This window comes from Kytococcus sp. Marseille-QA3725, from assembly GCF_054950055.1.
The window spans coordinates 279109-336477 of sequence record NZ_JBUCLA010000001.1; the positions used below are offsets into that span (position 1 = coordinate 279109).

Here is a 57369-nt window from a genome sequence, read left to right on the forward strand (position 1 = left end):
CAGGCCCAGGGCTCCTTCGAAGAGGATGATGCCCACCGCCAGCTGCACCCCGGCGAAGAGCAGCTCCCGGCCGAGGATCTCGTCGGGGGAGAACAGTCGGCCGAGGGTGAAGCCGGCCACGAGCAGCACGAGCAGGGCGGGGACCTTCGCCCGCCATGCGAACCACTGGCACACGACGGCAAGGCCGACCACCAGGGCGAGATAGGGCGCCGGATCCATGGCGGACACCCTATGGCGCCATACGGCCCCGTCCCACGTCGGCGGAATGTGCGGGTGGAGGCAACCCCCCGTTTTTGAGGGGTGTCCCTCGGTGAATCTCGCTCCATAACGTCAGAGATGCCAAGTCCGGCACACCTGAGTACATCAGTGAAGGAGCGATCTCATGAGACTTTCCCGTCGACAGATCTTCCCCATGGCCGCCGGCGCCGCCGCAGCCGTGGCCCTGACCCCCTCCGTGGCATCCGCCGCCACCTCCGCCGAGCGCGCCTTCATGCGCAAGATCGTGGTGTGGGCGCGCGCCGAGCGGGAGGCCTACGGCGTGCCCGTCAGCGTGAGCATGGGGCAGGCCATCATGGAGAGCGGTTGGGGCCACTCGGAGATCTGCCAGGGGGCCACCAACTTCCATGGCATCAAGGCGCTCCGGGAGAACGCGCATTCGAGCGGCTACGCGAACTTCTGGACCACCGACTGGAGCCCGGAGCGGGGCTTCTACCGGGACCTTCAGCCGTTCCACGTGTTCGCATCTGGTGAGGACGCCTTCCTGGGGCACGGGTATTTCCTGCAGCACCCCAACTACGCCGCCGCCTTTGAGCACACCGACGACCCGTACCGGTTCCTGCTGGCCGTGGACGCCGGGGGTTACGGCGGGGACGGCACCTACGCCGAGAAGGTGTGGGCGCTGATCCAGGAGCACAGCATCACCGACTACGACAACTGATCAGCCTGAGCCGGATGTTCCGGCCTCTGCCCATCACCTGGGGGTTCCGCCCCGAGCATGACGCCGCTAGTGGCGTCGAAAGAGAGAGGACCTTGCCTTGACCGTGACGACTGGACCCACCCCGGAGGTCTCGCGCCGCACCCTGCTGGGCGCTGCAGCCGCTGTGTCGGCCGCCGCCGTCGGCGCGTCGATGGCGCAGCCGACCGCCGCGCGAGCAGCTGACCACAACACAGCTCCCTACGGGCAGTGCACCTGGGGTGCGAAGGACCGATTCAATGCCCGTTACGGGTTCTACCCGGACATCTACGGCAACGCCATGGACTGGCACGACTCCGCCGTCGCTGCCGGCTACACGGTGGACATGAACGCCGTCCCGCACTCGATCGTCGTCTTCCAGCCGGGTGTGCACGGCGCGGACCCCAACTACGGGCACGTGGGGTGGGTTGCGAGTGTGGACATCCGCGAGGACGGCAGCCGTTCCCTGCTCATCAAGGAGATGAACTGGGCCGGAGACGGCGCGTGGCACTGGCGCCGGGTGGAGGACGTCGTGGGTATGAGCTACATCCGCCCCTGAGAACGTCCCGGTGGGGCCGGTGGGTGCACCTCGTGGTGCTTCACCGGCCCTCCCGCATGTCCGGGGGCAACCCGTTCCCGGACTGCGGCCCACTGGATTCCAGGGCGATGGTCGGCTCTTGCGTGATGCCGCGCCGTCACGGCCTCACCACTTGTATCGTTCTCCGTGCCATGATCATTCGCGGACGATCCCACCCCTCGGTCAGACAGCTCGCTGAGCGTGGTCTGGTGGGGAGCTTCGTCCTCGCCCGCGTCGTGCTCCTGGTGCAGGTCGGCCTGGTCGCCAGCGATGGCGTGGGCGAGGCAGTGGACCGGGCCGACTACCTCGTGGCTCTCAGCGCGGTCTTCGGGGTCAGTCTGCTGCTGCTCGGGGCACTGCTCCACCCTCGCGGACGGTGGGCTGCCTCGCCCCTGGTCGTGGCCGACCTGGGTGTTGCGGTGTCTCTGCTGGCCCTTCTGCCTCGTGCCCTGCCGAGCTATGAGGTGGTGGGGACCTGGGAGAACTGGGCTCCTGCCTACGTGCTCAATGCGCTGAGTGGGGCGTGGGTGGTGCTCCCCCGGTCCACGGGAGTGTTGGCCGGATTCCTGGTGGGCGCCCTCTACCTGGTGGTAGGGGTGCAGGACCCTTCCGCGGGCCGGGGCACCGTGTGGGCCAATGCCGCGACCTATCCCGGCCTGGGGCTGGTGGCGACGGCGCTCTTCCACTACCTGCGCAAGGTGGCCAGCGAAGCGGACGAGGCTCGGGCGCAGGCTGTCGAGGCGACGAGAATGCTGGAGCGTGAGGCGTACCGGGAGAGCGTGCACGACACCACGTCAATCCTGGCGCAGCTGGCCAGTCCGCTCACCCCGCCGGAGGTGCAGGAGTCCCTCAGGCGACAGGCGTTGCAGGAGTCGAACCGTCTACGCGCGTGGGTGGACGCCGGAAGGCCGGTGTCCACCGGGGAGTCCCCGACGCTGTGCGAGGTGTTGGAGCGGGCCTGTCGCGGGTTCGAGGACCTCCGGGTGCTGCGGAACACCGACCTGGCGACGGGCGTGGTGGTGGACGCGGCCACCGCAGACGCACTCGGAGCGGCTGTTCGCACCCTGCTGCACAACGTCCGCCAGCACGCGGGCGCGGGACAGACCGTGGTGCACGCAGACCGCCGGTCAGGCCGGTGGGAGGTGGTGGTCCGTGACGATGGTCGGGGGTTCGACCCCGCAACCGTCCGGATGGGCTTCGGGCTCCGTGTGCAGGTCCTCGAGGGGCTTCGGCGAGTGGGAGCCCGGACCCAGATCGACTCAGAGCCCGGACTGGGCACCTCCGTCACAATGACGGGGTGGCTGTCGTGACCCGCAGTCGACCGCGCGTCGCTCTTGTGGACGACCTGCCCGTCGTCCGGGAGGGATTCACTCTTCTGCACCCGCAGGTCGAGGTCGTCGCAGCCTTCGCGACGGTAGAAGCGATGGTGGAGGCCTTCCCGGGGATTCCCGCGGTGGATCTGGTGGTCCTCGACCTGCACCTGCGTACCTCCACGGGAGACCAGGCCCAGGGGCTGGCAGCCGTGCGGGCGGCCGCCTCGCTCGGTGTCCCGGTGTGTCTCTACACGGCTGAGGAAAGGCGTCTCGTGGTAGCGCGGTGCATGCAGCAGGGGGCCGACGGTGTGGTCCACAAACAGGACGCACCTGAAGAGGCCGCGAAGGCGTTCCAGGCCGTGGCTGCTGGGGGGACTCACCTGTCCGATTCGATCATCGGCCTGGCCGAGGTGCTGGATCGCAAAGGGGACCTGCCTGATCTCACGGAGCGTCAGCGCAGGGTGCTGGCGGGGCGTGCCCGGGGCGAGCCATGGCGCATCATCGCGCGTCGCCTGGGAATCTCCGAGGGGGTCGCCCGGGAGCACATGTCCGCGGTGGCCGGGAAGTTCGCAAAGCATCTCCGGGACACCTCGCCAGCGGATCTCGAGCACGCCCTGGGGCTCTCCCCGGGCGACCTGCTCGCTCCGTGAGCGGCCCTGACCGGTAGGACGCTTGGTGGCCACGGATACCGTGGACCGGTGACATCTGAGCGCCCTGGTCCCCAGCCCCCTCGTCAGATGCTCGGGGCTGGTGCCTCGTTGGCCCGGTCGGCATGGCTTCGGGGAGCCGCCGGGGCAGACCCAGCCTGGGACCGGTCCGGACGCCATCGCCGCCTGTGGGTGACAGGTGGAGGGCTGGTCGCTGTGACGGCCGGTGACCCCCCGGGGGTTCTCTGGCAGGTGTCTGTGGCGGGTGAGGTGCCCGATCTCGACGGAGACGGGGAGACTGACGGCATCGAGGTCTTTCTAGGCCAGGCCCAGGATGGTCCGTTGGCGGCGGTCGTGGTGGAGGACGAGGACTCCGTGGACCTTCCTGCGGGGGCTTCGTGGCAGGACCTCAAGGTGGTGGGGGCCGGGCTGGGGGAGGAAGATCGTGACGCTGCACTGGCGGCTGTGGCCCTCGCCCGGTGGCACACGAGGCACCGGTACTCCCCGGAGACGGGGGAGCCGACGGAGGTGACGGCCAGCGGCTGGGTGCGGCGGGCACCGGACGGCCGGCAGCACTTCCCGCGGACGGACACCGCGGTGATCATGGCGGTGGTCGACGACCGGGACCGGCTTCTGCTGGCCCGGGGCCCGTCCTGGCCCGAGGGGAGGTTGTCGGTGCTCGCGGGTTTCGTGGAGCCCGGTGAGTCCCTGGAGGCCGCGGTGGCCCGGGAGGTGCAGGAGGAGGTGAGCGTCAGCGTGGAGTCGGTCCGCTACGTGGGTTCGCAGCCCTGGCCCTTCCCAGCGAGCCTCATGGTGGCCTTCACCGCGCGGACCGGTGCGCAGCCGGACACCATCGCACCCGAGGCGCTGGAGCACGACGAGATCGCCGAGGCGCACTGGTTCTCACGGGAGGAGCTCGCGGCCGCGCTGCGGGCTCAGGAGGTGGGGTTGCCGGGTCCGATCTCCATCGCCCGGCAGCTCATCGAGCGCTGGTACGGCGGTCCGCTGCCGGTGGTCGAGGAGATCCGGGGGTCCGTGCGTGGCTGACCCCGAGCGGCTCCTGGAGGGCCTCGATCCCGAGCAGCGCCGCGTCGCGGCCCACCCGGTGGGGGCCATGCGGGTGCTCGCCGGTGCTGGGACGGGCAAGACCCGGGCGATCACGCACCGCATCGCCTACGGGGTGCACTCCGGGGCGTTCCCGGCCCAGCAGCTCCTGGCGGTGACCTTCACGGCGCGCGCGGCCGGGGAGATGCGCACGCGCCTGCGAGAGCTCGGGGTGCCCGGCGTCCAGGCCCGTACCTTCCACTCGGCGGCCCTGCGCCAGCTGCAGTTCTTCCACCCGCAGGTGGTGGGCGGCCCCCCGCCCCAGATCATCAGCTCCAAGGCGCCGCTGGTGGCCGAGGCGGCCGCACGGCTCCGGCTCCAGGTCGACCGGGCGACCGTTCGTGACCTGGCCGCCGAGGTGGAGTGGGCCAAGGTCAGCCTGCTCACCCCGGCCACCTACGCGGCCGAGGCCCGGCGGCAGGAGCGTGAGGTCGGTGGGCTGGACGCCTCCGCGATGGCCCGTGTCCTGGAGGTCTACGGGGAGGTCGCCAGCGACCGGGGTGTCATGGACTTCGAGGACGTCCTGCTCTCCATGCTGGGCATCCTGCGCGAGCGCGAGGACGTGGCCCGGACGGTGCGCAGCCAGTACCGACACTTCGTGGTGGACGAGTACCAGGACGTCAACGCCGTGCAGCAGGCGCTGCTGGAGGCGTGGACCGGGGAGCGGCACGACGTGTGCGTGGTGGGTGACGCCGCACAGACCATCTACAGCTTCACAGGGGCCACGCCGCGCCACCTGCTGGACTTCCCGAGCCGCCACCCGGACGTCACCTCGGTGGTGCTGCACCGCAACTACCGCTCCACCCCGCAGATCCTGCAGGTGGCCAACGCGGTCATCGCGGCCGACCCGCGGTCGGCCGGCGGCCGGGTGGAACTGCACGCGCAGCGTCCCGCCGGTCCGGCCCCCGAACTGTCGGTGCACGCCGACGAGGAGGCGGAGGCCACCTGGGTGGCCGGCCGCATCCGCGAGCTCACCGAGCAGGAGGACGTGACTCCCGGGGACGTGGCCGTGCTCTTCCGCACCAACGGTCAGTCGGAGGCCGTGGAGACCGCCCTGGCACGGGCCGGCCTGCCGTACCTGGTGCGCGGCGGAGAGCGCTTCTTCGCGCGGCAGGAGGTGCGCGCCGGCATCGTGCTGCTGCGCGGAGCGGTCCGCTCGGACGACGGCGAGGTGCCGCTGGTGCGGCTGACCGCGGACGTGCTCTCGGGTGCGGGGTGGACGCACGAGCCCCCGGCCTCCAGCGGTGCCCAGCGGGAGCGCTGGGAGTCCCTGCAGGCGCTGCTCACGGTGGCCGAGGACCTCGCGGCCGCCTCGCCCGAGGCCCGGATGGTGGACCTGGTGGCCGAGCTCGACCGCCGCGCGGCCGAGCAACACGCCCCGGCCATGGACGGCGTCACCCTCGCCTCGCTGCACGCCGCCAAGGGGCTGGAGTGGCCGGTGGTCTTCGTCATCGGCTGCTCGGAGGGGCTGCTGCCCATCTCGCTGGCGCGCACCGGCGAGGCCGTGGCCGAGGAGCGCCGGCTGGCCTACGTCGGCATCACGCGTGCCCGGGACCGGCTGCTCCTCACCCGGGCCCGCGGGCGTCCGGGGTCGCGCGGACAGCGCGAGCCGTCGCGCTTCCTGGCCGGTGCCGCAGAGTTCCTCGGCGACGAGGCCGTGCCGCAGCGCGCCGTCGAGAGCAGCGGTGGCGGGCGCGGGCGCACCCGTCGCCGTCCGGCGTTCTGCCGCCAGTGCGGGGAGCCGCTGGAGAACGCCACCCAGGCCAAGGTGGGGCGCTGCGCGGACTGCCCGCCGGAGTACGACGTGGAGACCTTCGAGGCGCTCAAGGCCTGGCGCAAGGCGCTCTCGCTGGGGCTGTCCAAGCCGGCGTTCGTCATCTTCACCGACGCCACGCTGGAGGGGATCGCCACGGCGGACCCCTCGGAGGTGGCCGACCTCGCGGGAGTGCCGGGCGTCGGGCGGGCCAAGCTCGAGCGCTTCGGGCCGTCGGTCATGCGGGTGCTCGGCGGGGAGGACCCGCAGGAGGTCGCGCAGGAGCTCGTCGACGCCGGGTCCTGAGGCCCGGTCCGCGCCGTGGGCCGGGTCGCCGACCGGGCGTGAGGGTCTCGGATCGGTCACGATGACCGGGGCGGATGAAAAAGGGTTTGCCCCCTCTCACGGGGGCTGTCTACTGTGATCGCACACCTTCCGGGGCGCTGTGTCGCGCCCTGCCGGGTGGGTCCGTGTCCGCGATCGAGGAAAGGAGTGAGAACCGTGAACAACACACTGAACGCCGTGGCCGTCGTCCTGCGTCCGGTCGTGGCCCCGACCCCCGTCGGCCTCACGCGCGACCACTCCGCCTCGGTCCGCGCCGCCGCCTGACGAGGCGCGAGCCACCACCGGACCCCCACCCCGTGTGATCCGCCCCGCGGATCCACGCCCCCGGCACCGTGCCCAGCGCACGGTCCCGCCCACGCCGCACCGCACCGCCGTCGCACCGGCCTCCCGGTCGCCGCCGTGGGCCCCTGCACCCGCATGGACCCGGAAGGAACTCCCAGGCATGTCAGCCCTGGCAGAACACCACCAGACCCTCCTCGACACCGCCCTCGAGGCCGGCGGCAGCCTGCCCTGCCTCCAGCACGACCCCGACACCTGGTTCGCCGCCACCCCCGCAGGCGTCGAGCACGCCAAGACGCTGTGCCGCGACTGCCCCGTCCGTGCCCTCTGCCTGGAGGGTGCCCTGGAACGGCGCGAGCCGTGGGGCGTCTGGGGCGGCGAGCTCGTCGAGGCCGGCCGCGTGCTCGCCCGCAAGCGTCCTCGTGGGCGGCCCCGCAAGCACCCCGTCGCGGCGTGACCCGCCGCCTCAGGGTGCCGGTGCAACCCCTGTGCACCAGCACTCCGGGTGCACCCCGAAACGCTGCACGGCCGGCACGGGGGAGTGGGCCAGCGCGCTCACGCGTGCCGGTCCCTCCTCCGGCTCACCGGCCCCGTCCAGCAGCCACAGCACCGTGCGGCTGCCCCAGCTGATCGCCCAGTCGACCAGATCGGCCGGGGCCCGCCCCACCGGTGGCCGCGGGTCGGGGCGCGGCGCCTCCGTCGACCGGTCCAGGTACTCCGCCGCCAGCTCCTCGGGGCGCATCTCGTGGCGGGCCACGCACTCCAGGCACGCGCGGCCGGGCCGGACCGCGGGGCCGATCCCCACCCATCCGGGTGTCACCAGCACGGGCAGGTGGGGGATGCGGGCGCCGACGAGCCGCCGCAGCCCGATCGCGTCCGTGCGGGCGGGCAGCACCGGCACCACGAGGTCCGCGGCGCACGGGGATCCGTGGTCCCCCAGGAGGTGCCACCACCGGGCCGCGCGGTCGGGCCCGAGCACCTGCCCCACCCCGCCGTCGGTGAGGCGCTCGACGAGCCCCCGGGCCACCTCGCCGACGGACTCCGTGCCCGCCCACGGGGGACCGGTGTCCACCACCACGGTGGCCCGGTCGCGCGCCTCGACGGTCGCCCACCCACCGGTGCCGCCCGCCGCCTGCAGGCTCTGCACGGCCTGCCGCAGCCGGTCGCGGCGTCGCCCGCACATCGCCCGTGCGCGGGGCGGGTCAGAGACGTCCACCACCGCGTCGAGCTCGCGCAGCCGGGCCACGAGGCGCGCCCGCTGGTCCGGCTCCAGCCCGGCGTCCTCCAGCGCCGCCCGGTCGCTCCGTTCGGATGCCGGGGCCAGCAGCGAGCACAGGTAGGCGTACTCGGGGTGGGACAGCCCGGGCACCTCCACCGAGCGTCCCGGCGGGCTGCCCAGCTGGACGACGCCGTCGGGACGCAACACGGGACGCAGGCTGTGCGGGAGCCTCACGAGTTCGGTCATGGCCGCACCCTGACAGCCTCCGGGCACCGGCCCCGCTGGTTCGTCCACAGCCCTTCGGAGCGGGAGGACAGGGGTGTCCCCGCCGCGGGCTAGCGTTCAGCCCATGAACGAGCCGATCAGCCTCCCGGGACCCGACGTCGAGACCACCGAGCTGCCCGACCTGGCCCTCCACCTGCTGCCCAACGGGCGCGGGGAGATCGCCGTCGTCGAACTGGCGCTGCCGGACAAGCGCAACGCCATGAGCGAGGAGATGACCGACTCCTGGGCGCAGGCCGTGGCCCGGCTGCGGGAGCGTGACGCCCTGCGCGCCGTGGTCGTCACCGGCCGCGGGTCGGCCTTCTGCGCCGGCGGTCAGCTCGACTGGATCGTCTCCGAGCCGGACGCGTCGGCCACGGCCCTCCGGGAGCGCATGGCGCGCTTCTACGCCACGTGGCTGTCCGTCGGGCAGCTCGAGGTGCCCACCATCGCCGCGGTGAACGGTCACGCGATCGGGGCGGGTCTGGCCATCGCCCTGGCCTGCGACCTGCGGGTCGTCTCCGAGGCGGCGACGCTCGCCATGCCCTTCACGGCCCTGGGTCTGCACCCGGGCATGGCCTCCACCTGGCTGCTGCCGCAGGCCGTGGGCCTCCCGGTGGCGCGCGACATGCTGCTCACCGGCCGGAAGGTCAAGGGCTCCGAGGCCGTCGGGCTCGGTATGGCCTCGCGGGCCGTCGAGGCCGAGCAGGTGCTTCCGGAGGCCCTCGAGATGGCCCGTGCCGTGGCGGACACCGCCCCGCAGGCGGCCCGGCTCACGACGGTGGCGCTGCGCGAGGGCGGCCACCGCTCGCAGGCTGATGCGCTGCAGTGGGAGGCGCTGGCCCAAGGCGTCACGCTCACCACCGCGGACCTCGCCGAGGGCATCGCCGCGGCCGCCAAGCGCAGGGTCCCGGAGTTCACCGGCCGATGAGCCAGCGGGGGCAGGAGACGGGGGAGCAGCCGTGGGACGGGGTGCGGGAGGACCCGGAGGTCGTCATCACCCGCAGCCCGCGGCGCCGCAAGACACTGTCCGCGCGCTGGCAGGACGGCAGGGTGGCGGTCGCGGTGCCGGCCGGCATGCCGCCGGAGACCGAGGCCCGGGCGGTGGACGAGCTCGTGCAGAAGGTGCTGCGCAAGCGGCGCAACGCCTCGGACGTGGACCTGCTGCTCGCGCGGACGCGGCGTCTCGGTGAGCTCTACCTCGACGGGCTGGCCGTGCCCACCGACATCCGGTGGGTCGCCAACCAGCACTCACGGTGGGGTTCGTGCACCAGCGGCCGCGGCACCATCCGGCTGAGCGACAGCCTGCAGGACATGCCCGAGTGGGTCGTCGACGCGGTGATCGTGCACGAGCTGGCCCACCTGCTCGAGCGCGGGCACGGCCCGGCCTTCCGGGCGTGGGTCGAGCGCTACCCGCGCTACGCCGAGGCCATGGCCTTCCTCGACGGCGTCTCGCACGGCTGGGCCCACCCGCGGCCCTGACCGGGCAGCGCCGGGGGTGGAGCGGGGTCAGCCCTGCGGGGACCCGGAAGAGCCGTCCGACCCGTCCTCGGGGGCGGGGCCCTCCGGGTCCTCGGGAGAGCCCGTGCCCGAGGCCCCGTCGCCGGCGGCGTCCTCGAGCAGCTTGGCCAGCTCGGCGTCGAAGTCGGTGCCGGTCGCCTCACCGGGCTCGTTGCGGCCCCACGCCTCGACGTACCCGAGCACGTCGTCCAGCGCGCCCGCGTCCGGCGCGATGTCGGGGTGGTCCCACACCGCGTCGCGCGCGGAGGCCCCGTGGCGGTCCTCCATGGCGGCGAACAGGTTGGCGGCGTCACGCAGACGGCGCGGCCGCAGCTCCAGGCCGACCAGGCCGGAGAAGGTCTTCTCCGCCGGGCCCTGCGTGGCACGGCGGCGCCGGACCACCTCGGCCAGGGCGTCGGCGTTCGGCAGCGTGCCCCGGGTGGCCCGGTCGGTCACCACGTCCACCCAGCCCTCCACGAGGGCCAGCCAGGTCTCCAGGCGCGTCAGGGCGGCCTTCTGGGCGTCGCTCGGCTCGGGGTGGAACAGCCCGCCGGCCAGCGCGGACTGCATCGCCTCCGGGTCGGTCGGGTCCACCGAGGAGAGCTTCGACTCGATGCCCTCGGTGTCCAGCCGCATGTCCGCCCCGTAGGCGCGCACGGCCTCGAGCACCTGGCTGCGCACCCACGGCGCACCGGCGTACAGGCGCTGGCGGGCGCTCTCGCGGACGGTTAGGAAGAGCATCACCTCGGCCGGGTCGATCTCCAGCCCGTCGGCGAAGGCCCGGACGTTCTCCGGCAGCATGAGCACCTCCTCGTCGGGCACCAGGGGCAGACCGACGTCGGTGCCGGAGACCACCTCGTGGCTCAGCGCACCGGCCGCCTGGCCGAGCTGCAGGGAGAACATCGAGCTGGACATCTGGCGCATCATCGGCGCCATCTGCCCCATGATCGCGTTGATGTCCATGCCGCCGGGCAGGGCCATGCCGGGCGGCAGCTGCGACTGCAGGGCCTCCGGGTCGTCACCCAGTCGGTCGGTCAGCGACGAGGCGACCGCCTCGTTCACGCCCTCGGCCAGCGGGGTCAGGGCCTCCACCCAGGCCGGCAGCGTGGTCTCCACCCACTCGGCCCGGCTCACGACGCGGGCCGTGCCGTCGAGCGCGGAGAAGTCGGTGACCGCGTCCAGCCACAGCGAGGCCACGTTGCCCACCTGCTCCACGTCCCGCTGCGAGGCGTCGCTCACGGTCGCGTCGCCGCCCTGGGCCGCGGCGCGGCGGGCGACGTCGGTGGCCAGCTGGGCGTTCACCGCCTCGTCGCCGCCGGAGAACATCGCCTGCAGCTGGGCCTGCATGGCGCCGAAGGCAGCCGGGTTGTTCGTCATCATCGCGGCCATCGGGTTGTCGGCCGCACCGGCCGCCCCCGCCGCGCCGCCCGCGGCACCACCCGGTGCGGCGGCGCCGCCCAGCCCCAGGGCGGAGAGCATCTCGTCCACCTCCGGGGAGTCGACCGCGTCGCCCAGGAACTGCCGCAGCATGTCCTTCATGGGGTCCTCGCCCGACGGGTCACCCGGCGTGCCCGTGGCGTCCCCGGTACCCGCCGAGCCCCCGGTGCTCCCGGAGTCCCCGGTCCCACCGGCCGACGGCGTGCCCTCGGTCCGTTCGGGCTCGTTGCCGCCCGTGCCCCCGGTCGGGTGCTCGTCCTCGGCGCCCGAGTCGTCCTGGGGCAGGTGGTCCTGGCTCATCGTTACCTCCCGGTCGTGGTGAGGGGTGAACACTCGACGGCCGCCGGACCTTCCCGCGGTCACCCCGGTGCGATGATGTCGCAATGACCTCCGGCCACGACACCGCCCGCCGGGTTCCCGCTCGACGCGCTCGGCGTCCCCGGTCGGCGATCCTCACGATGCTCGCCGCCCTGCTGCTGGTGCTGGCGGTCCTGGCAGCCAATCTCATCACCGCCCCCTACGTCCTGTTCAAGCCAGGCCGCGCCTACGACGTCCTGTCCGACGAGGGGCCGGGCGACGCCCCGGTGCTGAGCATCTCCGGTCACGACACCCACCCGACCGAGGGCTCCCTGCGCATGACCACCATCGGCATGTACGGCGGGCCGGGGCACGAAGTGAGCTGGTGGGACGTGGGCATGTCCTACTTGGGCGGCCGGGACGAGATCCTGCCGCGCTCGAAGGTCTTCCCCGAGGAGGTCACCCAGGAGCAGGTGGACCAGCGGAGCACCGCGCAGATGGTCGGGTCGCAGTCCGGTGCCTCGACGGTCGCGCTCCGCGCGGCGGGCGTGAAGGTGACCGAGGAGATCGTCGTCGCGCAGGTGCTCGAGGACGCCCCGGCCGCCGGCAGGCTCGAGGTCGAGGACGTCGTGCGCTCCGTGGACGGTCACCGGACCGGGTCCGTCGAGCAGGTCCAGCAGCGCATCCGCGCGGTCGAGGCGGGGGAGTCGGTGCGCCTGGGCATCGAGCGGGACGGCTCCCGCCGCTCGGTGACCGTGCCCACCGAGCGCATCGACGGCCGCACCGTGGTCGGCGTGGCGCTCACCACGGTCGCCGAGAGCCCGGTCGACGTGACGGTCGAGGCCGGCTCGGTCGGTGGTCCCTCGGCCGGGATGATGCTGGCGCTGGGCATCTACGACAAGCTCACCGAGGGGGCCCTGACCGGGGGAGAGGACATCGCCGGCACCGGCACCATCGACTCCAAGGGGCAGGTGGGGCCGATCGACGGCATCGAGCAGAAGATGGCCGGCGCCCGCGAGGCCGGGGCCACCTGGTTCCTCGCCCCGGACGACAACTGCGAGCAGGTGGTCGGCCACGTGCCCAAGGGCATGCGCGCCATCGCGGTCACGGACTTCCAGGAGGCGCGTCGCGCGGTGGAGGCCATCGCCGACGACCGCGCCGACGACCTGCCCACCTGCGAGCAGGAGCTCGACCGCGGCTGAGCGGTCCCCGGCGCCTCAGTCCTGGAGGCTGGCGGCCAGCGCCATCTCGAGCTCGTCGGCCACGTCGTGGGCGAGGGCCACCGAGTCGTCGCTGTCGTGCTGCTGCAGGCGCACCAGCGTCAGTCGCTCGCCGGATCGGTGCGCGGCCACCAGCAGCCGCACGGCCTCGGTCTCACCCTCGGTGGCGTCCGGTGCGGCCCGGCGCCGCTCCACCGCGAGGGCGCACCCGGTCACGGTCCCCGGCCAGGCGAGGTGGCCCAGGTAGTCCGTCAGGTCGGTGCCGGCGGGCAGCTCCTGCTCCACGGCGGTCAGGGCGCCCGCGTCGGCCAGGGCGTCGGCCAGGGAGGGCTCGGCGGCCACCAGGTCGGTGGTCGGCACCAGGGCGAACGCCCGGTCCGGCTGGCCCCAACCGTCGGCGGCCACGTGCTGCTCGGTCTCGCGGGCCACGACGAGCAGGTCGCTCGGCGGGGCGCCGGGCCCCTCGGCATCGGGGGACGGGGTGCTGCTCTGCGTCGTTTCCACGCCCCCAGTCTCCCGCACCGCCCGGGCGGTGGGCGCGGATGTGACGTGTCCTACCCTGAGGCCCCACCTGCCCCCTCCTGTCGCGAAGGACGGCCTGCGATGGCGTCTCCGGTCCCCACCCTGCGCCGCGGACCCCGGCGGCTCCTGGCCGTCCTGGGCGCGATCCTGGCGCTGGTGGTCGCGGTCTCCCTCGGGGCTGGCTTCTGGACGGACCTGCTCTGGTACCGCTCGGTCGACCACCAGGGGGTCTACTGGCGGGTGGCGCTCTGGGCCGGGGGACTGTTCGTCCTCGGCTTCGCCGCCAGCTGGCTGGTGGTGGCCGGCGCCCTGCGGGCGGCGTACCGCTCGCGCCCGGCCCGCGACCCCGAGATGGCCCCCTTCGACCCGGTTGAGAAGTACCGGCAGCAGGTCGCCGGGTCGCGCCGCCTGCTCATGCTCGGCATCCCGACCCTGGTGGGTCTGTTCATCGGGCTGGCCTCCGCCAGCGCCTGGCGCGAGGCGATGCTGTGGTGGCACCGCGAGCCGTTCGGCGAGGTGGACCCGCAGTTCGGGCACGACATCGGCTTCTACCTCTTCACCGTCCCCCTGCTCGGCATCGTGGTCGACCTGCTGCTGGCGGTGCTGCTCATCGCGCTCGTGGGGAGCGTGACCACCCACTACCTGGCCGGTGCGCTGTCGGTCCGCCGGCACGCGGACGGGCACCACGTCACCCCGGCCGCCGCCCTGCAGATCGGCGCCCTGGTCGCCGCCGCCCTGGTCACCAAGGGGCTCGACCTGCTGGTGGGCCGCTGGGAGCTCACCACCGTGATGGGGCCGCGCACCGCCGGGCCGGGGTACACCGACGTGCACGCCCGCCTGCCGATGCTGGCGATCCTGGCCCTGACGGCCGTACTGCTGGCCGGGGTGGTGCTCTGGTCGGCGCGGCGGCGCGTCTGGAAGCTCCCGGTGGCCGGCCTGGCGGTGCTGGTGGTCACCTCGCTGGTGGGGCTGGGCATCTACCCGGCGCTGCTGCAGCGCTTCCTCGTCGACCCGTCGGCCGCCTCCCGCGAGGCGCCGTACATCCAGCGCGGCATCGACGCCACCCGCGCGGCCTACGGCATCGAGGACGTCGAGGTCGTGCCCTACGACGCGCGCACCGCGGCCACCGAGGACGCGCTGGCGCAGGACCGGGAGTCGATCCCCGGTGTGCGCCTCATGGACCCGGCGGTCATCAGCCGCACCGTCAAGCAGCTGCAGGGCATCCGGAACTACTACCAGTTCCCCGAGGCGCTGGACGTCGACCGCTACGAGGTCGACGGCGAGCCCGAGGAGCACGTCGTGGCCGTGCGCGAGCTGGACCTGGACGGCCTGCCCGCCTCGCAGCGCAACTGGGTGAACGACCACACCGTGTTCACCCACGGCTTCGGCATGGTGGCCGCGGACTCCTCGGAGAAGTCCGCCAAGGGCGAGCCGGTGTTCACCGAGCAGAACATCCCGCCCACCCAGGAGCTCGGCGGTGAGGACTACGAACCGCGCGTCTACTTCGGCGAGTTCTCGCCGGAGTACTCGATCGTCGGCGCCCCGGAGGGGGCGGAGCCGCGTGAGCTCGACCACCCCGACGGCTCGGACACGGGGCAGCGCAACACCACCTACGACGGCTCCGGCGGCGTGCCGGTGGGCAACTGGTTCAACCGGCTGGCCTACGCCATCACCTACGGCGAGGGGAACTTCCTGCTCGCCGACGCGTTCAACAGCGAGTCGCGCCTGCTGGACCACCGGACCCCGCGGGAGCGGGTCGAGCGCGTGGCGCCCTGGCTGACCCTGGACGGCGACGCCTTCCCGACCGTGGTGGACGGCCGCATCGTCTGGGTGGTGGACGGGTACACGACCTCCACCGACTACCCCTACTCGGAGACGACCAATCTCGAGCAGGCCACCGCCGACGGCGCGACGGCGCAGAACTCCAACCTTGCCACCGCCAGCGGTCGGGCGAACTACCTGCGCAACTCGGTGAAGGCCACGGTGGACGCCTACGACGGCTCGGTCACCCTCTACGCCTGGGACGAGGAGGACCCGATGCTGAAGGCCTGGCGCAAGGCCTTCCCGGGAACGGTCAAGCCGCGCTCGGAGATCAGCGGCGAGCTCATGTCCCACCTGCGCTACCCGCAGGACCTGTTCAAGGCGCAGCGGGAGATGCTGCAGCGCTACCACGTGACCTCGGCCGGGGCCTTCTTCGGCGGGCAGGACTTCTGGCGCGTGCCGCCGGACCCGACGCAGGACGACGAGCGGGTGCAGCAGCCGCCCTACTACCTGGGCGTGCAGATGCCGGGGCAGGAGGAGCCGCGCTTCTCACTGACCAGCACCTTCAAGCCGGTCGGTGAGCGGGAGGTGCTCTCGGGCTTCCTGGCCGTCGACGCCGATGCGGGCTCGCAGGCCGGCACCCCGCGCGACGGCTACGGGGACCTGCGCATGCTGGAGCTGCCGCGGGAGACCAGCGTGCCCGGTCCGGGGCAGGTGCAGAACGACCTGACCTCGTCGAACACCTCCTCGAAGGACTTCTCGCAGACGCTGTCGCAGTTCCTCTCGCTGAACCAGCAGCGGGGGTCGGACGTCGAGTTCGGCAACCAGCTCACGCTGCCGGTCGGCGGTGGTGTGCTCTACGTGGAGCCCATCTACGTGCGCTCCACGGGGGACTCGAGCTACCCGCTGTTGCGGCTCGTGGTGGTCGCCTTCGGCAACGAGCTGGCCTGGGGCGACACCCTGGACTCGGCCCTGGAGCAGCTCTTCTCGCAGGACGGGGGGTCCGGCGACGGCAAGGGTGACGGCGACGGCGGCCAGAGCGGTGACGGGAAGGGTGACGACTCCTCCGGAGCCACGGACGAGAAGGCGCTCGCCGAGGCCCTGCAGGACGCCGAGGACGCGATGAAGGAGGCCGACGAGGCCCTGGAGGAGGGCGACTTCGCGGCCTACGGCAAGGCCCAGGAGAAGCTGCGCGACGCCATCGAGCGCGCCACGAAGGCCTCCCCGGAGGGCGGCCGGGTGACTGTGGATCCCTCCGCTGAGGCCCCGGAACCGCAGGAGTGATGCGCGTCTCACGCCGCGGGCTTGCATGGAGGTCCCCTGTCCCGTAATGTATGTCTCTGCCGACGCGGGGTGGAGCAGTTCGGTAGCTCGCCGGGCTCATAACCCGGAGGTCACAGGTTCAAATCCTGTCCCCGCTACCAAGTGCCCACCGTCTCGAGAGAACATCTCGGGGCGGTGGGCTTTTTCGTGTCCGGAGACGTGCTCGGGGAGGGGTCGTCCACCCCCGGGTCCCGCTCCGGCGGCACTGATGGGGTACACGGTGTCCCGAGTGGGTACGGTTGGGTGCGAACCATCGCGGTTCACCCTGCTCGTCCGCGATTCACCGAGGAGACCCACGTGTCCGTTCAGTCCGCCCAGAACACTGCCGCGCCCGCGGCCTCGACCGGTCGTCGCCGCGTCGTGATCGTCGGTTCCGGTTTCGGTGGCATCGCCACCGCCACGGCACTGGCCGACGCGAACGTCGACATCACGCTCATCAGCAAGACCGACAGCTTCCTCTTCGTGCCGATGCTGTACCAGGTCGCCACCGGTCTGATCACCGAGCACGAGGTCGCCCCCGCCATCGGCGAGGTGCTCTCGGGTCAGGACAACGTGACGGTCGTCCAGGCCGCGGTCACCGACATCGACGTCGAGGGCAAGGCCGTCATCGCCACCATCGACGGCGCCGAGGCCCGCTACTCCTACGACGACGTGGTCTTCGCCGCCGGTGCCGGCCAGTCCTACTTCGGCAACGACCACTTCGCCGAGTTCGCCCCCGGCATGAAGACGGTCGAGGACGCCCTCTATCTGCGCTCGCTGATCTTCGACTCCTTCGACCGCGCGGAGACCGCCGCCGCCGAGGGCCGCATGGAGGACGCCCGCAAGGCCCTCACCTTCGTCGTCGTCGGCGCCGGCCCGACCGGTCTGGAGCTCATCGGCCAGCTCGCGGAGATCTGCAACCGCACCCTGACCGACCAGTACCAGCACATCGACACCACCCAGGCCCGCCTGATGCTGGTCGAGGGGCTGGGCCAGGTCATGCCGCCCTTCTCCGAGAAGCTCGGCGCCTCCGCGCAGCAGCAGCTGGAGGACCTGGGCGTCGAGGTGCGCCTGAACACCATGGCCACCGACGTGGACGCCGACTCGATCACCCTCACCGTGAAGGGCCAGGAGCCCGAGCGTGTGGAGGCCGGCACCAAGATCTGGGCCGCCGGTGTGCAGGCCGCCCCGATCGGCAAGGTCGTCGCCGACAAGGCCGGTGCCGCCACCGACCGTGCCGGCCGCGTCGAGGTGCAGCAGGACCTGACCCTGCCGGGCCACCCGGAGATCTTCTTCGTCGGCGACATGATCAAGCTCGAGGGCGCCCCGGGCGTGGCGCAGAACGCCATGCAGTCCGGTGCGCACGCCGGGGAGACCATCGGCCGCCGCACCGTGGGCCTGGAGACCACCGAGCCGTACCAGTACCACGACAAGGGCTCCTTCGCCGTGATCGCGCGCGCCAAGGCCGTGGGTTACCTGGGTGCTGACAAGAAGATCGAGCTCACCCGCGTCCCGGCCTGGCTGATGTGGCTGGGCATCCACCTGGCCTACCTGCCGGGTCTGCGCAACCGTGCGATGGCCCTGAAGGCGTGGGTCACCGACGCCATCGGCGCCCCGTCGCCGGAGGTCAAGGAGATCACCTCCCACCAGGCGCCGAGCACCCACCTCGGCGAGCGCGCCCGCGGCTGACCCCGCCCGCGCGGCGACGCGTTCGAGCAGTCCCGACGCCCTCCCACCGGATGCCTGTGCGGAGGGCGTCGGGTTGCGACGTAGGGTGGCGCGCATGCCCGTGGAGCTCCCCCTGGTCGAACGCACCCTGCCCAATGGCCTGCGCGTGGTCGTGCAACCCGACCGAACCGCCCCGGTGGTCGCCGTCAACCTGTGGGTGAGGGTCGGGTCCGGGCACGAGGAGCCGGGGCACACCGGGTTCGCGCACCTCTTCGAGCACCTCATGTTCCAGGGGTCGGCGAACGTGGCCACCGGGGAGCACTTCGCACGGCTCATGGAGGTCGGCGGCTCGGCCAACGCGACGACGGCCCTGGACCGCACCAACTACTTCGAGACGCTGCCCTCCGGCGCGCTGGACCTGGCGCTCTGGCTGGAGTCCGACCGCCACCTGCTGCTGCGCGAGGCGCTGGGCCAGTCGACGCTGGACAACCAGCGCGCGGTCGTCGTGGAGGAGAAGCGCCAGCGCTACGACAACCAGCCCTACGGCAGCGCCTTCCACTGCATGCAGGCGGCGCTCTTCCCGGCCGGGCACCCGTACCACCACCCGACGATCGGTTCCATGGACGACCTCGCGGCGGCCTCGCTGGCCGACGCGCACGCCTTCCACACCCGCCACTACCGGCCGGACACGACCGTCCTCACGCTGGTGGGCGACGTCGACCCCGAGCACGCGATGGAGCGGGTGGCCCACTGGTTCGGCGACTGGCAGGCCCCTGCCGAGCCGCCGCAGACCCCGCCACAGGCGCCTCTCGGGCCGCTCACCGGTGACGGTCCGCGCTTCACCCACGTGCCCGACGGCGTTCCCTCCACCCGGGTGCACGTGGCCTTCCGCGCACCGGGGGAGGAGGACGCCGACCACCTGCCACTGGCCATGGGCATGGACGTCGTGGCCGGCCTGGCCTCCTCCCGCCTCTCGGCGCGGATGCTGCGTCGCGAGGAGTCCGTCCACGGAGTCTCCGGGCACGTCCTCGGCTCGGCCGCCGGGGTCTCCCCGGGGTTCGTGGTCGCCGACGTGGCCGACGGGCACGACCCGCGGGCGGTGGCCGCCACCATCGTGGAGGAGCTGGGGCGCGTCGCGCAGGAGGGCGTGTCCGCCGACGACGTCAGCACCGTCATCGCCGACAGCGAGCGCGCCTGGCTCTCCAGCCTGGCCCACGTGGACCAGCGGGCCGACGTCCTCGGGCACTTCGCCAGCCTGCGCGGGGGAGCCCCCCGGGCCTGGGAGTGGTTGGACGAGGTGCGCGGCGTGACCACCGAGCAGGTGCAGGCCGCCGCCGAGAGGTGGTGGCAGCCCGGCGCCTTCGAGGTGCTGGTCTTCGAGCCGCAGGAGGAGACGCGATGAGCACGCCGGACCGCACCACCGCCCCCGGGGTCGAGACCCCGCGCCCGTGGGCCCACCCCGACTCCACCGTCCACGAGCTCGACGGGGCCCGCTCGGTGCGGGTCTTCGAGATGCCGGGTCAGCCGGTCGTCTGCGTCGAGATCACCCTGCCCATGCCGTGGGCCGCCGAGCCGCGGGAGCTCGAGGGCATCGGCGTCATCGTGGCGGCGACCCTCGAGGAGGGGACGCAGGACCACTCGGCCGACGAGCTGGCCCGTGCCTTCGAGCGGGCGGGCGTGGACCTGGGCATCAGCTCCACCGAGCTCGGGCTCGTGGTGAGCCTGGAGATGACTCCCGAGCACCTGACGGACGGGCTGGACCTGGTGACCGAGCTGCTGGCCCGCCCCACCTTCCCCGAGGCCGCCGTGGCCCGGGAGGTCCGGGGCCGGCTGTTCGACATCGCGCAGGAGATGAACACCCCAGCGGTGCGGGCGGCGCGGGAGTTCGCGGCGCTGCTCCACGGCCCCGAGGCCCGGGCCGGGCGTCCGGGGGCGGGATCGGCCGAGACCGTGCAGGCCGTGACCCGCTCCGACGTGGTGGCCCACCACCGCGCGTGGGTGCGCCCCGCCGGTGCGCAGGTGGTCGTGGCCGGGCCGGTGGGGGCCTCCGAGGTGGTCGCGGCCGTGCAGGAGCACCTGGTGGACCCCTGGCGTGAGGCCGTGGCCGGGTGGGAGGAGCCGGCGGGGGAACTGTCCGTGACCGGCACGGCACCGGGCGCCACCACGCCCGCGTCCGCTGCCGCCTCGGCACCGGGGACGGGAGGGGCCGACGACGCCCCGCTGGAGCTGCTCGTCATCGAGCGCCGTGGCGCCGCCCAGACCGAGGTGCGCCTGGGCTGGATCGGCCCCACCCGCCACGTCGAGGGCGGATACGCCCCCTACGCGCCGCTGGCGGTCCACGTGGGTGCCTCGCCCACCTCGTTGCTCGACGAGGTGCTCCGCGAGGAGAAGGGCTGGACCTACGGCATGCGTGCGGCCTTCCGTCCGAGGGCCGGGCGGGGCGAGTTCATGGTCTCCGGCAGCTTCACCACCGAGGCCACCGCCGAGGCCGTGCACGAACTCGTGCGCCTGCTGCGGGGAGTGGACGCCGGCATCGAGGAGGCGGATGCGGTGGCGGCCCGCGACTTCGCGCTGCTCACCGCCCCCATGCGCTACGCGACCGGCCAGGTGGTGGCCCACGAGGCCGCGGTGCTCGGGCTCGACGGTCTCTCGCCGGAGTTCACCACGCGCACCCTGGCCGAGCTGGCCGAGGTGGACGCCGCGGCCATGACGCGCGCCTGGCGCCGGTGGTCCGGCGGCCGCTGGGTGATGGTGCTCGTGGGCGACCACGCCGTGTGGGGCGCGGGCCTGGACGGCCTCACGCCCCACACGCGGGTGCTGCCGGCGCCCGGCGTCTGAGCCGGGCACCGTCAGGAGGAGCGGCGTTGGTGTCTTCCTCGAAGCCGTCGTGGGTTGCGGAGCTGCGGGTCAGGGTGACCGCAGGCTTGCCGGTCAGAGCGTCAGGTAGGTAGGTGGCGCTCGCGGGTATCCGGGTCCCGGCGACCCGTCCAGGGCGCACCGGGGGCAGGTGCCAGTGACGACGTGACCACGACGTCATGCTTATGCACCCGCAGGGGCTTGCGGGCCTTGGTCACCAGCCGATCCTTCTGGTCACTGAGCGGCTTCATGAGGAGCGCCCGGCCACGGCCCTTGTCAGGGAACTCGACGTGCAGTGCGATCCTGATGGAGGAACAGGCCATGGCCCTGCGGCCGAAACCCATCCGGTCCGAGACCTCTGGTGCGCGACTCCAGAGTGCCAGCAGACCCATGGTTCCGATGACCTTGCGGACGATCTCGTCGGGGAGGTCTTGCGGTGGGCGGGCGCCGGGGTAGGTGTAGTCCTTCACCTCGATGAGCCAGAGATCGTCTCCGTCGATGGCCACCACGTCACAGCCCTTGATGCCGAATCCCCTGGCGTCGGAGTACTCCGGGGTGTCGTCGAACGCCAGCAGGTCCCACGCGGCCGGGAAGGTCAGGATGGTGCCGTCGACGGACAGTGCGTTCGCCATGGCTCACCAAGTGAGGTACCGGTCGGACTGCTCGGCCTCGGCCGCAAGGGCGGCGAACATCCCGAGGTCATCCAGGGCGTCAACGGTCTCGGCCACCACCGGGGCGGTGGTCGAGTCATGCTCTCCGTCGCGCCGAAGACCGACGTAGCGGATCGGAACCTCCATGTCGCTCATGGCCATCTCCCGGAGCAGGTACATGCTGTGGGTGGTGACGAAGACCTGGGAACCTTGTGCTGCGAGAGTCAGCAGTGCGTGGGTCACCGCCTTCTGTGACCGAGGGTTCAGGTTGGCCTCGGGCTCGTCCCAGAACAGGTATCCACCTTGCAGGAGCACTCCGTTGGCGACGAGCCGCATCACCATCGCCAGCTTGCGGTGGCCCTCGGCCAGAAGGGATGCCTCGAGGTTGCCCACACCGGGCTGGCTCAGGAAGAACTGGCCGTCCTTCTCCACCACGGTCCCCCCGTCCAGGAGTGCGGAGAAGGGCTGCATGACCTCAGCGGCGTTGGCCGCTCGTGGACCCCGAAGTGCCGGGCGCTGCAGGAGAGCGACCGTGTCCCGCCAGGTTTCCTCGAAGGGCGTCACGCGCGTGTCATAGAGCGCCGTGAAGCTGGCTCCCAGCGACAACAACTCGTGGGAGGGCAGAAATACGGGAGTGTCGTCGAGCTTGCGATTGGGAATGCTGTCGACAGTGACCTCGGTACGGGACTGCGAGGAGAAGTTGTACGACAACGGCTCGCCGATTCCTGCGAATTTGACGGAAAGGTCAGCGGAGGTGCGACCTCGGAGGCGCCGCGCCAAGCGGCCCAGAGAGGCAGGGCGAAAGACACCCTCCAGTTTGGATGCCAGCCGACGCTGCAGTTCCGCCTTGGTGAGGTGGTCGCTCTGTACCAGGGTCGCAGTGCTGGCGTAGAGAAGCTTCAACAGCTGGGACTTGCCCGTGGCGTTGTCACCGACGATGACATTCACTCCGGGGGCTAGATCGATGTCCACCCGCTCGAACGGGCCGAATGACTCGGCGCGGAGTTGCGTCACGGGGTGCTGTGCCATGCGGCGATCGTAACCGTGGGCGACCACGCCGTGTGGGGCGCGGGCCTGGACGGCCTCACGCCCCACACGTGGGTGCTGCCGGCGCCGGGTCCCTGAACCCGGGTGCCGCGGGTCAGCAGCCGACCGGCGGCACCGTGATGGCGAAGTCGGGGAGGAACACGCGCTGGTCGCGGTCCTGGTGGTTGCTGGTCTCGGCCCAGTTCTCGTAGGTGACGGTGAACTGGGTGAGGTCCTCGCCGTGAGCGGCCACGTTGTTGGCGCCGGACTCGTTGGGGATGGTCTCTGCGTAGGTGGAGCGGTACCAGAGGCGGCCGTCGGCCACCTGGATCTCGTCGAGGTTGGCGCTGGGGGTGGTCGTGAGGTTGGTGGAGAACCCGACTGCGTCCCAGAAGTCCACGGCGGTCTCGTCGGCGTAGTAGTCCAGGTCCGTCACCTGGAAGTCGATGGTGGCGATCGCGCGGTCGAACGTGAACGTGACGTCCTGGTAGCCACCCTGGCCCTGGTGGTTCAGGTCGTTCTGGTGCAGCACCAGGCCGCTCTGGCCCGTGCCGCCGATGTCGAAGTTGCTCAGGGCCAGGTTGTCGTTGGCCGTGCCGAGCCCGTCGTCGGTGGGCACCCCGCCGGCCTCCATGTTGACGAAGGTGGCGTTCACCTCCATGCGCAGGGAGCTGCCGTCGGAGAGGGGGATGTCGTAGTAGCCGTGGGTGTCCGACACCCGCGTGTAGTGGGCGGACTCCCAGTCCACGGTGCAGGGGATGGGTGTGCAGGGGCTGGCGGCGACGGCGGGGGCGGCGGTGACAGCGACGGCGGGCGCACTCCAGGCAGCGCCACGCAGCACGGCGCGACGGGTGGCCTGGGCGGACTGCTTCCCCCAAGGTGTGTGTGGGGAGGGTGTTGAAGATCCCTCCGCCGGCCATCTTCAAGGTGGAAGACCCACTCTATGGGCTGTCGGTGAAAGGATTCACGGATGCCGAATATTCACGTGAAGGGAATTCAATTTCAGCGCAAAGGAATTCGATGAGGTACTCTTGACAGATTGCCCACGGGCAGAAGAAATGTGTCGAATGTCACAGCGATTGCGTGCTTCGTCACTCCCCGGCGCGGGCCACTAGAAGCCGCCGCAGGGAGTCCAACCGCTCCTGCCCGCCGACCCCGGCATGACCCCCGGTCGCCCACTCGTCGAGGGCGCAGTCATCGACCCCGGCGTGCGGGCAGCCCCGGGGGCACTCCGCCGTACCGGGTGCGAGGTCGGGGAACAGCCCCACCAGGGCGTCGCCGTCCACGTGGGCCAGCCCGAAGGACCGGATGCCGGGGGTGTCCACCACCCAGCCGCCGTCGGGCAGCTCCAGCGCCATCGCCGAGGTGGACGTGTGCCGCCCGCGCCCGGTGGTGTCGTTGACCCCGCCGGTGGCGCGTCCTGCGCCGGGCACCAGCTCGTTCACCAGGGTGGACTTGCCGACCCCGGAGTGCCCGACCAGCACGCTCCAGCGGTCGGCGACCAGGTGGTGCACCGCCCCGAGCCCTTCGTGCGGGTCGTCGCCGGACCGCGAGACCACCACCGTCGGCACGTCCAGCGCGGCGTACTGCTCGATCAGCGGTGCCGGGTCGGCCACGTCGGCCTTGGTCACCACGAGGGCCGGCTCGATGCCCGCGTCCCAGGCCGCCACCAGGCAGCGGTCGATGAGGCGCGGTCGGGGCTCGGGGTCCGCCGTGGCGGTGACGATGAGCATGCGCGCCACGTTGGCCACCAGCACCCGCTCGACGGGGTCGGTGTCGTCCGCCGTGCGGCGCAGCAGGCTCTGCCGGGGCTCCCGGCGCACGATGCGGGCCAGCGCATCGGGGTCGCCGGACAGGTCGCCCACCAAGGCCACGTCGTCCCCGACGACGATGCCCTTGCGTCCCAGCTCACGGGCCTTCATGGACCGCACGCGCACGCCGTCGACCAGCACGTCGAAGCGCCCCCGGTCCACCGCCAGCACCCGCCCGCGGGCGGCGTCCTCGTGGGAGGGGCGCTGCTTGGTGCGGGGGCGCGAGCCGCGCTTGTTCGGGCGGACGCGCGCGTCGGCCTCGCTGTAGTCCGAGAGGCGGCGGGCCATCAGCGACCGGCCCCCACCATCGCGTCCCAGAGGCGGTCGAAGCCCGGCACGGTCTTGGCGGTGGTGGCGATGTCCTCCACCTCGACGTCCGGCACCCGCAGACCGAGCACGGCCCCGGCCATGGCCATGCGGTGGTCGGCGTAGGTGTGGAAGGTGCCCCCGTGCAGCGGTCGGGGCGTGATGAGCAGGCCGTCGTCCAGCTCCTCCACCTGCCCGCCGAGGGCGTTGATCTCCGTGGCGAGCGCGCTCAGCCGGTCGGTCTCGTGGCCGCGCAGGTGCGCGATGCCGGTGAGTCGGCTGGGGGAGTCCGCCAGGGCCGCGGTCGCGGCGACCACCGGCGTCAGCTCCCCGGCGCCCGACAGGTCGGCCTCGATGCCGTGGAGCGCGCCACCGGTGACCGTCAGTCCGCCGTCGCCTAGCTCGCACCGGGCTCCCATGCGGGTCAGCAGGTCACGGATCTGGTCCCCGGCCTGCGTCGTCTCGGCCGGCCAGCCGGGCACCGTCACCCGGCCGCCCGCGACGGCGGCTGCGCAGAGGAAGACCGCGGCGCTGGAGAGGTCGGGCTCCACCGTGATGTCGAAGGGGTCGGGGCGCTTGCCCTCCACCCACCAGGTGGACGGGTCGCGCTGCTCGGCCACCACGCCGGCGCGGACGAGGGCGGCACAGGTCATAGCGACGTGCGGGAGGCTCGGCACTGTCCCGGTCGCGCGGACCGTCAGCCCGTCGCGCACGGTGCACCCGGCCAGCAGGAGCGCGCTGACGAACTGCGACGAGGCCGTGGCATCCACCTCGACCGCCGCGTCATCGGGGTCCACCGGGTGCAGCGCGCCGGAGAGCAGCAGCGGCAGCGCGCTGTCCGGGTCGTCGGCCCCGTGGCCCAGTTGGGGGTTCACCGTCATGCCCAGCGAGCGCACCGCGTCCAGCAGGGGGGCGATGGGGCGGTGCCCCAGGCGCGGGTCGCCGGTGAAGGTCACCGGCCCGTGGGCCAGCGAGGCCAGCGGCACCAGGAAGCGCAGGACGGTGCCGGCCAGACCGCAGTCCACTGGTGCCTCGGGGGCGTGCCAGGCGGCCGCGGGGGAGACCGTCCACGTGGTGGTGCCCGCGAGGTCAGTGCCCTCGTGGACCTCGTGGCCGAAGGAGCGCAGTGCCTGCACCATCAGGCGTGTGTCCCGGGCCTCCAGCGGTGCGGTCAGAGTGCACGGTCCTGTCGCGAGCGAGGCGAGTGCGAGCCACCGGTTGGTCCACGACTTGGAGCCGGGCACGGCCACCGTGGCGTCCAGCGGCGAGGCGGCCAGGGGTGCGGGGTAGGCGGGGGAGCATGCCGCAGGGCGCGGGTCAGCACCGGAGTGCTGCCCGCGCCCTGCGAGTCGTTCGTTCACCGGGACGCTCAGGCGTTGACGGTCTTCTTGGCCGACTTCACGGCGTCGTCGACGGCGTCCGAGACGCGGTCGAGCATCGAGTCCTTGCGCTTCTTGGCCACGAACACGTTCTTGGCCGACTTGCCGCCCAGCTTGGCGGTCTTGCCACCCAGCTTGCCGCTCATCTTCGCGGACTTGCCGCCCAGCTTGGCCTGGGTGCCCAGCAGGCTGGACACACCGGCGGCCTTGCCCGCGGCCTTGCCGGCGGAACCGGTCAGGTTGGCCTTGGCCTGCAGCGCCTTGTTCTCGGCACGCACGGCCATCAGGTCCTTCTTCAGGCCGGCGACGGTGGTGGCGTGCTCGGTGCGCTCCGTGGCCAGGTCGGCCAGGTGCTGGGCGCGCCAGGACAGGCCGGGCTTGCCGGCGGTGTCGGCGGCGGCGACCAGCAGGCCACCCGCGATCGCGAGGTTCTTGAGGAACTGGATCTGGTCCCCCTGACGCTCCTCGCCGTCCTTCTCCCAGAAGCGGTGGGCGGTCAGGTTGACGGCGGTCACGTCCGCGGCCAGGGCCAGGGCGCACGCACGGGGCGCGACACCGAGGGAGAGACCGGCACCGGCGATCACGGAGACGTAGCCGTGCAGCTTCATGAGCTGCGAGCCGTCGACGGGCACGCCGACCGGCTCGAGCACGGTGCGGTTGAACTCCTCGGCCACCTCGGCGCCGTGCTCGGAGTCCTTGATGTGGTTGATGCCGGTGGCGACGAAGAGGCCACCGAGCATCGGGCGGGCGATCATGCGGATGGGGTCCATCACGTACTCCTTGATAGGGGATGGGCTCTGGTTGCCAGACTAACGGTGTCGCCTTCCGGCGTCGCGTGGGCAGGTCGGTGATGCTCGCCACCCGTGACGGATCAGTGCAGCGGGCGGGCAGGGACTCCTGCGACGACCTGTCCGTCAGGAACGTCCTTCACGACCACGGCGCCGGCGCCCACCGACACGTCCTTGCCCAGAGTCGTTCCCTGGCGGATCGCGGCTCCGGTCCCGACCGTGCTCCGGGCGCCGATGCACACGTCTCCCGAGATCGAGGCGTTCGGCATCACCGTGACCCCAGGGCCGAGTTGACTGTCGTGACCGACCGCGGCACCGCGGCCGACATGGGTGTGCGAGCCCAGTTCGATGTTGGTGGTGACCGTCGCGAACGGGAACACGACGCACCCCTCGTGCATGCGGACGTCGGGGCCGATGTGGGCCTGGGCGCTCACGAGTGTCGCCTCCACCAGGCCCGCGTCCAGAGCGCGCTCGGCCAACTCCAGCCGAATCGCGCCCGAACCGATGCCCACGGTGAACCTGGCACCGGGGAAGCGTGCGAGCTCTTCGGTGCCACCGAGGTTGCGGAGTGAGATGCGCTCGAGTACCTCGGGGTCCGGAGACCCATCGTCCACCGCTCCCAGGACGTCAGCGGGAGCCGGGGGGAGTGCGCCGGCTCGCACCAGAGCCAGTACCTCGCGGGCGTGACCCCCTGCGCCGACCAGCACCAGTTGTGACGATCCGTCCGGACGCTTGTTACGAGAGATGGACACGGCACGTACTCTATGGCCGACGGAAAGTGCTCGGGAGAGAGGGAACCCGCGTGGCTACGCACGAGGTCGAGGTCAGGGAACGACTTGACCTCATTCATGCCCTGTGCCAGTACGTGGCGGACTCCTCGGGAGTGGACATCCTGGCAGTCAAGGGAGCGGTCGCCCGCGAGCAGTTCACGGCAAGGACCCGGATCGGCACCGACGTGGATGTCCTCGTGCGGCCCGGTCAGGCGGACCGCTTCGTGGAGGCGCTCACTCGGGGCGGCTGGACGATCGGCCGGGAGGCGCACGATCTGGATCTGTCGAACCACGCCGTCGTCCTCGAGCACCCTCTCTGGGCCCTCACCATCGACGTGCACCGACACTTTCCCGGGTTCTCGGCCTCGCCGACCGATGTCTTTCGCCGCCTGTGGGCGGAGCGCGAGTACATACGTCTTGGCGGTCGCGATTGCGCAGTCCCGAAGCGGTGTGCCCACGGTGCCGTGCTGATCGTGAATGCCGCGCGAAACCCGATGGATCGTGACGCCAAGCTCGTCCACGATGGGTGGACGACCCGTGAGTTCGAGCGTGGCGTGAGGATGGTGCACGAGCTCGGAGGGGCCCAGGCCGCGGCCACTCGGTTGCCTGAGTTGTTCCACCCCGAGCGGCGCTCCCACTACTGGCAGGTGGTGAGCAACCAGCCCACCGGGACGGCGATGTGGCTCGCCCGCATCTGGGACACACCGGGTGTGATGCCGCGGTTGAGGCTCTTGGCCTATGCGCTGGTCCCCCCGCCTCTGTGGGGTGAGCGCAACGGTTGGGCGCAACGTCTGCGGCGCACGCCGGAGCACTGGGCGAAGGGGCTGCGCCAGTTGCCGGGTGCAGTGCGACGTCTCGTGCGTATGGCTTGGGGTTCCCGGCGGTGAGCACGGAAGACGTCCGTGACGGACAGGGACCGCGCGTGTGACTGGCGGCACAGTCTGATCAGTACCGTCCTCCCGACGCCTCTCCGGGGATGGACTACCTTGGGGGCCGTCCCGAACCCCAGTCTGGAGCCACGATGCGTATTCTGATCACTGGAGGAGCCGGGTTCATCGGCTCCAACCTCACCCGCCTCGCCCTGGACAAGGGGCACCAGGTGGTGGTCGTTGATGACCTCTCCACTGGGTACCGGGACAACCTGGACGGGCTCGATGTGGACTTCCGTGAGGGCTCGATCCTTGACGACGAGCTCATGGCCTCGGCCATGGAGGGCGTCGAGTCGGTGACGCACCTCGCCGCCCTCGGCAGCGTGCCGCGCTCCATCGCGAACCCCCGTGCCACGCACGAGGCCAATGCGACCGGCACGTTGCGTGTGCTCGAGGCCGCGCGTGACGCAGGGGTCAAGCACGTGGCCTGTGCCTCGTCCAGCTCGGTGTACGGCATGAACCCGGCGATGCCCAAGCACGAGCGCGAGTGGGTTCGGGCGATGTCCCCGTACGCCGTCTCCAAGCTGGCCACCGAGCAGTACACCCTCGCCTTCCAGCAGTCCTACGGCATGGACACCTTGGCGTTCCGCTTCTTCAACGTCTACGGGCCGCGGCAGCGGGCCGGCCACGTGTACGCCGCGGTCATCCCGATCTTCCTGGACGCCCTGCTCAAGGGGGAGGCACTGCCGGTCAACGGTGACGGCTCCAACTCCCGCGACTTCACGTACGTGGGCACCGTGTGCCGAGTCCTTCTGGATGCTGCCGAGCGCAAGGTGACCAATCCCGAGCCGGTGAACCTTGCATTCGGCACCAACACGACGCTGCTGGAACTCATCGACCAGATTCAGGAGGTCTCCGGCCAGGCCGCGGAGGTCGTGCACCGGGACCCGCGCCCGGGCGACGTAAAGCACTCCCAGGCGATGAACGACTCCCTCATGTCGCTGTTCCCCGACGTGGAGCCCGTGACCCTGGAGCAGGGCATCGCCGAGACGCTCGAGTACTTCAGGTCGCTCTGAAGGAGCCTGGGCGCATGCGCGTGCTGATCCTCCTGAAGACGAATGAAGGGGGGATGTGGATCCTCCCCCAGATTCGGGCGCTGCGGGCTCGGGGGGAGGAAGTCGTCGTCTGCATACCGGAAGGGGACGGCAAGCTCCGCCGAGCTCTGGACGGCGAGAGCATCGAGGTCCTGCCGAGCCCGTTCGACTTCGAGTTCGGGCCGCGCTTCTCGACGTTGCGGGGACTGCTCGCGTTGCGGAGCCTTGTTCGTCAGGTGTGCCCTGACGTCGTGCTGTACCACCTCTACGCCTCGGCACTGGCGGGACGCTTGTCTACCATCGGTCTTCCGCTGCGGAGGGTCCACATGGTGGCGGGGCCGCTATACCTTGATTCACCCATCATCGCCCGGGTGGAAGGATTCCTGCGCTCTCTGGACGACACCCTCATCTCCGGTTCCGAGTACACCTTCCGGCGGTACGAGCAGCTCGCCGGTCCTCGCCCGGGGGACCACACGGTCGTGCCCTACGGCGTGGACACGGAGGCCTTCGTTCCTGCCACCCCCGAAGAACGGCGCCGGGCTCGGCGTCGACTGGGGATCCTGGAGGACGAGTTCGTGGCGATCATCGTGGCTTACGTCTACGCACCCAAGACACTCGCCGGGTACACGACCGGTGTGAAGGGTCACGACACGCTGATCGAGGCGTGGGATGAGTTCGCGGCTGGCCAGGAGGGTGTCCGCCTGCTCATCGTCGGGGGTGGCTTCGACGAAGAGGGAGAGGTCTACCGGCAGGAGCTGATGGCTCGCTATCCGGGACGCGGCTTGTTGTGGACCGGCAAGGTCACCGACGTGGCCAGTTACTACGCCGCGGCTGACGTGAGTGTGAGCCCTTCGCTCTCCGAGAACCACGGGGCGGCCTGCGAGGCCGGTGCGCTCGGGCTGCCTTCCATCGTCAGTGACGCCGGGGGTCTGCCCGAGACCGTGGACACTGCAAGTGGCTGGGTGTTCCCGCGGGGGGATGTCCCAGCCTTGGCGGACCGACTGCGGGCAGCGCACCGGGCCTTCGTGGAGGGACGTCTGCGGGCGATGGGGGTGGCTGCGCGCGACCGTATGGTGCGGTTGTTCCACTCACCCTCGGCTGCGGAGAGCGTGGCCGGTGCCGTGCAGGGCGTCGTGGGTTCCGGTGATCCGGTCGTCACGGCCTTCACGGAGGCGCACTTTCATCGAGGGCTCGCCGGGGTCACTGCACCCGATGGTGCGAATGGCGACTCGCAGTGGGGCCGGTACGCAGCGTTGGGAGGGACGCTGCGCGTTGCAGGCCGTACGTCGGCCCCGGAGGAGATCACGGGCGGTGAGGTCGTGAGCACCTCGGCTCTCGTCCCGCTGCCCGAGTACCACGGTGCAGGCGAGTTGGTGCGTGCTTCTCTGCCCTTGATCCTTGCCGTCGACCGGGCTGTCGCGCAGAGCGATCTGGTGATCTGCCGCGTCCCGGGCCCCATCGGTACCCTCGCAGCTTTGAGCGCTCGCTGCCGTGGCGTCCCCTATGTGACGGAGATGGTCGGTGACCCTCTTGACGTGCTGTCCAGTGGTGCAGCTGGGGAAGTGGCCAGACGAGCCGCCAAGGCGGCGGCCAAGGTCACCCGTTGGGTGGTGTCCCATGCCGCCGCCGCACGGTTCGTGACTCGAAGCAACCTGCAGGCGGTCTATCCGGCCGCCCCTGGCCGCCCGGTTTTTGGTATTCCCAACGTGCGTATCCCGCGTGCAAAGTTGCGCAGCGAGCCTCGCGCTATGACGGGAGAGGGGGTTCGTCTCCTGGCCGTGGGGTCGCAGGAGACGAACTACAAGGGGCACGACATCGCCATCCGCGCCCTCGGCCACCTGCGTGAAGACGGCGTCCGGGCACACCTCGTGCTCGTGGGCGGGGGTCGGCTCCACGAGGACCTGAAGGAACTCGCTGGTGAGCTCGGTCTGACGGACTCGGTGGAGTTCACCGGGGCCGTGAGCCGGTCGGAGGTGCGGCTGGCCATGGATGCGGCCGACATCTTGGTGCATCCGTCACGGACCGAGGGGCTGCCCAGGGTGGTTGTTGAGGCCATGGCCACCGGTCTCCCTGTCGTAGCGACGCCGGTCGGTGGTGTGCCGGAACTCGTGCCGCCCGATCGACTCGTGGGTGTGGATGACCACCGAGGCCTCGCTCGCGCCGTGGCAAGCCTGCTCGATCCGGTGGTCTATGAGGAGTCCTCGAGGCTCTCGCTGGAGACCGCTGAGGGGTACGTCCAGGAGCGCGTCGATGAGGCGTTCGCGGAGTGGGTTGCGACGCTCCGATCGCTCGCACAGGAGCGTCGTGCGAGGAACGGAGGCACATGACGGGAAAGGCGGGCCAGGCTCTCGCAGGCAGCCTTGCCTTCAACCTGGGCCAGTGGGCCCTCGTCGTTGCACTGAGCCGCTGGGCGGGCTTGGAGGTGATGGGGCAGTTCGCGTGGGCCCTGGCGGTGTGCACGCCTGTCTTCATGCTGACGAACCTGAGCATGCGTGTCGTTGCTCTGACCGATGAAGACATGGACCACCGGTTCCCGGACTATGCACGACTCCGTCTGTTGTGCTCCGTCGTGGGAGTTGGGTTGGTCTTTCTGCTCGCCCTGGCGCTGGGGCACCTGACGCTCGTCGTCGCCATGGTTGCTGTGGCGAAGGCCTTGGACGCGATCGGGGAGGTGTTCTACGCGTGGTTCCAACGGCAGGAACGCTTTGGGCCCGTGGCGCTCAGTCAGATCGCCAACGGGTTCCTCACGCCGTTGGCGGTGGGGGCCATGCTGCTTGGTGGTGTGCCGGCTCAGATCGCTGTGAGCGGCAGTGTCGCCGCCTCCTTCAGCGCGTTGGCGTGGCTTCTGGTTCTGGCTCAGAAGCAGGGATTGGGACCCCTCACCCTGCACTTCTGGAAGGCGAGCCCCGCCACGTCGTGGCGTGGACTCCTTCTCGTGGCGGCTCCTGCCGGGATCGCGTCGGCGGTGACGTCATTCCTGGCCAACATCCCCCGGTATGCCATCGAGGACATCCTGGGGTCCGAGGCGCTGGCCGTGTACTCGGCCATCTCCTACATCCAGATCGCGGGGCTGACCGTGGTGGGGGCCGTGGCCACGGTGCTGCTGCCACGACTGGTCTCCCTGCGTGAGAGCGGTGGTATCCGCGCAGTGGTCCGGGCGACATCCATCTGGGCGGCAGGTCTGCTGGCCCTCACCCCCGTCGGAGCAGGCGTCGCTTGGCTCCTCGGTGCGCCGGTGCTTCGCCTGCTGTACGAGAAGGACGTCTTCGTGGACGTCCCGGTCCTGGTCTGGCTCGTCGTGTCGCTGGGGCTCGCCGCGGTGGGATGGATGTTCGATCTGGGACTCGCTGCACGTCGCTTGTTCCGTGCTCAGCTGTACTCGACCCTGCTCACGGTGCTGGTGGTGGTACCGCTGGCGTGGTTCCTCACCGCCCGGGGCGGGCTCACGGGAGCTGCGGTTGCTGCTGCAACGGCAGCCTTGGTCCAGGCCATCATCCGGCTGGGCTTTCTCGTGGCGGTGCCGTCGCAGAGGCCGGTGGTGGGCGCGCCTTGAATGTGGCCTGGGTGGTGCTGCACGTCGCCGCAGGGCTGCCGGTGAGCCGCCCAGGGGTGGTGACCCGGCGCGGTTTGGTGTGAACTGAAGATCCCCAGCGATCTGGCTTACGCGTTGCGCCCGGTGAGGATCGGTGGTGTGGTCCTGGACCAGCGGAACAGCGGCGTCCTCGCGAACGGAGCAAGAGCCAGCGGGACGAGGTAACCCACCACCAACAGGATGGGGGTGACGATCCACCAAGATGTCACGCCCAGGTCCTCCAGGAAGAGCCAGCACCCTCCGATGGCTGCGCCGTGGACCAAGTACCACACGATGGAGTTCTTCCCCACCCACTGCATCCAACGGGGCCACGAGACGCGGCTTGCGCACCAGATCAGAAGCAGTACACCGCCCACGGAGAGGGCATAGGCGTGGATCCCGCGCGACCAACGCGCCTCTGGATCGAACACGACGAAGACCGACCACAGAAGAACGAACCCGGCGAGAACGCCGGGCACGGGACCGCGTGTGGACTGCCATCTCGTCATCCAGTGACGCGATGTGGCGCCCAGGAAGAAGAAGCTGCTCCACCAGGCGTAGTGGATGACCAGCTTCGCCACTGCCAGATCAGGGACGAACGTGTATGCGCCGATGGCGATGAGGGCCAAGGGGGCGGGGAAGACCCACACCGGTAGAGACTTGGCAAAGAGACCGAGCGCGTAGCAAGCGGTCAGGACCATCAGGAACCAGAGATGGTGGTAGCCGAGGACCCAGGTGCGCGGGTCAAGGAGTGCCTCCGTCTCACGGAAGGCCACGACCGTCACGAAGGTCCAGACCAGGTACGGCCAAACGATCCCCTTGAGCTTTCCGGAGATGTAACGCTTGGTTCCCTTCGTCAGCGAGGACTCCAAGAGCATGCCTGAAAGAAAGAGCAAGGTGGGCATTCGGTACGGCTGGAGGGCGAACTGCCACCGCTCAAGCCATGGAGGCGGCTCGGCTCCCAGCTGCATCGGCAGGACGGGAACGTGGAGCAACACCACTAGGAGGACGGCCAAGCCCCGTACCGCGTCCATCCATTCGATTCTTCCGTTCTTCGTCTTTCCTTCGGTCATCGTCCTACCACCCACGGTGCGTCTGCCTTCTCGGGTCTGGCATAGGGGCCGCTCTGTCCATGCCCTCAGACTCGTGAAGGCGGTGGGCCTTGTACGGCGGCTCCCGCGGTCATGGGCCGACCTCAACGTGCGACTGTTGCACCTCCGGCACGCACCCGGGGTGCAGGATCGCTGCTCGGCTGCGTGGTGCGGGGGACGGCCTTGGTTGGAGCCGTGGTGCGAGTCAGCCACACGACCAGGAGAAAGACTGCTCCGTACAAGAGCGTTGAGAGCAGCATGTCAAGGTCGCCGCGCATCGAATACATGAGGAAGGTGATGAACAGCGGCGCGAAGAAGAGTGCCGGCCGCCACGTGGTGGCCTTGGTGAGTAGGTACTTGTGGAATGCGGCCAGTAGCGCAAAGACGACAAAGACGCCGACCAGGCCCGCGTTGAGGCGCGCCTCGCCCACGAGGGAGAAGCCGTACCCCGCCTTCGCGTGGGAATCGAGATAGAACTGCACGAACCAGTCGCTCAATGAGGTGAACCCCGAGCTCGAGCCTCCACTGATCATGTTCCAGTAGGAGTGGGTCGCGTCGGTGTCATTGATGGGGTAGCGACTCAAGAGGTAGGTGTCGACGAAGAGGAGGGACCCCTGGTTGAGCACTCCGGTCGTGTCGAGGTCACCATTTCCTCGCGTCGCGAAGATCCATGTTCCCAAGACCGCGAAGGTGCCCCCGACGATCGGTGTCCATCGGGCTGAGCGCAGCAGTCCGAACGTCGTTGCATGGACGAACAGGCTGAAGATCAGGAAGATGAAGTCGCGTTCCGCTGACAGTAGTCCATAGGCAATGAAAACGACCGCGTTGAGGAAATACCACTTGCGAGCCGTCTTGTCCGGCCAGATGAAGAAGAGCATCGACAGGGCGATGGTCTCCAGAAGGACATACTGGTAGTGCAGCGCGGGGGCGGTGCCGACGGACACGGCCTTCTCAAAGGGGCTGAGGACGGCCAGCTGGAGTGCGAAGAACCCCCCGTAGAGGGTCAGGATGAAGAGGGCCACGGAGTAGCCTGTCCATCGTGTCCCGTCGTCGCGCCGCCAATAGGGGTTCGTCCGGAGGGCTTGGGAGTCCCGCGCCAGCAGGTCCACAGTGAGCCAGGCGACGAGTACGACCAGGTATGCGATGGAGGCATCCGGGACCTCTGACACCACGGTGCCTTCGTAGATGTCCTCGCCTCGCATCGTGTTTACGACGGGGCCCAAGGAGAAGAAGGCGAAGTAGGCCGCGACATAGGCCATGACGGACGAGCGTGGACCGCGCCGAAAGAGTAGGACCAGTACGACGGACGAACAGACGAGAATCTCAGTAAGGCTCACGCGCTCTCCCCGCTCCCACGGAACTCCGTCATCGTCGCCTGCCCGTCTTCGGCGATTCCTTCACGGTAAAGCACCGCGCCGACCGTGCGCGCGAGGATCTTGAGATCCAGCACCAGGCTCTGGCGGTCCACGTACTCCACGTCGAGCGCGAACCGCTCCTCCCACGTCAGGGAGTTGCGCCCCGAGGCCTGGGCCAGCCCGGTCAGTCCGGGCTTGACCTCGTGGCGCCGGGCCTGCGTGGGGGAGTAGAGCGGCAGGTACTTCATCAGGAGTGGGCGGGGGCCGACGAGGCTCATGTCGCCCCGGACGATGTTCCACAGCGTGGGGAGCTCGTCGATGCTCGTGGAACGGAGGAAGGACCCGACCCTCGTCATGCGCTCGGCATCGGTCACGCGGCCACGAGCCTCGTCCACGTGGTGCATGGTGCGGAACTTGATCATCTCGAACGGCTCACCGTGCAGACCGGGCCGCGTCTGGCGGAAGAACACCGGCGAGCCGAGAGTGGTGCGGATCGCCACGGCTGCCGCGGCCTGCACCGGCAGTGAGGCTACGAAGGCGGGAACGGTCAGCGCGAGGTCGAGTGCTCGCTTCACCGGCGCGTAGCTCACGAGGCCCCTCAGGCGTCCAGCAGCGTCGTGAGCGCCTCGATGACGCGCTCCTGCTGCTCGTCGGTCATGGTGCTGCTGCTCGGCAGGTTCAGGCCCGTGCGGAAGAGCTCCTCGCACACCTCGCCACCCACCACCGGGGCGTCGGCGAACACCGGCTGCATGTGCATCGGCTTCCACAGGTGGCGGGCCTCGATGCCCTGGCCGGAGAGGGCGCCCTGCACCGCGTCCACGTCGAAGCCGGGGCGGTCCACCACGATGCTGGTCAGCCAGCAGTTGTCGAAGTGGGCGTCGTCCTGGTCCCCGAGCACCCGCACGCCCTCGAGCGCACCGATGGTCTCCACGTAGCGCTCCCGGATGGCGCGGCGACGGCCGATCAGGTCGTCCAGCCGGCCCAGCTGCGCGCGGCCGATGGCCGCCAGGATGTTGGACAGCCGGTAGTTGTACCCGTGCTCGGTGTGCTCGTACCACGGGACGGGCTCACGGGCCTGCGTCGAGAGCTTGCGCGCGTGGGCGATGAGCGCCTCGTCGTCGCTGACGAGCATGCCCCCGCCGGAGGTGGTCATGATCTTGTTGCCGTTGAAGGAGAACGCCGACGCCAGCCCGAAGGAGCCCGCGGCGCGGTCGCCCAGCCGGGCGCCCAGCGATTCCGCGGTGTCGCAGAACAGGGGGACGTCCAGCTCGGCCAGCCCGGCCTCGAGCACGTCCATCTCGCAGACACGGCCGAAGAGGTCTACCGGGACGGCGGCGACCACGGTCTCGCCACGGTCCTTGAGGTCGCGCACGGCCTGCAGCATGAGCTGCGGGTCCACGTTCGCCTCGGACGCCTGGGAGTCGACGAACACCGGGGTCGCGCCGGTGTAGGCGATCGCGTTGGCGGTGGCGGCGAAGGTCATGGAGCTGGTGACCACGTGGGTGCCGGGGCGGGCCCCCAGGTGGATCAGACCCAGGTGCAGGGCCGCGGTGCCGGAGCTCAGCGCGAGGGCGTGCTTCGCGCCCACCCGCTCGGCGACCTCGGCCTCGAAGGCGTCCACCTCGGGTCCCAGCGGGGCCACCCATCCCGAGCGGATGGCTCGGACGACGGCCTGCTCCTCCGCGTCGGTGATGTCTGCCATGGACAGGTGGATGCGCTCGGACATCGGCCACCTTTCGACGATCAAGAAACGCCGCGCTCAGGTTCCGTGCCGGCGTAGGGAAGGACGTCTCCACAGTAGCGCGCGTAGGCCCCTTGGCCACGGCCCGTCGGCGTGTGAGGAACGCAACCCGGCCCCGCTGCGCCCAGCGCGAACACGTCTGCGCCACACGGGGCGCGCGTCTAGCATGGGTGGGATGACGAGCCTCCAGGAGGGTATGCGATGACGCCCACCACCCGAGAGAAGCCGACTGCTGCGGCCGAGAGGTCCGACGAGGTGGTCGATCTGGATGCGGAGACGCCGGAGGAGCGAGCCGCGCGGTTCGAGCGCGAGGCCATGCCGCACCTAGACCAGCTCTACAGCGCGGCTCTGCGGACGACGCGCAATCCCTCGGACGCGGAGGACCTCGTCCAGGAGACCTACGCCAAGGCGTTCGCCGCCTTCCACCAGTACAAGCCGGGCACCAACCTCAAGGCGTGGATGTACCGCATCCTCACCAACACGTACATCAACTCCTACCGCAAGAAGCAGCGGCAGCCGCTGGAGTCCGACGCGGCCGAGGTGGAGGACTACCAGCTGGCCGCGGCCGAGTCGCACACCGCGAAGGGGCTGCGGTCGGCGGAGACCGAGGCGCTGGACCACATCGCGGACACCCAGGTGACCGAGGCGCTCTCCCAGCTGAGCGAGGAGTTCCGCCTGGCCGTCTACCTGGCCGACGTGGAGGGGTTCGCCTACAAGGAGATCGCCGAGATCATGGACACGCCCATCGGCACCGTGATGTCGCGACTGCACCGAGGAAGAAAGCAGTTGCGGGAGGCGTTGGCCGAGTACGGAGCCGCACGTGGCTTCGGCCGGAAGTCCCAGGGCAAGGAGGTCTCCTCGTGAACCGCATGTGTCACGAGTTCGTGGAGGAGCTGTACGTCTACCTCGACGGCGAGTTGTCCGACGCGGACTGTCGGGCGCTGCAGGCCCACCTGGAGTCCTGCGCCCCCTGCATGGCCGAGTACCAGCGTGACGCCCGGCTCAAGGAGCTCGTCCGGCGGTCCTGTGCCTGTGAGCCGGCCCCGACGGAGCTGAGGGAGCGCATCGTCACCTACATCCACAGCAGCGTCACGGTGGTGCGCCGACAGGCCTGACCGGGTGCGGAGCATGCCAGCAGCGGCTGGAGATCCGCCGGACGGCTGGTAAAGAATCGACCAAGAAGCGCCGGGAGTCTTGGAATCGGCTGGGAGTCGTTCAACACTTCAGGGGCACGGCCCCAAACCCGTTCTTGAGGAGATCCCCATGTTCGCCGAGGCCATGACCGTTCTGTCCAACATCTCCATCGAGGCCATTGCTCCGATGGCCAACATCTCCATCGAGGCCATCGCCTCGCTGGCCAACATCTCGATCGAGACCATCGCCCCGCTCGCCAACATCTCCATCGAGTGCGCGGCTCCGCTGGCCAACATCTCCATCGAGTGCGCGGCTCCGCTGGCCAACATCTCCATCGAGACCGTGGATGCCGCTGGAGAGCTCCTGCAGTGATCTCATGACCACATGAGAACTCTCCTGTGGAGCATGGTGCCGACGGCTGTTGCCGTCGGCACCATCACGTTGTGGTCCGCTCCGGTCCCTGACCTGAAGTGGTGGCCGCTGTCCGTGATCCTGCTCCTGCTCGCGGTCGTCGCGCAGCGGGCGACCGCCGTCACCCGGTGGCTGGGGCTCGGGCAGTCCCTCATGGGGGCGGTGCAGGCGCTGTCGTGGATCGTCGCGGGGCCTTGGGCTGCTGTCCTGGCCTCGGTGGTGTTCCCGCTCGTCTCCCGGCAGCGGTCACTCGTGGTGCACGGCTACAACGTGGCCTCTTTCGTGATCATGAGCTGCGCCGGCTGGTGGGGCTTCCACCTCGTGGGCGGGGAGCTCATGCCGGACGCCCCCCGGGCCTTCCAGGACGTCGCGCTGCCGGTCGCCGTGGGGTCCACGGTCCAGGTCCTCGCCAACGTCGCACTCATCGTGCCCGGCCTCGCGCTCCTGCGGGGCCACCGCCTGCCGGCCCTGTCGCTGGACGTCGTCCGCGTGCTCCGGGCGGGGGCCTTCAACCAGGTCCTCGGCGGAGTGGTCTTGGCCCTGTCCATGTGGGCGATCGAGCCGCACGGGGTGGGGCTGTTCGTCGCAGGCGTGCCCCTGCTGGTGCACATGGCGGTGCTCGGCACGATCGCTGCAGCCGAGCTGGGCCAGGCCCGGGCGCTGCGCACGCTCTCCCGTGCCGCCCAGACGAGTGACCCCTACGTGGAGCTCCACGGTGCGCGGGTGGCGGAGTACGCGAAGGAGATCGGTCGCCACCTGCGGCTGGGCCCGCACCAGATGGAGAGCCTCGACCTGGCCGCGCGCCTGCACGACATCGGCTTCGTCGCCCTGCCGCCCGAGGAGGGGGACCTCGTGTCCGCCCACGCAGCCCAGGGGGCGCGCATGGTGGAGGGGCTGCCCTTCCTGGACGCCGCGGCACGTCTGATCCGTGAGAGCCACGCTCCCGTCGCCCCGCCCGACGGGAGCCCCTGCAGTCATCCGATCGAGCTGCGGGCCATGCAGGTGGCCGACGCCGTGGACGCCATGGTGGGTCAGCGTCCCGAGAGCACCGTCGACGAGATCTGCGACGTGCTGGAACAGCACCCGGCGCTCTACGACCCGCGCGCGGTGAACGCGCTGCGCAGCGCTCGCCCGGTCCTGCAGACACCGGTCACCGAGCTGTCAGCGCGACCCGGCTGGTGGCACCACGACCTTCCCCCTGCCCTGCGAGGTGGCTGATGAGTGCGTGTATGGAGGCGCAGTTGACGCTCCTGGCGGTCCTCGTCGTCGCCGTCGTGCTGTCCAAGTGCTGGGGGCACCTGCAGGCGTCCATGTGGTTCGTCGCCCGGGCGGCGCAGCTCGGCTTGGTGGGGCTGCTCCCGGCGTCGTTGGGCGGGGGCTGGACGGGCGTCGGCACGGTGCTGGCGGCGGCCGTCCTCACGAGCCCGGTGGCGTGGGTCCTGTCGGGCAAGGGGCGCACCGGGCTCCTGAAGGTCGCCCCGGACGCCTTCTACTGGGCAGGGGTCTCCGCCCTCACCGGCCTCGGGGCCGCGACCGCGAAGGCCACGGGGATGCCCAACGGCGGGGTCTCGGTGATCGTCGCCGTCGTGGTGGTCGTCGGTCTGTGCCTGGAGCTCATGCTGGGGCGCGGCGCCACGGGGCGGATGGGGCTGCGGGCCCTGCTCCCCGCGGAGACCTTCGCGACGCTGAGCATCGCCGCCACGGCAGCGGCCCTGGTGGCCGTGGTGCCGGTGACCGGTTGGTGGTTCGTCCCCGTCGCGCTCGCCCCGCTGCTCAACATCTCGTCGGCGCTCAAGGGGCGCAGCCGCGCGCGCGCCGTGGCCCAGGAGACGGTCACGGCGCTGTCCCGGCTCCCCGACGTCGCGGGCTACACGCGCCCGGGACACGGGGCGCGCGTGTCGGACCTGGCCGTCGACATCGGGCGCGCGATGGATCTCGGGGACGGGGAGCTCGAGGTGCTGCGACAGGGCGGGCTGCTCCACGACGTCGGCCTGGTGTCCCTGAACACGCGCATCAAGGAGGGCGGCACCAGCCTCCTCGCACCGCTCGACGAGCAGCGCATCGCCGCACGGTCCGCCGAGATCGTCGCCGAGGTGCCGGCCGACCCCGAGGTCACCGAGGCGATCCGGAGCCGGCCCTATCCCTTCATCGACCACGTGATGTACCGGGCGACCCTGTCGCGGGCGGCCCGCGTCCTGAAGGTGGCCAACGCCGTGGACGACTACACCGGCGGCGAGCGCAGCGAAGACGCCCTGCGCCGGGCCCTGACGCGCCTGTCCATGCACCAGGGCTACGAGTTCGACCCCGAGGTGGTCGTGGCGGCCCGTGCGGTCCTCACCGACCCGGTGAGTGTGGACGACTGACCACACGCTCGCCGCCACGCGACGAAGGGCGCCGTCCGGAGGTGGCGGGTTCTAGTGGTCCTCGCAACACCCTGTTCTTCAGGGAGTTGCGAGGACCATGTGGTTGTCTGAGGTCAAGAGCGCGTTCTGGGCGGCGTTGGATGCTCATCAGGGGAATGTGCGGGCTGCTGCGCGTGCGGTCGGGGCGAACGAGAACACCGCTGCTGGGTGGGTGCGCAAGGCGGGGTTGTCTGGTCGGGGTCGGCCGGGGACAGGGCCTCATCCGCGGCGGGGTGAGTACGACCGGTTACGTGCTGCTGGAGTCACCCGTCGGGATGCCGCCGAACGGGTCGGGGTGCACGTGCGTACGGCCGAGGACTGGGACCGGGGAGTGCGCAGGACCAACGGGGCCAGGATCTATCCCGATGGGCGACGGGTGGACTACACCACGGGTATGACCAGGATCGTGTCGGTAGAGCCCTCCCTGTCGGTGGTGGAGAAACGCCTGCACCCCAGGTATCTGACCGTGACGGACCGGGAGACCATCGCTGACCTGCACCGGCAGGGCATGTCGTTGCGAGGGATCGCCCGGGTGCTGGGCCGGTCGGCGTCCACGGTCAAGCGGGAACTGGACACGTACAGCACTGGCGGGGTGTACCTGCCCCACCGGGCCCAGCGGGCCTGGGCCCGGTCGCGGGCCAGGCCGAAGGAGTCGAAGCTGGCTCGACCGGGAGCGCTTCGGGACTACGTCAGCGAGAAACTCGCCCTGCGGTGGTCCCCGGAACAGATCAGCCGTTCCCTGCCAGGGGCGTTCCCGCAGGACGACACTGTGCGGGTGAGTCACGAGACGATCTACCAGGCGTTGTACTTCCAGGCCCGCGGCGGATTGCGCCGCGAGGTGGCCACCGCGTTGCGGACCGGGCGGGCCCGCCGGGTGCCCCGCACCAGGCCCGATCAGCGGCAGAAGAGGTTCACCGACCCGATGGTCATGATCAGTGATCGTCCCGCGCAGGTGGAAGACCGGGCCGTGCCGGGCCACTGGGAGGGTGATCTGATCCTGGGCGCTGGTGGACGCAGCGCGATCCTGACCTTGGTGGAACGCTCCACCCGGTACGTGATGCTCGGGCACCTGCCCGGTGGGCACACCGCTGAGGAGGTCCGGGACGTCCTGGTCGACCTGATCGGGACCCTGCCAGAGCACCTGCGTGGGTCGCTGACCTGGGACCAGGGGTGCGAGATGGCCGCTCACCGGCAGTTCACGATCGCCACCGGTGTACCGGTGTACTTCTGCGACCCACACTCACCCTGGCAGCGCGGGTCGAACGAGAACACCAACGGACTGCTGCGGCAGTACTTCCCCAAGGGCACCGACCTGTCGGTCCACGGCCCGGCCGAACTCGAATACGTCGCCCAGGAACTCAACGGCCGCCCACGCAAAACGCTCGGCTGGGCAAACCCAGCCGAGCGCCTGCGTGATCTACTGACAACCAACTAGGCCATCAGGTGTTGCGAGGACCCCTTGAAACCGCCGGTCCGGACGGCGCCCTTCGTGATGGGGGAGAGGGGCTCAGGCGGCCTTCTTGGTCTCCCAGAAGATCTCGGCGATCTCGTCGATCTTGGCCAGCAGCTGGTCGGCGATCTCGGCGTCCAGCGCACCCTTGGCACCGGAGGCACCTGCGAGCTTCGTGGCCTCGTTCACCAGCTGGTGCAGCTGCGGGTACTTCTCGAAGTGCGGGGGCTTGAAGTAGTCGGTCCACAGCACCCAGAGGTGGTGCTTCACGAGCTCCGCGCGCTGCTCCTTGATGATGATGGCGCGGGTGCGGAAGTCGGCGTCGCCGGCCTTCTCACCGTCGACCTTGGCGATGATGCCCTTGATGGACTCGGCCTCGATGCGGGCCTGGGCCGGGTCGTACACGCCGCAGGGCAGGTCGCAGTGGGCGCTGACCTCGAGGGTGGGGGCGACGAAGCGGGAGAACATGTCACAACCTTTCGCTGGAGTGTGCGTTCCCCCGCCACCCTAGGCGGTGCGCCGCGAGGTCGCGACACTCGGGGGTCGCGGCCTCGCGGGCGCTGGGCGGCGGTGCTCAGTCCAGGGCGCTGGCCCCGGAGTCGGCGTCCGCGGCGGAGCCGGTCAGCGTCGCGTTCGCCTGGGTGTCGTCCTGTCGGTGCTGCTCCAGGTCGTAGGTGGCCTCGTGGTCCATGTACTCGCGGGACTCCTCGTGGCTGGAGAAGTGCCGGGCCGCGACCTCGTCGCGGTCCAGCAGCGGCACGTCGACGGCCGAGACCAGCTCGTGGCCGGTCACCCGGGCGTCGTCACCGGGCTTGAAGAGCTCCTCGCTCATCTTCTCGCCGGGGCGCAGGCCGGTGTAGGTGATCTCCACGTCCCGCTTGCCGGACATCGCGATCAGGCGCTTGGCGACGTCGACGATCTTGACCGGGGTGCCCATGTCCAGCACGCAGACCTCGCCGTCGTGCCCGATGGCGGCCGCCTGCATGACCAGCTGGCAGGCCTCGGGGATGAGCATGAAGTAGCGCTCGACGTCCGGGTGGGTCACGGTCACCGGACCGCCGTTGCGGATCTGGGCGGTGAAGGCCGGGATAACCGAGCCGCGGGAGCCGAGGACGTTGCCGAAGCGCACCGAGACGTAGCGACCCGGCTCCTTCTCGCCGAAGTCGCTGGTGATGCGCTCGGCCAGTCGCTTGGAGTAGCCCAGCACGCTGGTGGGGTTGGCGGCCTTGTCGGTGGAGACGTTCACGAAGGTCTGCACGCCGGACTCGGCGGCCGCGGTGAGCACGTTGTGGGTGCCCATCACGTTGGTCAGCCAGGCCTCGTGCGGGTAGGCCTCCAGCAGCGGCAGGTGCTTGAGCGCCGCGGCGTGGAAGACCACCTCGGGGTGGTGCTTGGTGAACACCGCGCGCAGGCCGTCCAGGTCGCGGATGTCGGCCAGCACGAGGTCGTCCGAGTTGAGCAGGCCGTGGCCGCGCAGGCTCATGGAGGTGGCCTGCAGCGAGGACTCGTCGCGCTCCAGGAGCAGGAGCTTGGAGGGGTTGAACTTGGAGATCTGGCGGGCGAGCTCTGAGCCGATGGAGCCACCGGCGCCGGTCACCAGCACGACGCGACCGGACAGCTCCTCGGAGATGGCGGCCTGGTCCAGCTCGATGGGACGGCGCCCCAGCAGGTCGGCCAGGTTGATGTCACGCAGGTCGGAGACGCGCGGGCGTCCGTCGGCGATGGACACGATCGGGGGCAGCACCATGGTGCGCAGTCCGGCCTTGTCGCCCAGCTCGGTGAGCTCGCGCAGGAGCTCGGAGTCCGCGTTCGGCAGGGCGATGATCAGGTGCGAGGCGTCGTGCTTCTCCGCCAGCTCCTTCATGTCCTGCCGGGTACCACGAACACGGACCCCGTCGATGCGCAACCGGGACTTGCTCGGGGCGTCGTCGAGGAACGCGACCGGCTCGTAGGCAGCGTTCGGGTCCTCGATGATCGAGCGCACGAGCTGGCGTCCCGCCGAGCCCGCGCCGAAGATGAGGGCCCGGTGTTCGCGATCGGCCTCCGCGGCCTGCTTGGTGTGACGGCTCCGGAGCACGAGCCGCAGGGCCAACATGCCCGCCAGCGCCAGGGGACCGGCGATCAGTGGCACACTGCGCGGGATCACCACGCCGGGTACAAGCAGCTCGAGCACGAACAGCGGGAGCATCGTCAGCACGACGACCCGGGCGAGGTCGACGACTTCCTCGAAGGATCCCCGCTGGTGTCCGACCGCGTACGGGCCGAGCAGGAAGCCGAGGGCGACGTGCAGGACGGCAGCCACGCTGGCCATTCCGAAAGTGCCCCAGGTGACGGTCTGGACGACGCCGAAGTCGAAACGCAGGGCAGCCGCCGCCCAGACGGCGACGAACCACATCAGGGCGTCGATGCCCGCCCACATGATGCGGACCTGACGGTCGCGCGTGGCCGGATCCGGGCGCGCTTCACTGGGCACGACAAACCTCTCGGTGGGGGTCACAAGGGACGGGACCCTCCGAGCTTAACCCACGGTCGATCGGACTGCCCAGAGCAGCGTCCGCCCGTCGTGGACCCGGGTGCGAGGTGCGTCACATCCCGACTTCCTGTCGGCGCAGAAATCTGCTCAATCGCGCGAGTAGTCGTCCTCCAGGCGCGTGATGTCCGCCTCGTCGAACGTGCCGAACGCCACCTCCAGCACCTGCGCGTCCTGCGGCCCCGGGTTGCCGAGCCGGTGGGTCGTCCCGCGCGGGATCCACACGCGCCCACCGAGCTCCACTGTCGTGAGCTCGTCACCGATCTGTGCCGTGACTGGTCCGCGGGTGACCACCCAGAGCTCGTCCCGGTGGTCGTGCACCTGCAGGGACAGGCGCTGGTCGGGACGCACGGTGATCAGCTTGACGGTGGTCGGCTCGTTGTGGGTGAACTGCTCGAACCGGCCCCACGGGCGGCTGTCCTCGACCACCTCGGTGCGGGGGTCGCGCCGGATCTCGCTGATCTGCTGCACGTGTCTGCTCCTGCTGCTCGGGGGTGCCGTCCGACCGACGGACCCGGGGGCGGGCGGGCGTTCAGCGTAGCCCGCGGTCGATCAGGGCGATGTCCGACGAGGGCATGACGTCCGCCGGGGCAGTCTGCACACCACGACGGCGACCACGGCATCCGGGGGGAGGGCACCGAAGACCCGGGAATCCGTTCCGGCACGGGGATTGTCGCTGGTGACCCACCACCGCACCTCGGAGCCGACGACCTGTCGGTGCGACACCCGCTTGACCCCCAGCGGGCGGGGTCCGGTCGGGCCGTCGGGCAGCTGCGCGACCACCAGCCGGCCGCGTCGTACCGGGAGCCCGTGCACCACGAGGAGGCGGTCACCGTCGTGGACGGTGGGTTCCATCGATCGGCCCGACACCCGGGCGATGCCGATCCTCACCGGTGGACGGAGCGCACGCGCGGGATCACTCGCCGAGACGCATCCAGCGGTGCCAGCCCCCGTTCAGCACCAGCCAGGCCATCAGACCGTACCCGGTGCGCCCGGGGTTGCGACCGTCACCGGACAGCATCTCGGCCTCCCACTGCTCGTGGCCGAGCAGCGGGGTGAAACAGTCGACGAAGGGCACGCCGCGGCGGGCGCAGACGTCCGCCTGGGCCTCCACGATGGCCTGCAGCTTCTCGTTCGCCACCGGGTCGACCACCGGGGTGGGGCTCACCACGAAGGTGGCGATGCCGTGGGTGGCCGCGTCGTCGAGCATGTTGGCGACGTTGAGGCGCGAGCGCGCGGTGGTCAGCGCGGCCTCGGGGTCGCCCCCGCCCACACCGATTACCAGACGGCGCTCGTTGCGGTTGCCCCAGCGCGGGTCGCACTCGGTGCGCCAGCGGCTCAGGAGGTGGGCCGAAGTGGCCCCCAGGACGCCGAGGTTGTAGGCGGCCAGGTCGACGTGCTCCAGCGGCGTGCGGGCCATGACGCGGCCCACCCAGCCGAGCGCGCGGTCGTCCCCGTACCCGGAGACCGCACCGTCGCCCACGAAGCACAGCCCGATGCGCCGCTGCCCCTCGCTCACCGTGAACTGCTGCTTGGTGTCGAAGGTGGGACGGGTGCTGTCGCTCGGATAGGTGGGGCGGATGTCGGTCACGCCGGCTCCTTGGGGTCGTGGGTGGGTGTCTCCGGTCCGGCGCACATCATCACCTGCGCCGGGGTGTGCTGTCGACGTGCCTCAGTCCTGCGGCACCGGGATGCTCTGGTGCCAGGTCTGGCTCACGTACTTGGTGCGCCAGCCCATCGCCGAGTAGATCTCGTTGGCCCCGGTGGGGGAGTCCGCGTCCACCTCGAGGTCGACGTACTGGCGGCCGCGCTCGGCGGCGTCGCGGATGACCGCGTGGAGCAGGCCCTTGGCCGCCCCGCGCCCGCGCGCGGCACGGGTGACACCGATGTACTCGATGTACGTGCCGACGGCCTCCGGGACGGCCTGCTGGAGGCCCTCCTCGGCCCGCCGCAGCTGCTCCTCGAGCTCGCCGTCGTCCAGGATCGCCGCGGCGATGACGGCGCCGGCCGTGGTGCCGTCCTCCGCCAGCTCCGCGAGCCACCAGTGGTCCCACCGGTGGGCACGGTCCTCGCGCATGCGGCTCACGAACTCCAGAAAGGGCTCGGGCTGGCTGTCGAAGTGGTCCCGGAAGGAGTCCTCCAGTGCACGGTGCACCGCGCGCAGGTCCTCCTCGTCGGGGAGGCGCCCGGAGGTGTTCTGGTCGACCATGCGGATGGTCAGCCCCTCCTTGGGCGGGCCCAGCGTCTCCGGGGCGGCCTCGGACGGGTCCACCGGCCGCCGCATCTGCCACCAGGTGCGGGCGTGGTGGAAGCCGGCCTCCGTCAGCCGCTCGTGCGTGAACGTGTCCGCCTCGTACGGGCTGGCGTCCAGCACCGTCTCGGAGACCCCCCGCCGCAGCCCGATCCGGGTGGCGGCCTCACGGCCCCAGGCGTACAAGGCGTGCCAGACGCGGGTCGCCTCCACACCGTCGATCTCACCGGCCACCAGGGCCGGGTCGAGGACGACGTCGATCATGATGCGGTGCACGGCGCGGTCGTGGACGTTCACCCAGCCGCGCACCTCACCGTCCGCGTCCTGGGCGGTGCGGTGGAACCGGAACTCGGCCCCGCGGCCCAGCACCCGGTCGTCCACGTCGATCCACGCGGTGGAGGCCTTGCCCAGGACCGACTCCTGGTGTGCCGCGTACAGGCGCGTCATGGCAGGCGTCTCGGCGGCCACCGGCTTGCGCAGGTGCCACCCCTCGGGCAGCTGGTCCTCACCGGCCGTGACGTCGCTGGTGATGTCCAGCGCCATCGCGAGCTCGCCGTGGTACCGCTTGCGGAAGTTCTCCATCGGACTCAGTCCTCGAAGGCGGCGCGGATCAGCTCGGCCTGCTCGGCCTTGTGCTTGGAGCCCACGCCGGTCGCGGGGGAGGCCGACGCGGGACGGGTGACGGGGCGCAGGGTGCGCTCCTCACCGTGCTCGGCCAGTGCCTCCGGCAGGTTGACGGCCATGAACGGCCAGGCGCCCTGGTTGCGGGGCTCGTCCTGCACCCACACCAGCTCGGCGTCCGGGTAGGCGGCCAGCGCCTCGGCGATCTCCTTGCCGGGGAGCGGGGCGAGCTGCTCCACCCGGACGATCGCGACGTCCTGGGCGTCCCGCTTGTCGCGCTCGGCGGCCAGGTCGTAGTAGACGCGGCTGGAGCAGACCAGCACCCGCTTCACCTTCTTCGCCTCGGGCTGCTCCGGGTCGGGGATGACCGGCTGGAAGCTGCCCTCGGTGAAGTCCTCCACGGAGCTCACCGCGGCCTTGAGGCGCAGGAGCTGCTTGGGGGTGAACACCACCAGCGGACGGCCGGGCTCGCTCTCGGCCTGCTTGCGCAGCAGGTGGAAGTGGTTGGCCGGGGTGGAGGGGTAGGCCACGGTCATGTTCTGCTCCGCGAAGAGCGTCAGGAAGCGCTCGATGCGGGCGGAGGAGTGGTCCGGTCCCTGGCCCTCGTAGCCGTGGGGCAGCAGCAGCACCACGCGGGAGCGCTGGTTCCACTTCTGCTCGGAGGAGGCAAGGAACTCGTCGATGACGGTCTGCGCCCCGTCGACGAAGTCACCGAACTGGGCCTCCCAGAGCACCAGGGCCTCGGTGTCCTCCACCGCGTAGCCGTACTCGAAGCCGAGCACCGCGTACTCGCTGAGCAGCGAGTCGTAGATGTCGAACCGGCCCTGGTCCTCGCTGATGTGGCGCAGCGGGGTCCACTCGTCGGCGGTCACGTTGTCCACCATGATCGCGTGGCGCTGGGTGAAAGTGCCGCGACGGCTGTCCTGGCCGCTCATGCGCACGTCGCGACCGCCGGCAAGCGTCGCGCCGAAGGCCAGCAGTTCGCCCATGCCCCAGTCGATGCCGCCCTCGGAGGCCATTGAGGTGCGCCTCTGGAGCAGCTTCTCGAGCTTGGGGTGCACGCTGAAGCCCTCGGGGACGTCGGAGAACACCGACCCCAGCTTCTCCAGGAGCTCCGGGGACAGGCTGGTGTCCACCGAGTCGGCGTCCCAGCCGTGCTCGACGGGCTCGACGTCCGAGCCGCCGGACCCGGCCTGGGCCTCGTTCTCCTTGAGGGCCTGCTTGGTCTCGGTGAAGACCGACTCGAGCTTCTGCTGGTAGTCCTGCAGCATCGCCTTGGCGTCGTCCTCGTCGATGTCGCCGCGCCCCAGCAGGGAGTCCTGGTAGATCTTGCGCACCGAGCGCTTGTTGTTCACCAGGTTGTACATCTGCGGCTGTGTCATCGACGGGTCGTCGCCCTCGTTGTGACCGCGACGGCGGTAGCAGACCATGTCCACCACGACGTCCTTGTGGAAGGCCTCGCGGTAGGCGAAGGCGAGCTCGGCCACCCGGGAGCAGGCCTCGGGGTCGTCACCGTTCACGTGGAAGACCGGCGCCTCGATCATCTTGGCGACGTCGGTCGAGTACCGGGAGGTGCGGCCCTCCAGCGGGGAGGTCGTGAAGCCGACCTGGTTGTTCACCACGATGTGGATGGTGCCGCCGGTCTTGTACCCGGACAGTCGGCTCATCTGCAGCGTCTCGGCCACGACGCCCTGGCCAGCGAACGCCGCGTCGCCGTGCAGCAGGATCGGCAGCACGGGGTACTCGCCGTCCTGCTCGGCCAGGCGGTCCTGCTTGGCACGCGCGATGCCCTCGAGCACCGGGTTCACGGCCTCCAGGTGGGACGGGTTGGCAGCCAGGTAGACACCCACCTCGTTGCCCTCGTCGTCGGTGAACGTGTCCGAGGTGCCCAGGTGGTACTTGACGTCGCCGGAGCCGTGGGCCGAGCGGGACTCGCCCTCGAACTCACGGAAGATCTGGCCGTAGGACTTGCCCGCGATGTTGGCCAGCACGTTGAGGCGCCCGCGGTGCGGCATGCCGATGCAGACCTCGGACAGACCCTCAGATGCGGCCTCGCGGAGGATGATGTCCAGCATCGCGATGACCGACTCGCCGCCCTCGAGGCTGAAGCGCTTCTGCCCGACGAACTTGGTCTGCAGGAAGGTCTCGAAGGCCTCGGCCGCGTTGAGGCGACCGAGCAGGTTCAGTTGCTCCTCGCGGCTGGGCTTCTCGAACGGCTGCTCGATCTGCTCCTGCATCCAGCGACGCTGCATCGGGTCGGAGATGTACATGTACTCGACACCGATGGTGCGGCAGTAGGAGTCGCGGAGGATGCCGAGGATGTCGCGCAGCGGCAGACGCTCGGCGCCGCCGAACCCGTTGGTGGCGAACTCGCGGTCCAGGTCCCACAGCGTCAGACCGTGGCTGTTGATGTCCAGGTCGGGGTGGCGACGCAGCTGGTACTCCAGCGGGTCGGTGTCGGCCATCAGGTGACCGCGCTCCCGGTAGGCCTGGATGAGGGCCTGGACGCGGGCGTCCTTGGAGAGGTCGTTCTCGTGGACCGCGGCGATGTCCGGGGTCCAGCGCACAGGCTCGTAGGGGATGCGCAGCGACTGGAAGATCTCGTCGTAGAAGCCGTCCTCGCCCAGCAGGTAGCCGTGCACCAGCTTGAGGAACTCACCGGAGGCCGCGCCCTGGATGACGCGGTGGTCGTAGGTGGAGGTCAGCGTGAGGATCTTGCTGACGGCGTCCTTGGCGATGCGCTCGATGGACATGCCCTGGAACTCGGCCGGGTAGTCCAGCGCGCCCACGCCGATGATGGCCGACTGGCCGCCCATCAGGCGCGGCACCGAGTGGTTGGTGCCGATGCCGCCGGGGTTGGTCAGCGACATGGTCGTGCCGGTGAGGTCCGAGACGTCCAGCTTGTTGTCGCGGGCCTTGGCGACCAGAGCGTCGTAGGCGTACCAGAACTGGGTGAAGTCCATCTGGTCGGCGTTCTTGATGCTCGGCACGAGCAGGGTGCGGCTGCCGTCCGGCTTCTTCATGTCGATGGCGATGCCGAGGTGCAGGGCTCCCGGGTCGGTGACCGTGGGCTTGCCCTTCTCGTCGGTGCCGTAGACGAAGTTCATGTCCGGCATGGCACGCACGGCCTTGACCAGGGCGTAGCCGATGAGGTGCGTGAAGCTGATCTTGCCGCCGCGGTTGCGGGCGAGATGGCCGTTGATGACGATGCGGTTGTCGATCAGCGCCTTGGCCGGCACGCCGCGCACGGAGGTTGCGGTCGGCACCTCGAGGGAGGCGTCCATCGCCTTCACGATGGCGGCCGCGGTGCCCTTGATCTTCTGGGTCTTCGCCTCGGGCTCGGCCTGCACGTCGCGGGGGCCGGGCATGTCGCGGCTCAGCGGGCGACGGCGGGGCGGGATCTGGCCCTCGGACGGCGCGGTGTCCTCGCGCAGGACGGTGGACCGCTTCTGCGAGGGGACGACCTTCTCGGCCTTGGCGGCCTTGCGCTTGCGGTCGGTGCCCGCGTCGTCGGCCGACTTCTCGGCCTTCTCCTTCTTCTGCGGGGTCGACTCGGAGCTCTTGCCCGCGGCCTTGCCCTCCTTGTCGCCCTTCGCCTTCTCGGCGTCCTTGGCGGAGGCCTTGCTCTTGGCCTTCTCGGCGGCCTCGGAGTCGCGGCCACCGCTCTTGGGGGTCTTGGCGGCCGGGGTGCTGGCGGCGGGTGCGCTCTCCTCGCCGTCCGGGGTCCAGGTGGCGAAGAGCTCCTGCCACTCGGTCCCCACCGAGCTCGGATCCTCACGCCACTGCTCGTACTTGTCCTCCACCAGCCAGTCGTTGGCCCCAAAGGTGGCCTGGGCGTCGGAGGAGTGGTTCTGGGCCACGGTGGATGCGCCTTCTTCCCTGCACTCGAGGTCACGAACGCCGGCGGTCCACCCGGGAGCGGGCAGCCTGATCCGGCACTGCTAGGGCAAGCCTAATGCGTGCACCCCGGGGTCGCGCAGGGCGGGATACGACCTCGGCGCGCCCCCGCCTCGGTCCGTGTGTGGCCGGGCACACCATGCCCGGCGGAGCCGGGACCGAGGGGTGCGCAGGAGGGAGGAGCAGCTCATCCGAACTGAGGGTGTAGTCGTGGCTGGAAGCCGCCGGCGTCCAGGAGTGCTCGGGCGATGTGGTGGGTGAGGTCGCGGAAGCCCAGGGCGGAGCCGCGTAGGTGTTCGAGGCGGCCGTTGATGGCCTCGGTGGGGCCGTTGCTGGTGGCGGGAAGGTCGAGGAACGTCAACACGTCGGCGGCGCGCTTGGTGAGGGTCCGTCCAAGCGTGACGCGTTCGCTCAGCGCCGCCGGGACACCGCGTGCCAGGGAGTCGATCACCGCGGTCATGAGAGTCCGGCCCCGGGAGCGGCCGGGGTGGTGGTAGGCAGTGACCATGCGCTGGTAGATGCCCCAGGTCGCCTCGACCTCGATGTGCTCGTCGCCGGCGAGCACAGCCTCCAGCCGGGCCTTCTGCTTGTCGGTGAGCAGGTCGACGCCGTCGCGCCAGGTCTTCGGGCGGGCGGCGACTCAGGTCTTGAACGCGCTCTTAGATCGGGCGGGACTGCTGCACGATTAGGTGACAGTGGTGTCAGGCCGCGAGTCCCACGGCTGGGTTCATGATGGTCTCGTACTCAAGGGGGGGTCAATCGGTGCAGGCGTGCCCGCCGGACCCGGAGGTTCGACGGGCACGCAGGAGGGGGCAAGTAGACCCCTAATACGGTTCAGATGACGTCGCGCCGCATAGTCACCAGCATCCCCAGCAGGGCGGCGCCCAGGCCGTAGGCGGCCATCACCAGGACGCCTCCCCACCACGGGAGGAGGCCGATCCCGATGGTCTGGCCCAGGTCAGTGATGGCACTGGTGGCCATGGAGGGGAAGAACTTGGCGACGTCCTCGAGCCACGAGAACTTGCCGGCCCCCGCCATGATGACCTGGGAGAGGATGGGCTCGATGATGAGCGCGAAGGTGACGCCGATGATGGTGGCCCACAGCGGGTTCGGCACCAGGATGCCCAGTCCGACGCCTAGCAGGCACCACAGCATGACCACGACGACGCCGGCCCCGAGTGTCTTGAGGAGCTCGTCGAGCTCGGGGAACAGTGGGAAGTCGTGCGCCATCATCGGCCAGGCGCCGCCGGCGATGGAGCCGAGCACGAAAGCCAGTCCGAAGAGCAGGCCGAGGACCGCGATGCTCAGGAGCTTGGCACCCATGACCTGTGTGCGGCGCGGCACGGCCAGGAAGGTGCTGGTGAGCGTCCGGTAGCGGGCCTCGGTGCCCACCAGGAGAGCTCCGCCGACAAGGGCGATGATGTACGCGAAGGTCACCGGACCCGTGTACACGCTGCGTGCCACTTCCAGGTCGTCCAGGGGGATCTCGTTGCCCTGCGTGTCGAAGGTGACGGCTGTGGAGGCGGTGAAGTAGCCGATCAGCAGCGCGAACAGGGCGCTGATGACGAAGATGGCCAGTGACATGCCCCACCACATCTTGGTGGTGAAGATCTTGCGCATCTCAGAGGTCAGGACACCCATGTCAGTTCGCCTCCTGGTTGCGGTTTCCGTGCTGGTCCGTCAGGCGCACGAACATCTCCTCGAGGTCGGAGGCCGTGCTGATGAGGCCGTAGATGGGCTGGCCGGCGGCAAGGGCCGTGTCTCCGATGAGGACAGTGTCGTCGGAGTCGACCTCGACTGCGGACGGGCTGAGAATCGTGGTGCGGGCGCCCCTCTCGGTTAGCACGCGGGCCAGGGCCTCGGCGTCGAGGGTGGTGACCCGGGTGCCGGAAGAGCCCTGCAGCTCCTGCATCGTGCCGGCGGCGATCCTGCGGCCGTTGGCGATGATCACGATGTCGTCGACGGTCTGCTGGACCTCGCTGAGCATGTGCGAGCTGACGAGGATCGTCTTCCCCTCATCGTGGGCCAGGTGCCGCAGGAAGGTCCGGAGCCACCGGATACCCTGCGGGTCCAGGCCGTTGGCCGGCTCGTCCAGCACGAGCAGCTGCGGGTCGCCCAACAGCGCCGTGGCGAGCCCCAGACGCTGTCGCATGCCCATGGAGTAGCCGCCGGCCTTCTTGCGCGCGGCGGCGGGGATACCGACGAGGTCGAGCAGTTCGTCCACCCTTCTGTCCGGGATCCCGTGCGTCGCCGCGATGACGCGGAGGTGGTCGCGGCCGCTGCGTCCAGGGTGGAAGTTCGTGGCCTCAAGGGCAGCGCCGACGGTGTGCAGGGGCTGGGGGATGTCCCGGTACGCCCGGCTGTTGATGGTGGCGGTGCCCGCGGTGATCCGGATGAGGCCCAGCAGCATGCGCAGGGTCGTGGTCTTGCCGGACCCGTTCGGCCCGAGGAAGCCCGTCACCCGCCCCGGCTCGACCGTGAAGTTCAAGTCGTCGACGGCGCGGAAGCTGCCGTAGTGCTTGGAGAGGCTCTGCACCTCGACCCGTGCGCCTCGGCTCGGGTCCCCACGGCGGGTGTCGCCGTGCACTGAGCGATCAGGTGCTGGCCCGTCAGGGCGCAGGGCTGTGCTCACGTCACCTCCTGGTGTTCGGGGCCCGGTACCGCATCGGCCTCGGGCCCAGTGGTTTCTGGTACGCCAGCCATCACATCATCTACCGGGGGCGGAGGCCCGTGACCCGACGGGATGGCAACGCATGACATGCGTCACCCCCCCAGGGAGGGGAGGAGGGTGGCGCCCGTCCGAGGAGCCCGTCGCGAGCGCAGACACGGGGGCCGGGAACCGCTAACTTCACAAGCGTTCGTTCCCGACCTGCCCGTTCCTGACCCAGGAGAGCCATGCCCACGAACCCGTCCTCCCACTCCGTCGACCGTCGTACCTTCCTCGGCTCCGCGGCCCTCGGCCTCGTCATCGCCGGCAGCTCCACTCCCTTCGCCTCACACACGCACGCGGTCCAGACCACGCGTGCGGCGGCCGGCTACGGCCCGCTGCGCCCCGCCGGGCCGCTGCTGGCCCTGCCGGAGGGCTTCTCGTACACCGTTCTTGCCGAGTCCGACACAACCACCGAGGACGGTTACTACGTCGCGGGTGACCAGGACGCCATGGGCTGCTTTCCCGGGGAGGACGGCGGCTCGGTCATCGTGTGCAACCACGAGGTCGGTGGGGACGTCCCTCGCGGCGTGCCGCACTCCGACGGCCTCGTGTACGACGCGAGCGCCAAGGGCGGCACCTCCACCCTCGTCGTCGACGCCGACAACCGGGTGCTCGCGCACTACACCTCGCTGGCCGGGACGGTCGACAACTGCGCCGGTGGCGTGACCCCGTGGGGCACGTGGCTGACCTGTGAGGAGACCGAGGAGCGCGCCGGCACCCACGAGGACGACGGTGTGACGTACACCTTCGAGAAGGACCACGGCTACGTCTTCGAGGTCGACCCGACCAGTGCCGAGGCCAATCGTGGCAAGGCGAACCTCCCGCTGAAGTTCCTGGGTCGGTTCGCCCACGAGGCGGCCGCGGTGGACCCGGACAGCGGTCACATCTACCTCACCGAGGACGCCGACGAGCCGAACGGCCTCTACTACCGCTGGACGCCGCCGGCGGGCTACCGCCAGGGCGTCGGCGCCCTGCACGTACTCGCCGAGGGCGGTGAGGTCGAGGTCGGCACGCTGGAGGCGATGGTGGCCACGACCGACGGCGGTGAGCACGTGACCGACCTGTCTCTGGCCACGCGTGCCGGCACCACCTACACCGTCGAGTGGGTGGAGGTGCCCGACCGGGACGCCCGTGAGGTGTCGGTGCGCGAGCAGTTCGAGAACGACCAGGTGACCCGCGCCCGCAAGCTCGAGGGGCAGTGGTGGGGCGACGGCGGTGCGTACTTCGTGGCCAGCTACGGGCGTCAGGACGAGGGCTCGATCCATGAGCACGACGGGCAGGTCTGGTTCCTGGACCCGCACGAGCAGACCATCACGCTGACCACGATCTTCGGCGTCAACCCCGACCCGGAGAAGGGCGGCGTCGACGGTCCGGACAACATCACCGTGTCACCCCACGGCGGGCTCGTCCTGGCCGAGGACGGCGAGGGCCTGTCCCACCTGCTCGGTGTGACCGAGGAGGGGGAGGCCTACAAGCTGGCGCAGAACCTCCTGGACGACAGCGAGTGGGCCGGTCCCTGCTTCAATGCCGCCGGTACCACGCTGTTCGCCAACATCCAGGGCGAGCCCGGGCGCACGTTCGCGATCACCGGGCCGTGGGGCGGTGACGGTCCGATCGTCGACACCGGCGTCTCCGGTGGATCGGCCTTCGGTGACGCCCAGCGTCGCGTGTCGGGTCTGTTCGGCTGACGTCGAGAGGGCATGGAAGAGGGCCCCGGTCCGTCGTGGACCGGGGCCCTTCCCGTACGTGCGCCCCCGGCAGGATTCGAACCTGCGCACCCGCCTCCGGAGGGCGGTGCTCTATCCCCTGAGCTACGGGGGCACGTGGCCGTCCGTGCCGTGGCACGTCAGCCGGTCGTCGTCTCGGACTAAGGGGACAGCCTACCAGCCGTCGGCAGCGCCCTGCATGTGCACGCCCGCCGGTCGGTAGGGTTCAGCCCATGACGCCCGAACAGCTCGCACAGGCCATCACCGCGGCCCTCCAGGCCGCCGTCGACGCAGGGGAGATCACCGTCGAGGTGCCCGGCGAGGTGCGGGTGGAGCGACCCAAGGACCGCAACCACGGTGACTGGGCGAGCAACGTGGCGCTGCAGCTGGCCAAGAAGGCCGGCATGAACCCGCGGGAGCTCGCCGAGCTGGTGGCCGCCCGGCTGCGGGAGGCCGAGGGCGTCGCGGCCGTCGACATCGCCGGCCCCGGCTTCATGAACATCACGCTGGACGCCGCCAGCGCCGGCGAGCTGGCCCGCACCATCGTCGAGGGCGCCGAGGGCTACGGCGACAGTGACGCGCTGTCCGGCCACACGATCAACGTCGAGTTCATCTCGGCCAACCCGACCGGCCACCTGCACGTGGGGCACACGCGGTGGGCCGCGCTGGGCGACTCGATGCGCCGGCTCCTGGCCGCGAGCGGTGCCGACGTGACGGCCGAGTACTACATCAACGACGCCGGCACGCAGATGGATAAGTTCGGCGAGTCCGTCCTGGCCGCCGCGCTGGGGGA

Annotated in this window: 50 protein-coding genes, 2 tRNA genes and 1 pseudogene (2 of these 53 cut by a window edge); 27 read left to right on the forward strand and 26 right to left on the reverse strand. The window is 70.5% G+C overall.

Annotated features, from left to right (window positions below):
- Positions 1-219 carry the 5' end (the start) of a cation:proton antiporter gene (locus ACY8FT_RS01335; protein WP_462417151.1) on the reverse strand. Its footprint begins 1695 nt before the window's first position, so only the first 219 of its 1914 coding nucleotides appear in the window; its start codon is at positions 217-219; its stop codon lies off the left edge, out of view.
- Positions 220-382: 163 nt separating this feature from the next.
- Between ACY8FT_RS01335 and ACY8FT_RS01340 the strand changes: the two genes are divergently transcribed.
- The 7 genes from ACY8FT_RS01340 (at position 383) to ACY8FT_RS01370 (ending at position 7427) form a co-directional block, all read left to right on the forward strand.
- Positions 383-937, forward strand: coding sequence for a glucosaminidase domain-containing protein (locus ACY8FT_RS01340; RefSeq protein ID WP_462417152.1), 555 nt, complete (start codon positions 383-385; stop codon positions 935-937).
- A 103-nt stretch (positions 938-1040) separates the two neighbouring features.
- Positions 1041-1511, forward strand: a complete 471-nt coding sequence (locus ACY8FT_RS01345; RefSeq protein ID WP_462417153.1) for a CHAP domain-containing protein — start codon at positions 1041-1043, stop codon at positions 1509-1511.
- 227 nt (positions 1512-1738) lie between these two features.
- Complete coding sequence (locus ACY8FT_RS01350; protein WP_462417154.1) at positions 1739-2839, forward strand: sensor histidine kinase; 1101 nt, start codon at positions 1739-1741, stop codon at positions 2837-2839.
- Positions 2827-3492 (forward strand): response regulator, encoded by a 666-nt coding sequence (locus ACY8FT_RS01355; protein WP_462417155.1) that lies wholly within the window; start codon positions 2827-2829, stop codon positions 3490-3492. The genes ACY8FT_RS01350 and ACY8FT_RS01355 overlap by 13 nt, the downstream gene beginning before the upstream one ends.
- 267 nt (positions 3493-3759) lie before the next feature.
- Complete coding sequence (gene nudC, locus ACY8FT_RS01360) at positions 3760-4536, forward strand: NAD(+) diphosphatase (protein WP_462417156.1); 777 nt, start codon at positions 3760-3762, stop codon at positions 4534-4536.
- Positions 4529-6652 carry an ATP-dependent DNA helicase UvrD2 gene (locus tag ACY8FT_RS01365; RefSeq protein ID WP_462417157.1) on the forward strand — a complete coding sequence of 708 codons (2124 nt, stop codon included), beginning with the start codon at positions 4529-4531 and terminating at the stop codon, positions 6650-6652. The genes nudC and ACY8FT_RS01365 overlap by 8 nt, the downstream gene beginning before the upstream one ends.
- Positions 6653-7133: 481 nt before the next feature.
- Positions 7134-7427, forward strand: a complete 294-nt coding sequence (locus tag ACY8FT_RS01370; protein WP_462417158.1) for a WhiB family transcriptional regulator — start codon at positions 7134-7136, stop codon at positions 7425-7427.
- A gap of 9 nt (positions 7428-7436) precedes the next feature.
- Here ACY8FT_RS01370 and ACY8FT_RS01375 read toward each other — a convergent pair whose 3' ends face one another.
- Complete coding sequence (locus ACY8FT_RS01375; RefSeq protein ID WP_462417159.1) at positions 7437-8435, reverse strand: hypothetical protein; 999 nt, start codon at positions 8433-8435, stop codon at positions 7437-7439.
- A gap of 103 nt (positions 8436-8538) precedes the next feature.
- Between ACY8FT_RS01375 and ACY8FT_RS01380 the strand changes: the two genes are divergently transcribed.
- Positions 8539-9381 carry an enoyl-CoA hydratase/isomerase family protein gene (locus ACY8FT_RS01380; RefSeq protein ID WP_462417160.1) on the forward strand — a complete coding sequence of 281 codons (843 nt, stop codon included), beginning with the start codon at positions 8539-8541 and terminating at the stop codon, positions 9379-9381.
- Positions 9378-9932: a M48 metallopeptidase family protein gene (locus tag ACY8FT_RS01385; protein ID WP_462417161.1), complete on the forward strand. Its 555-nt coding sequence runs from the start codon at positions 9378-9380 to the stop codon at positions 9930-9932. Before ACY8FT_RS01380 ends, ACY8FT_RS01385 begins: the two co-directional genes overlap by 4 nt.
- Before the next feature lie 27 nt (positions 9933-9959).
- Here ACY8FT_RS01385 and ACY8FT_RS01390 read toward each other — a convergent pair whose 3' ends face one another.
- The gene (locus ACY8FT_RS01390) at positions 9960-11687 is read right to left on the reverse strand and encodes a zinc-dependent metalloprotease (RefSeq protein WP_462417162.1); all 1728 of its coding nucleotides are present in this window, start codon (positions 11685-11687) and stop codon (positions 9960-9962) included.
- 83 nt (positions 11688-11770) lie between these two features.
- On the opposite strand from ACY8FT_RS01390, the gene ACY8FT_RS01395 reads away from it, so the two are divergent.
- Positions 11771-12886 carry a YlbL family protein gene (locus tag ACY8FT_RS01395; protein WP_462417163.1) on the forward strand — a complete coding sequence of 372 codons (1116 nt, stop codon included), beginning with the start codon at positions 11771-11773 and terminating at the stop codon, positions 12884-12886.
- A gap of 15 nt (positions 12887-12901) precedes the next feature.
- Here ACY8FT_RS01395 and ACY8FT_RS01400 read toward each other — a convergent pair whose 3' ends face one another.
- Entirely contained in the window at positions 12902-13408 is a 507-nt protein-coding gene (locus ACY8FT_RS01400; protein WP_462417164.1) for a PPA1309 family protein, read from the reverse strand.
- Positions 13409-13507: 99 nt separating this feature from the next.
- On the opposite strand from ACY8FT_RS01400, the gene ACY8FT_RS01405 reads away from it, so the two are divergent.
- From ACY8FT_RS01405 to ACY8FT_RS01425, 5 genes are all read left to right on the forward strand, one after another.
- On the forward strand, positions 13508-16471 hold the full coding sequence (locus ACY8FT_RS01405; RefSeq protein WP_462417165.1) for a UPF0182 family membrane protein: 2964 nt from the start codon (positions 13508-13510) through the stop codon (positions 16469-16471).
- Positions 16472-16534: 63 nt separating this feature from the next.
- Positions 16535-16611 (forward strand) — tRNA-Met (locus ACY8FT_RS01410).
- A gap of 196 nt (positions 16612-16807) precedes the next feature.
- Positions 16808-18178: an NAD(P)/FAD-dependent oxidoreductase gene (locus tag ACY8FT_RS01415; RefSeq protein ID WP_462417166.1), complete on the forward strand. Its 1371-nt coding sequence runs from the start codon at positions 16808-16810 to the stop codon at positions 18176-18178.
- Between the two features lie 94 nt (positions 18179-18272).
- Positions 18273-19559: a M16 family metallopeptidase gene (locus tag ACY8FT_RS01420; protein WP_462417167.1), complete on the forward strand. Its 1287-nt coding sequence runs from the start codon at positions 18273-18275 to the stop codon at positions 19557-19559.
- Positions 19556-20995 carry a M16 family metallopeptidase gene (locus ACY8FT_RS01425; protein ID WP_462417168.1) on the forward strand — a complete coding sequence of 480 codons (1440 nt, stop codon included), beginning with the start codon at positions 19556-19558 and terminating at the stop codon, positions 20993-20995. The genes ACY8FT_RS01420 and ACY8FT_RS01425 overlap by 4 nt, the downstream gene beginning before the upstream one ends.
- 101 nt (positions 20996-21096) lie before the next feature.
- Here the strand turns inward: ACY8FT_RS01425 and ACY8FT_RS01430 are convergent, their stop codons facing one another.
- The 7 genes from ACY8FT_RS01430 to ACY8FT_RS01460 all read right to left on the reverse strand — a co-directional run bounded on the left by ACY8FT_RS01430 (position 21097) and on the right by ACY8FT_RS01460 (position 27725).
- Complete coding sequence (locus ACY8FT_RS01430; RefSeq protein WP_462417169.1) at positions 21097-21645, reverse strand: hypothetical protein; 549 nt, start codon at positions 21643-21645, stop codon at positions 21097-21099.
- A 3-nt stretch (positions 21646-21648) separates the two neighbouring features.
- A complete protein-coding gene (locus ACY8FT_RS01435) occupies positions 21649-22692 on the reverse strand; it encodes an AAA family ATPase (RefSeq protein WP_462417170.1) in 1044 nt (347 codons plus the stop codon).
- 112 nt (positions 22693-22804) lie between these two features.
- Positions 22805-23437, reverse strand: a complete 633-nt coding sequence (locus ACY8FT_RS01440) for a hypothetical protein (protein ID WP_462417171.1) — start codon at positions 23435-23437, stop codon at positions 22805-22807.
- 343 nt (positions 23438-23780) lie between these two features.
- On the reverse strand, positions 23781-24788 hold the full coding sequence (gene rsgA / locus ACY8FT_RS01445; RefSeq protein ID WP_462417172.1) for a ribosome small subunit-dependent GTPase A: 1008 nt from the start codon (positions 24786-24788) through the stop codon (positions 23781-23783).
- Positions 24788-26167 carry a 3-phosphoshikimate 1-carboxyvinyltransferase gene (gene aroA, locus ACY8FT_RS01450; protein ID WP_462417173.1) on the reverse strand — a complete coding sequence of 460 codons (1380 nt, stop codon included), beginning with the start codon at positions 26165-26167 and terminating at the stop codon, positions 24788-24790. The genes rsgA and aroA overlap by 1 nt, the downstream gene beginning before the upstream one ends.
- 8 nt (positions 26168-26175) lie before the next feature.
- The gene (locus tag ACY8FT_RS01455; RefSeq protein WP_462417174.1) at positions 26176-26955 is read right to left on the reverse strand and encodes a DoxX family protein; all 780 of its coding nucleotides are present in this window, start codon (positions 26953-26955) and stop codon (positions 26176-26178) included.
- Positions 26956-27056: 101 nt separating this feature from the next.
- Positions 27057-27725: an acetyltransferase gene (locus ACY8FT_RS01460; protein WP_462417175.1), complete on the reverse strand. Its 669-nt coding sequence runs from the start codon at positions 27723-27725 to the stop codon at positions 27057-27059.
- Between the two features lie 50 nt (positions 27726-27775).
- Here ACY8FT_RS01460 and ACY8FT_RS01465 point away from each other — a divergent pair, with 50 nt between their 5' ends.
- The 4 genes from ACY8FT_RS01465 to ACY8FT_RS01480 all read left to right on the forward strand — a co-directional run bounded on the left by ACY8FT_RS01465 (position 27776) and on the right by ACY8FT_RS01480 (position 33259).
- Positions 27776-28630, forward strand: a complete 855-nt coding sequence (locus ACY8FT_RS01465; protein WP_462417176.1) for a nucleotidyltransferase family protein — start codon at positions 27776-27778, stop codon at positions 28628-28630.
- 134 nt (positions 28631-28764) lie between these two features.
- The gene (locus ACY8FT_RS01470) at positions 28765-29688 is read left to right on the forward strand and encodes an NAD-dependent epimerase/dehydratase family protein (protein ID WP_462417177.1); all 924 of its coding nucleotides are present in this window, start codon (positions 28765-28767) and stop codon (positions 29686-29688) included.
- Between the two features lie 14 nt (positions 29689-29702).
- A complete protein-coding gene (locus tag ACY8FT_RS01475) occupies positions 29703-32033 on the forward strand; it encodes a glycosyltransferase (RefSeq protein ID WP_462417178.1) in 2331 nt (776 codons plus the stop codon).
- Complete coding sequence (locus ACY8FT_RS01480) at positions 32030-33259, forward strand: lipopolysaccharide biosynthesis protein (RefSeq protein ID WP_462417179.1); 1230 nt, start codon at positions 32030-32032, stop codon at positions 33257-33259. Before ACY8FT_RS01475 ends, ACY8FT_RS01480 begins: the two co-directional genes overlap by 4 nt.
- 107 nt (positions 33260-33366) lie before the next feature.
- On the opposite strand, the gene ACY8FT_RS01485 is transcribed toward ACY8FT_RS01480, so the two are convergent.
- From ACY8FT_RS01485 to ACY8FT_RS01500, 4 genes are all read right to left on the reverse strand, one after another.
- Positions 33367-34350 carry an acyltransferase family protein gene (locus tag ACY8FT_RS01485; protein WP_462417180.1) on the reverse strand — a complete coding sequence of 328 codons (984 nt, stop codon included), beginning with the start codon at positions 34348-34350 and terminating at the stop codon, positions 33367-33369.
- Positions 34351-34472: 122 nt separating this feature from the next.
- A complete protein-coding gene (locus ACY8FT_RS01490; RefSeq protein ID WP_462417181.1) occupies positions 34473-35705 on the reverse strand; it encodes a hypothetical protein in 1233 nt (410 codons plus the stop codon).
- Positions 35702-36313 carry a sugar transferase gene (locus ACY8FT_RS01495; protein WP_462417182.1) on the reverse strand — a complete coding sequence of 204 codons (612 nt, stop codon included), beginning with the start codon at positions 36311-36313 and terminating at the stop codon, positions 35702-35704. Before ACY8FT_RS01495 ends, ACY8FT_RS01490 begins: the two co-directional genes overlap by 4 nt.
- Positions 36314-36321: 8 nt before the next feature.
- Positions 36322-37449 (reverse strand): DegT/DnrJ/EryC1/StrS family aminotransferase, encoded by a 1128-nt coding sequence (locus tag ACY8FT_RS01500; RefSeq protein ID WP_462417183.1) that lies wholly within the window; start codon positions 37447-37449, stop codon positions 36322-36324.
- A 216-nt stretch (positions 37450-37665) separates the two neighbouring features.
- On the opposite strand from ACY8FT_RS01500, the gene ACY8FT_RS01505 reads away from it, so the two are divergent.
- The 6 genes from ACY8FT_RS01505 (at position 37666) to ACY8FT_RS01530 (ending at position 42846) form a co-directional block, all read left to right on the forward strand.
- On the forward strand, positions 37666-38328 hold the full coding sequence (locus tag ACY8FT_RS01505) for a sigma-70 family RNA polymerase sigma factor (protein ID WP_462417184.1): 663 nt from the start codon (positions 37666-37668) through the stop codon (positions 38326-38328).
- A 5-nt stretch (positions 38329-38333) separates the two neighbouring features.
- Positions 38334-38579, forward strand: a complete 246-nt coding sequence (gene rsrA, locus ACY8FT_RS01510) for a mycothiol system anti-sigma-R factor (protein WP_462418374.1) — start codon at positions 38334-38336, stop codon at positions 38577-38579.
- A 148-nt stretch (positions 38580-38727) separates the two neighbouring features.
- On the forward strand, positions 38728-38970 hold the full coding sequence (locus ACY8FT_RS01515) for a hypothetical protein (protein WP_462417185.1): 243 nt from the start codon (positions 38728-38730) through the stop codon (positions 38968-38970).
- A gap of 12 nt (positions 38971-38982) precedes the next feature.
- Positions 38983-40227 (forward strand): HD-GYP domain-containing protein, encoded by a 1245-nt coding sequence (locus ACY8FT_RS01520; RefSeq protein ID WP_462417186.1) that lies wholly within the window; start codon positions 38983-38985, stop codon positions 40225-40227.
- An 11-nt stretch (positions 40228-40238) separates the two neighbouring features.
- Positions 40239-41372 (forward strand): HD-GYP domain-containing protein, encoded by a 1134-nt coding sequence (locus ACY8FT_RS01525; protein WP_462417187.1) that lies wholly within the window; start codon positions 40239-40241, stop codon positions 41370-41372.
- Positions 41373-41469: 97 nt separating this feature from the next.
- On the forward strand, positions 41470-42846 hold the full coding sequence (locus ACY8FT_RS01530; RefSeq protein ID WP_462417188.1) for an IS30 family transposase: 1377 nt from the start codon (positions 41470-41472) through the stop codon (positions 42844-42846).
- A 72-nt stretch (positions 42847-42918) separates the two neighbouring features.
- On the opposite strand, the gene sodN is transcribed toward ACY8FT_RS01530, so the two are convergent.
- The 10 genes and pseudogenes from sodN to ACY8FT_RS01580 form a co-directional block, all read right to left on the reverse strand.
- On the reverse strand, positions 42919-43329 hold the full coding sequence (gene sodN, locus ACY8FT_RS01535) for a superoxide dismutase, Ni (RefSeq protein WP_462417189.1): 411 nt from the start codon (positions 43327-43329) through the stop codon (positions 42919-42921).
- A gap of 106 nt (positions 43330-43435) precedes the next feature.
- Positions 43436-45334: a polysaccharide biosynthesis protein gene (locus tag ACY8FT_RS01540; RefSeq protein WP_462417190.1), complete on the reverse strand. Its 1899-nt coding sequence runs from the start codon at positions 45332-45334 to the stop codon at positions 43436-43438.
- Between the two features lie 147 nt (positions 45335-45481).
- Complete coding sequence (locus tag ACY8FT_RS01545; protein WP_462417191.1) at positions 45482-45862, reverse strand: phosphomannose isomerase type II C-terminal cupin domain; 381 nt, start codon at positions 45860-45862, stop codon at positions 45482-45484.
- A gap of 81 nt (positions 45863-45943) precedes the next feature.
- The gene (locus tag ACY8FT_RS01550) at positions 45944-46282 is read right to left on the reverse strand and encodes a S24/S26 family peptidase (protein ID WP_462417192.1); all 339 of its coding nucleotides are present in this window, start codon (positions 46280-46282) and stop codon (positions 45944-45946) included.
- Between the two features lie 25 nt (positions 46283-46307).
- Positions 46308-46982, reverse strand: a complete 675-nt coding sequence (locus tag ACY8FT_RS01555) for a GDSL-type esterase/lipase family protein (RefSeq protein ID WP_462417193.1) — start codon at positions 46980-46982, stop codon at positions 46308-46310.
- A gap of 81 nt (positions 46983-47063) precedes the next feature.
- Positions 47064-48224, reverse strand: a complete 1161-nt coding sequence (locus ACY8FT_RS01560; RefSeq protein ID WP_462417194.1) for a GNAT family N-acetyltransferase — start codon at positions 48222-48224, stop codon at positions 47064-47066.
- A 5-nt stretch (positions 48225-48229) separates the two neighbouring features.
- Positions 48230-52123 carry a multifunctional oxoglutarate decarboxylase/oxoglutarate dehydrogenase thiamine pyrophosphate-binding subunit/dihydrolipoyllysine-residue succinyltransferase subunit gene (locus ACY8FT_RS01565; protein ID WP_462417195.1) on the reverse strand — a complete coding sequence of 1298 codons (3894 nt, stop codon included), beginning with the start codon at positions 52121-52123 and terminating at the stop codon, positions 48230-48232.
- Positions 52124-52347: 224 nt separating this feature from the next.
- Positions 52348-52773, reverse strand: a pseudogene (locus ACY8FT_RS01570) (transposase); the annotation flags it as partial.
- A 221-nt stretch (positions 52774-52994) separates the two neighbouring features.
- Positions 52995-53801 carry an ABC transporter permease gene (locus tag ACY8FT_RS01575; protein ID WP_462417196.1) on the reverse strand — a complete coding sequence of 269 codons (807 nt, stop codon included), beginning with the start codon at positions 53799-53801 and terminating at the stop codon, positions 52995-52997.
- 1 nt (position 53802) lies between these two features.
- Positions 53803-54747 carry an ABC transporter ATP-binding protein gene (locus tag ACY8FT_RS01580; protein WP_462418375.1) on the reverse strand — a complete coding sequence of 315 codons (945 nt, stop codon included), beginning with the start codon at positions 54745-54747 and terminating at the stop codon, positions 53803-53805.
- 308 nt (positions 54748-55055) lie between these two features.
- On the opposite strand from ACY8FT_RS01580, the gene ACY8FT_RS01585 reads away from it, so the two are divergent.
- Positions 55056-56558, forward strand: a complete 1503-nt coding sequence (locus ACY8FT_RS01585; RefSeq protein ID WP_462417197.1) for an alkaline phosphatase PhoX — start codon at positions 55056-55058, stop codon at positions 56556-56558.
- A 61-nt stretch (positions 56559-56619) separates the two neighbouring features.
- On the opposite strand, the gene ACY8FT_RS01590 is transcribed toward ACY8FT_RS01585, so the two are convergent.
- Positions 56620-56691, reverse strand: a tRNA-Arg gene (locus ACY8FT_RS01590).
- Between the two features lie 118 nt (positions 56692-56809).
- On the opposite strand from ACY8FT_RS01590, the gene argS reads away from it, so the two are divergent.
- Positions 56810-57369: the 5' portion of an arginine--tRNA ligase gene (gene argS, locus ACY8FT_RS01595; protein WP_462417198.1), read on the forward strand. Its footprint extends 1084 nt past the window's final position; the window shows 560 of its 1644 coding nt (coding positions 1-560); it begins with the start codon at positions 56810-56812; the stop codon falls past the right edge of the window.

Excerpts from the sequence above, each read along its gene's own strand:
- ACY8FT_RS01515 (WP_462417185.1), top strand. The coding sequence starts at position 38,728 with ATGTTCGCCGAGGCCATGACCGTTCTGTCCAACATCTCCATCGAGGCC.
- ACY8FT_RS01425 (WP_462417168.1), top strand. The coding sequence starts at position 19,556 with ATGAGCACGCCGGACCGCACCACCGCCCCCGGGGTCGAGACCCCGCGC.
- ACY8FT_RS01390 (WP_462417162.1), bottom strand. The coding sequence starts at position 11,687 with ATGAGCCAGGACCACCTGCCCCAGGACGACTCGGGCGCCGAGGACGAG.
- rsrA (WP_462418374.1), top strand. The coding sequence starts at position 38,334 with ATGTGTCACGAGTTCGTGGAGGAGCTGTACGTCTACCTCGACGGCGAG.
- ACY8FT_RS01560 (WP_462417194.1), bottom strand. The coding sequence starts at position 48,224 with ATGGAGAACTTCCGCAAGCGGTACCACGGCGAGCTCGCGATGGCGCTG.
- ACY8FT_RS01340 (WP_462417152.1), top strand. The coding sequence starts at position 383 with ATGAGACTTTCCCGTCGACAGATCTTCCCCATGGCCGCCGGCGCCGCC.
- ACY8FT_RS01475 (WP_462417178.1), top strand. The coding sequence starts at position 29,703 with ATGCGCGTGCTGATCCTCCTGAAGACGAATGAAGGGGGGATGTGGATC.
- ACY8FT_RS01480 (WP_462417179.1), top strand. The coding sequence starts at position 32,030 with ATGACGGGAAAGGCGGGCCAGGCTCTCGCAGGCAGCCTTGCCTTCAAC.
- ACY8FT_RS01395 (WP_462417163.1), top strand. The coding sequence starts at position 11,771 with ATGACCTCCGGCCACGACACCGCCCGCCGGGTTCCCGCTCGACGCGCT.
- ACY8FT_RS01370 (WP_462417158.1), top strand. The coding sequence starts at position 7,134 with ATGTCAGCCCTGGCAGAACACCACCAGACCCTCCTCGACACCGCCCTC.
- ACY8FT_RS01385 (WP_462417161.1), top strand. The coding sequence starts at position 9,378 with ATGAGCCAGCGGGGGCAGGAGACGGGGGAGCAGCCGTGGGACGGGGTG.
- rsgA (WP_462417172.1), bottom strand. The coding sequence starts at position 24,788 with ATGGCCCGCCGCCTCTCGGACTACAGCGAGGCCGACGCGCGCGTCCGC.
- ACY8FT_RS01520 (WP_462417186.1), top strand. The coding sequence starts at position 38,983 with ATGAGAACTCTCCTGTGGAGCATGGTGCCGACGGCTGTTGCCGTCGGC.
- ACY8FT_RS01455 (WP_462417174.1), bottom strand. The coding sequence starts at position 26,955 with ATGGACCCCATCCGCATGATCGCCCGCCCGATGCTCGGTGGCCTCTTC.
- ACY8FT_RS01585 (WP_462417197.1), top strand. The coding sequence starts at position 55,056 with ATGCCCACGAACCCGTCCTCCCACTCCGTCGACCGTCGTACCTTCCTC.
- ACY8FT_RS01420 (WP_462417167.1), top strand. The coding sequence starts at position 18,273 with ATGCCCGTGGAGCTCCCCCTGGTCGAACGCACCCTGCCCAATGGCCTG.
- ACY8FT_RS01485 (WP_462417180.1), bottom strand. The coding sequence starts at position 34,350 with ATGACCGAAGGAAAGACGAAGAACGGAAGAATCGAATGGATGGACGCG.
- ACY8FT_RS01530 (WP_462417188.1), top strand. The coding sequence starts at position 41,470 with ATGTGGTTGTCTGAGGTCAAGAGCGCGTTCTGGGCGGCGTTGGATGCT.
- ACY8FT_RS01505 (WP_462417184.1), top strand. The coding sequence starts at position 37,666 with ATGACGCCCACCACCCGAGAGAAGCCGACTGCTGCGGCCGAGAGGTCC.
- sodN (WP_462417189.1), bottom strand. The coding sequence starts at position 43,329 with ATGTTCTCCCGCTTCGTCGCCCCCACCCTCGAGGTCAGCGCCCACTGC.
- ACY8FT_RS01575 (WP_462417196.1), bottom strand. The coding sequence starts at position 53,801 with ATGGGTGTCCTGACCTCTGAGATGCGCAAGATCTTCACCACCAAGATG.
- ACY8FT_RS01430 (WP_462417169.1), bottom strand. The coding sequence starts at position 21,645 with ATGGCGAACGCACTGTCCGTCGACGGCACCATCCTGACCTTCCCGGCC.
- ACY8FT_RS01525 (WP_462417187.1), top strand. The coding sequence starts at position 40,239 with ATGGAGGCGCAGTTGACGCTCCTGGCGGTCCTCGTCGTCGCCGTCGTG.
- ACY8FT_RS01500 (WP_462417183.1), bottom strand. The coding sequence starts at position 37,449 with ATGTCCGAGCGCATCCACCTGTCCATGGCAGACATCACCGACGCGGAG.
- ACY8FT_RS01405 (WP_462417165.1), top strand. The coding sequence starts at position 13,508 with ATGGCGTCTCCGGTCCCCACCCTGCGCCGCGGACCCCGGCGGCTCCTG.
- ACY8FT_RS01375 (WP_462417159.1), bottom strand. The coding sequence starts at position 8,435 with ATGACCGAACTCGTGAGGCTCCCGCACAGCCTGCGTCCCGTGTTGCGT.
- ACY8FT_RS01380 (WP_462417160.1), top strand. The coding sequence starts at position 8,539 with ATGAACGAGCCGATCAGCCTCCCGGGACCCGACGTCGAGACCACCGAG.
- ACY8FT_RS01435 (WP_462417170.1), bottom strand. The coding sequence starts at position 22,692 with ATGGCACAGCACCCCGTGACGCAACTCCGCGCCGAGTCATTCGGCCCG.
- ACY8FT_RS01470 (WP_462417177.1), top strand. The coding sequence starts at position 28,765 with ATGCGTATTCTGATCACTGGAGGAGCCGGGTTCATCGGCTCCAACCTC.